General features: G+C 54.7%; 56 protein-coding genes (2 of these 56 cut by a window edge). 21 read left to right on the plus strand and 35 right to left on the minus strand.

Going from position 1 to position 57461, the window contains the following annotated elements:
- Window positions 1-1808, minus strand: the 5' portion of a protein-coding gene (locus tag BB497_16145; GenBank protein ID AVI64131.1) for a cyclic nucleotide-binding protein. Its footprint begins 103 nt before the window's first position; 1808 of the gene's 1911 nt are visible here — the first part of the coding sequence; it begins with the start codon at window positions 1806-1808; the stop codon falls past the left edge of the window.
- Between the two features lie 259 nt (window positions 1809-2067).
- On the minus strand, window positions 2068-2457 hold the full coding sequence (locus BB497_16150; protein AVI64132.1) for a hypothetical protein: 390 nt from the start codon (window positions 2455-2457) through the stop codon (window positions 2068-2070).
- 146 nt (window positions 2458-2603) lie between these two features.
- Here BB497_16150 and BB497_16155 point away from each other — a divergent pair, with 146 nt between their 5' ends.
- A complete protein-coding gene (locus tag BB497_16155) occupies window positions 2604-3527 on the plus strand; it encodes a peptide ABC transporter ATP-binding protein (protein AVI64133.1) in 924 nt (307 codons plus the stop codon).
- Window positions 3528-3646: 119 nt separating this feature from the next.
- Window positions 3647-4336: a diguanylate phosphodiesterase gene (locus BB497_16160; GenBank protein ID AVI64384.1), complete on the plus strand. Its 690-nt coding sequence runs from the start codon at window positions 3647-3649 to the stop codon at window positions 4334-4336.
- Here the strand turns inward: BB497_16160 and BB497_16165 are convergent.
- The 3 genes from BB497_16165 to BB497_16175 all read right to left on the minus strand — a co-directional run bounded on the left by BB497_16165 (window position 4333) and on the right by BB497_16175 (window position 7115).
- Window positions 4333-5049, minus strand: coding sequence for a monofunctional biosynthetic peptidoglycan transglycosylase (locus BB497_16165; GenBank protein ID AVI64134.1), 717 nt, complete (start codon window positions 5047-5049; stop codon window positions 4333-4335). The genes BB497_16160 and BB497_16165 overlap by 4 nt on opposite strands.
- Before the next feature lie 10 nt (window positions 5050-5059).
- Complete coding sequence (locus BB497_16170) at window positions 5060-5914, minus strand: S-formylglutathione hydrolase (protein ID AVI64135.1); 855 nt, start codon at window positions 5912-5914, stop codon at window positions 5060-5062.
- Window positions 5915-6005: 91 nt separating this feature from the next.
- Window positions 6006-7115: an S-(hydroxymethyl)glutathione dehydrogenase/class III alcohol dehydrogenase gene (locus BB497_16175; protein ID AVI64136.1), complete on the minus strand. Its 1110-nt coding sequence runs from the start codon at window positions 7113-7115 to the stop codon at window positions 6006-6008.
- Between the two features lie 158 nt (window positions 7116-7273).
- Between BB497_16175 and BB497_16180 the strand changes: the two genes are divergently transcribed.
- The gene (locus BB497_16180; GenBank protein AVI64137.1) at window positions 7274-8170 is read left to right on the plus strand and encodes a LysR family transcriptional regulator; all 897 of its coding nucleotides are present in this window, start codon (window positions 7274-7276) and stop codon (window positions 8168-8170) included.
- Here BB497_16180 and BB497_16185 read toward each other — a convergent pair.
- Window positions 8167-9534: an L-serine ammonia-lyase gene (locus BB497_16185; GenBank protein AVI64138.1), complete on the minus strand. Its 1368-nt coding sequence runs from the start codon at window positions 9532-9534 to the stop codon at window positions 8167-8169. The two genes, BB497_16180 and BB497_16185, sit on opposite strands and share 4 nt — an antisense overlap.
- 188 nt (window positions 9535-9722) lie before the next feature.
- Between BB497_16185 and BB497_16190 the strand changes: the two genes are divergently transcribed.
- Window positions 9723-10370 carry a hypothetical protein gene (locus BB497_16190; protein ID AVI64139.1) on the plus strand — a complete coding sequence of 216 codons (648 nt, stop codon included), beginning with the start codon at window positions 9723-9725 and terminating at the stop codon, window positions 10368-10370.
- A 186-nt stretch (window positions 10371-10556) separates the two neighbouring features.
- Window positions 10557-12128 carry an aminobenzoyl-glutamate transporter gene (locus BB497_16195; protein AVI64140.1) on the plus strand — a complete coding sequence of 524 codons (1572 nt, stop codon included), beginning with the start codon at window positions 10557-10559 and terminating at the stop codon, window positions 12126-12128.
- A gap of 138 nt (window positions 12129-12266) precedes the next feature.
- On the opposite strand, the gene BB497_16200 is transcribed toward BB497_16195, so the two are convergent.
- The 3 genes from BB497_16200 to BB497_16210 all read right to left on the minus strand — a co-directional run bounded on the left by BB497_16200 (window position 12267) and on the right by BB497_16210 (window position 16631).
- Window positions 12267-14117, minus strand: a complete 1851-nt coding sequence (locus BB497_16200) for an RNA polymerase sigma factor RpoD (GenBank protein ID AVI64141.1) — start codon at window positions 14115-14117, stop codon at window positions 12267-12269.
- Between the two features lie 223 nt (window positions 14118-14340).
- Window positions 14341-16218 carry a DNA primase gene (locus BB497_16205; GenBank protein AVI64142.1) on the minus strand — a complete coding sequence of 626 codons (1878 nt, stop codon included), beginning with the start codon at window positions 16216-16218 and terminating at the stop codon, window positions 14341-14343.
- A 197-nt stretch (window positions 16219-16415) separates the two neighbouring features.
- On the minus strand, window positions 16416-16631 hold the full coding sequence (locus BB497_16210; protein ID AVI64143.1) for a 30S ribosomal protein S21: 216 nt from the start codon (window positions 16629-16631) through the stop codon (window positions 16416-16418).
- 199 nt (window positions 16632-16830) lie between these two features.
- Here BB497_16210 and BB497_16215 point away from each other — a divergent pair, with 199 nt between their 5' ends.
- A complete protein-coding gene (locus BB497_16215) occupies window positions 16831-17889 on the plus strand; it encodes a tRNA N6-adenosine(37)-threonylcarbamoyltransferase complex transferase subunit TsaD (protein ID AVI64144.1) in 1059 nt (352 codons plus the stop codon).
- Here the strand turns inward: BB497_16215 and BB497_16220 are convergent.
- Window positions 17873-18442: an acyl-phosphate glycerol 3-phosphate acyltransferase gene (locus BB497_16220; GenBank protein AVI64145.1), complete on the minus strand. Its 570-nt coding sequence runs from the start codon at window positions 18440-18442 to the stop codon at window positions 17873-17875. The two genes, BB497_16215 and BB497_16220, sit on opposite strands and share 17 nt — an antisense overlap.
- Before the next feature lie 160 nt (window positions 18443-18602).
- Between BB497_16220 and BB497_16225 the strand changes: the two genes are divergently transcribed.
- Window positions 18603-18983 (plus strand): dihydroneopterin aldolase, encoded by a 381-nt coding sequence (locus tag BB497_16225; protein AVI64146.1) that lies wholly within the window; start codon window positions 18603-18605, stop codon window positions 18981-18983.
- The gene (locus BB497_16230) at window positions 18980-19525 is read left to right on the plus strand and encodes a 2-amino-4-hydroxy-6-hydroxymethyldihydropteridine diphosphokinase (protein AVI64147.1); all 546 of its coding nucleotides are present in this window, start codon (window positions 18980-18982) and stop codon (window positions 19523-19525) included. Before BB497_16225 ends, BB497_16230 begins: the two co-directional genes overlap by 4 nt.
- A gap of 4 nt (window positions 19526-19529) precedes the next feature.
- On the opposite strand, the gene BB497_16235 is transcribed toward BB497_16230, so the two are convergent.
- The 7 genes from BB497_16235 to BB497_16265 all read right to left on the minus strand — a co-directional run bounded on the left by BB497_16235 (window position 19530) and on the right by BB497_16265 (window position 27367).
- The gene (locus BB497_16235; protein ID AVI64148.1) at window positions 19530-20645 is read right to left on the minus strand and encodes a polynucleotide adenylyltransferase; all 1116 of its coding nucleotides are present in this window, start codon (window positions 20643-20645) and stop codon (window positions 19530-19532) included.
- A gap of 1 nt (window position 20646) precedes the next feature.
- The gene (locus tag BB497_16240) at window positions 20647-21459 is read right to left on the minus strand and encodes a bis(5'-nucleosyl)-tetraphosphatase (symmetrical) (GenBank protein ID AVI64149.1); all 813 of its coding nucleotides are present in this window, start codon (window positions 21457-21459) and stop codon (window positions 20647-20649) included.
- Window positions 21460-21482: 23 nt separating this feature from the next.
- Window positions 21483-21860: a Co2+/Mg2+ efflux protein ApaG gene (locus BB497_16245; protein AVI64150.1), complete on the minus strand. Its 378-nt coding sequence runs from the start codon at window positions 21858-21860 to the stop codon at window positions 21483-21485.
- Window positions 21857-22684 (minus strand): 16S rRNA (adenine(1518)-N(6)/adenine(1519)-N(6))-dimethyltransferase, encoded by an 828-nt coding sequence (locus BB497_16250; GenBank protein ID AVI64151.1) that lies wholly within the window; start codon window positions 22682-22684, stop codon window positions 21857-21859. The genes BB497_16245 and BB497_16250 overlap by 4 nt, the downstream gene beginning before the upstream one ends.
- Before the next feature lie 95 nt (window positions 22685-22779).
- Window positions 22780-23844 carry a 4-hydroxythreonine-4-phosphate dehydrogenase PdxA gene (locus BB497_16255; protein AVI64152.1) on the minus strand — a complete coding sequence of 355 codons (1065 nt, stop codon included), beginning with the start codon at window positions 23842-23844 and terminating at the stop codon, window positions 22780-22782.
- Complete coding sequence (locus tag BB497_16260; GenBank protein AVI64153.1) at window positions 23844-24884, minus strand: peptidylprolyl isomerase; 1041 nt, start codon at window positions 24882-24884, stop codon at window positions 23844-23846. Before BB497_16260 ends, BB497_16255 begins: the two co-directional genes overlap by 1 nt.
- Window positions 24885-24919: 35 nt before the next feature.
- Entirely contained in the window at window positions 24920-27367 is a 2448-nt protein-coding gene (locus tag BB497_16265) for an LPS biosynthesis protein (GenBank protein AVI64154.1), read from the minus strand.
- Between the two features lie 70 nt (window positions 27368-27437).
- Here BB497_16265 and BB497_16270 point away from each other — a divergent pair, with 70 nt between their 5' ends.
- The 4 genes from BB497_16270 (at window position 27438) to BB497_16285 (ending at window position 30672) form a co-directional block, all read left to right on the plus strand.
- A complete protein-coding gene (locus BB497_16270; protein ID AVI64155.1) occupies window positions 27438-28448 on the plus strand; it encodes an aminoglycoside phosphotransferase in 1011 nt (336 codons plus the stop codon).
- Window positions 28445-29116: a mannose-1-phosphate guanylyltransferase gene (locus tag BB497_16275; protein AVI64156.1), complete on the plus strand. Its 672-nt coding sequence runs from the start codon at window positions 28445-28447 to the stop codon at window positions 29114-29116. Before BB497_16270 ends, BB497_16275 begins: the two co-directional genes overlap by 4 nt.
- A 71-nt stretch (window positions 29117-29187) precedes the next feature.
- Window positions 29188-29607, plus strand: a complete 420-nt coding sequence (locus tag BB497_16280) for an osmotically inducible protein C (protein AVI64157.1) — start codon at window positions 29188-29190, stop codon at window positions 29605-29607.
- 270 nt (window positions 29608-29877) lie between these two features.
- Window positions 29878-30672, plus strand: a complete 795-nt coding sequence (locus tag BB497_16285) for an S-adenosylmethionine decarboxylase (GenBank protein AVI64158.1) — start codon at window positions 29878-29880, stop codon at window positions 30670-30672.
- A 99-nt stretch (window positions 30673-30771) separates the two neighbouring features.
- On the opposite strand, the gene BB497_16290 is transcribed toward BB497_16285, so the two are convergent.
- The 12 genes from BB497_16290 to BB497_16345 all read right to left on the minus strand — a co-directional run bounded on the left by BB497_16290 (window position 30772) and on the right by BB497_16345 (window position 41551).
- Window positions 30772-31686 (minus strand): lipid A biosynthesis acyltransferase, encoded by a 915-nt coding sequence (locus BB497_16290; protein AVI64159.1) that lies wholly within the window; start codon window positions 31684-31686, stop codon window positions 30772-30774.
- 12 nt (window positions 31687-31698) lie between these two features.
- On the minus strand, window positions 31699-32799 hold the full coding sequence (locus tag BB497_16295) for an alanine racemase (GenBank protein ID AVI64160.1): 1101 nt from the start codon (window positions 32797-32799) through the stop codon (window positions 31699-31701).
- 138 nt (window positions 32800-32937) lie between these two features.
- Window positions 32938-33912, minus strand: a complete 975-nt coding sequence (locus BB497_16300; GenBank protein ID AVI64161.1) for an RNA polymerase sigma factor RpoS — start codon at window positions 33910-33912, stop codon at window positions 32938-32940.
- Window positions 33913-34136: 224 nt separating this feature from the next.
- Window positions 34137-35246, minus strand: coding sequence for a peptidase M23 (locus BB497_16305; protein AVI64162.1), 1110 nt, complete (start codon window positions 35244-35246; stop codon window positions 34137-34139).
- A gap of 7 nt (window positions 35247-35253) precedes the next feature.
- Window positions 35254-36249, minus strand: a complete 996-nt coding sequence (locus tag BB497_16310; protein AVI64163.1) for a DUF368 domain-containing protein — start codon at window positions 36247-36249, stop codon at window positions 35254-35256.
- Window positions 36246-36923 carry a protein-L-isoaspartate O-methyltransferase gene (locus BB497_16315; protein ID AVI64164.1) on the minus strand — a complete coding sequence of 226 codons (678 nt, stop codon included), beginning with the start codon at window positions 36921-36923 and terminating at the stop codon, window positions 36246-36248. The genes BB497_16310 and BB497_16315 overlap by 4 nt, the downstream gene beginning before the upstream one ends.
- A complete protein-coding gene (locus BB497_16320) occupies window positions 36910-37656 on the minus strand; it encodes a 5'/3'-nucleotidase SurE (protein ID AVI64165.1) in 747 nt (248 codons plus the stop codon). Before BB497_16320 ends, BB497_16315 begins: the two co-directional genes overlap by 14 nt.
- Window positions 37657-37705: 49 nt before the next feature.
- The gene (locus BB497_16325) at window positions 37706-38746 is read right to left on the minus strand and encodes a tRNA pseudouridine(13) synthase TruD (GenBank protein AVI64166.1); all 1041 of its coding nucleotides are present in this window, start codon (window positions 38744-38746) and stop codon (window positions 37706-37708) included.
- Entirely contained in the window at window positions 38739-39227 is a 489-nt protein-coding gene (locus tag BB497_16330; protein ID AVI64167.1) for a 2-C-methyl-D-erythritol 2,4-cyclodiphosphate synthase, read from the minus strand. Before BB497_16330 ends, BB497_16325 begins: the two co-directional genes overlap by 8 nt.
- Before the next feature lie 20 nt (window positions 39228-39247).
- Entirely contained in the window at window positions 39248-39937 is a 690-nt protein-coding gene (locus tag BB497_16335) for a 2-C-methyl-D-erythritol 4-phosphate cytidylyltransferase (GenBank protein ID AVI64168.1), read from the minus strand.
- Window positions 39934-40287 (minus strand): cell division protein FtsB, encoded by a 354-nt coding sequence (locus BB497_16340; protein ID AVI64169.1) that lies wholly within the window; start codon window positions 40285-40287, stop codon window positions 39934-39936. Before BB497_16340 ends, BB497_16335 begins: the two co-directional genes overlap by 4 nt.
- A 115-nt stretch (window positions 40288-40402) precedes the next feature.
- Window positions 40403-41551: a hypothetical protein gene (locus BB497_16345; protein AVI64170.1), complete on the minus strand. Its 1149-nt coding sequence runs from the start codon at window positions 41549-41551 to the stop codon at window positions 40403-40405.
- A 163-nt stretch (window positions 41552-41714) separates the two neighbouring features.
- Here BB497_16345 and BB497_16350 point away from each other — a divergent pair, with 163 nt between their 5' ends.
- The 4 genes from BB497_16350 to BB497_16365 all read left to right on the plus strand — a co-directional run bounded on the left by BB497_16350 (window position 41715) and on the right by BB497_16365 (window position 48382).
- Window positions 41715-43070 carry an aldehyde dehydrogenase gene (locus BB497_16350; protein ID AVI64171.1) on the plus strand — a complete coding sequence of 452 codons (1356 nt, stop codon included), beginning with the start codon at window positions 41715-41717 and terminating at the stop codon, window positions 43068-43070.
- An 80-nt stretch (window positions 43071-43150) separates the two neighbouring features.
- Complete coding sequence (locus BB497_16355; GenBank protein ID AVI64172.1) at window positions 43151-45757, plus strand: histidine kinase; 2607 nt, start codon at window positions 43151-43153, stop codon at window positions 45755-45757.
- Window positions 45758-45759: 2 nt separating this feature from the next.
- A complete protein-coding gene (locus BB497_16360; GenBank protein ID AVI64173.1) occupies window positions 45760-47529 on the plus strand; it encodes a diguanylate cyclase in 1770 nt (589 codons plus the stop codon).
- A complete protein-coding gene (locus tag BB497_16365) occupies window positions 47519-48382 on the plus strand; it encodes a transcriptional regulator HexR (GenBank protein AVI64174.1) in 864 nt (287 codons plus the stop codon). The genes BB497_16360 and BB497_16365 overlap by 11 nt, the downstream gene beginning before the upstream one ends.
- Window positions 48383-48412: 30 nt before the next feature.
- Here BB497_16365 and BB497_16370 read toward each other — a convergent pair whose 3' ends face one another.
- Together BB497_16370 and BB497_16375 are read right to left on the minus strand one after the other, a co-directional pair.
- Complete coding sequence (locus tag BB497_16370) at window positions 48413-48775, minus strand: hypothetical protein (GenBank protein ID AVI64175.1); 363 nt, start codon at window positions 48773-48775, stop codon at window positions 48413-48415.
- Window positions 48776-48846: 71 nt separating this feature from the next.
- Complete coding sequence (locus tag BB497_16375) at window positions 48847-49332, minus strand: AsnC family transcriptional regulator (GenBank protein ID AVI64176.1); 486 nt, start codon at window positions 49330-49332, stop codon at window positions 48847-48849.
- 215 nt (window positions 49333-49547) lie between these two features.
- Between BB497_16375 and BB497_16380 the strand changes: the two genes are divergently transcribed.
- Window positions 49548-51236 (plus strand): 2-isopropylmalate synthase, encoded by a 1689-nt coding sequence (locus BB497_16380; GenBank protein ID AVI64177.1) that lies wholly within the window; start codon window positions 49548-49550, stop codon window positions 51234-51236.
- A gap of 22 nt (window positions 51237-51258) precedes the next feature.
- On the opposite strand, the gene BB497_16385 is transcribed toward BB497_16380, so the two are convergent.
- Window positions 51259-51600, minus strand: a complete 342-nt coding sequence (locus BB497_16385; protein AVI64385.1) for a molecular chaperone DnaK — start codon at window positions 51598-51600, stop codon at window positions 51259-51261.
- Window positions 51601-51664: 64 nt separating this feature from the next.
- On the opposite strand from BB497_16385, the gene BB497_16390 reads away from it, so the two are divergent.
- Window positions 51665-52861, plus strand: coding sequence for an MFS transporter (locus BB497_16390; GenBank protein AVI64178.1), 1197 nt, complete (start codon window positions 51665-51667; stop codon window positions 52859-52861).
- Window positions 52862-52900: 39 nt separating this feature from the next.
- Here the strand turns inward: BB497_16390 and BB497_16395 are convergent, their stop codons facing one another.
- Window positions 52901-53755, minus strand: coding sequence for a universal stress protein UspA (locus BB497_16395; protein AVI64179.1), 855 nt, complete (start codon window positions 53753-53755; stop codon window positions 52901-52903).
- 180 nt (window positions 53756-53935) lie between these two features.
- Between BB497_16395 and BB497_16400 the strand changes: the two genes are divergently transcribed.
- From BB497_16400 to BB497_16410, 3 genes are read left to right on the plus strand one after another with little or no spacing between them, the layout of a single operon-like run.
- On the plus strand, window positions 53936-54325 hold the full coding sequence (locus BB497_16400) for a camphor resistance protein CrcB (protein ID AVI64180.1): 390 nt from the start codon (window positions 53936-53938) through the stop codon (window positions 54323-54325).
- Entirely contained in the window at window positions 54322-54726 is a 405-nt protein-coding gene (locus BB497_16405) for a chromosome condensation protein CrcB (GenBank protein AVI64181.1), read from the plus strand. Before BB497_16400 ends, BB497_16405 begins: the two co-directional genes overlap by 4 nt.
- Window positions 54726-55682, plus strand: coding sequence for a bile acid:sodium symporter (locus BB497_16410; protein AVI64182.1), 957 nt, complete (start codon window positions 54726-54728; stop codon window positions 55680-55682). Before BB497_16405 ends, BB497_16410 begins: the two co-directional genes overlap by 1 nt.
- A gap of 104 nt (window positions 55683-55786) precedes the next feature.
- Here BB497_16410 and BB497_16415 read toward each other — a convergent pair whose 3' ends face one another.
- Both BB497_16415 and BB497_16420 read right to left on the minus strand, forming a co-directional pair.
- Window positions 55787-56644, minus strand: a complete 858-nt coding sequence (locus BB497_16415) for a universal stress protein UspA (GenBank protein ID AVI64183.1) — start codon at window positions 56642-56644, stop codon at window positions 55787-55789.
- 19 nt (window positions 56645-56663) lie between these two features.
- Window positions 56664-57461, minus strand: partial view of a sodium-independent anion transporter gene (locus BB497_16420; GenBank protein ID AVI64184.1) — the 3' portion only. The gene runs 693 nt beyond the window's last position; 798 of the gene's 1491 nt are visible here — the last part of the coding sequence; the start codon falls outside the window, past its right edge — the gene reads right to left on this strand; it ends in the stop codon at window positions 56664-56666.

Genomic DNA, 57461 nt, shown 5'->3' on the forward strand with positions numbered 1-57461 from the left:
TCCTCGACATTTTCAGGCTCGATATTATTGTCTGGGGCGCGATCTTCCTGAAGATCAATCACCTGATGACGAATCCGTGACATACACAAAAACTCAAGGGCATAGCTGAGCTTATCACTGACCCCGGTGGCTAATAGCTGGGTATGGCTAATATCCTCCAAACGCTTAAACGAATTTTGCGCTTTAGAACCACAGGCTAGCGCATGCACCCGAACAAGATCGACCATAGGCGCGGTGCCACGTCGCTTCAAATTAATCGAGTTATTGTGTTTGCCATCTTTTTCCATCACGAAGGTACGGAAAAAGCCTAGCGGCGGCGTGCGATTGAGGGCATTACGGGCCATTGCCGCTAAAAAAAGCGGCGATTGGGGGGCCGTCTCAGCGATTAAGTCCTGTAGCGCCTCTACGAAGTGATCCTCTCCGTAGATACTATCTAAATCAAAGAAAATCGAGCTGTGCAGTAATTTTTCGGGAGTGGGGTTCGCCATCCACTCTTTAAAGTAGCTTTTCCATACGCTCAGTGGCTGACGCCATTGGCGGTTAGTCGCCATCACGTCGCCTTTACAGTAGGTATAACCACAGGCATCCAAGCCATCGCTCACAAACGCTGCCAATGCATGAAAGTATGCGTCATGTTCTGTTGGGTTAAAGTCATCGGATAAAATTAGCGCGTTATCTTGATCGGTCACGATACTTTGTTCGTTTCGTGCCATAGAGCCATTAACCATATAACAGTAAGGAACAGGTGGCGGCCCTAATGCCTCTTCCGCTAGCTCCAAAAGCCGTCGCGTAAAACTGCGCCCGATGGTTGAGAGAGCGCTGCCTACCATTTGTGAGTTAGCACCCTCTTGCACCATACGCACAAAAGCAGCACGTACATCCGGTAAAAGCTTGGCTAATCCTTGGGCGCTGGACTGGTTAAAAATGTTACTGACCAGATAAAGCCCACTGTGGGTTTCATAGCGAATAATATCGGAGAGATGCACCACGCCCACGGGGCGTTGACGATAAAGTACCGGCAAATGGTGCACGTTACTGCGTAGCATAGTCAGCATCGCTTCATAGATCGATGCATCCGACTGAATTGTAATAAGACGCTCAGAAACCACATCACCAATCGGCGTTTGCGGTGACAGACCTTCCGCAACAACGCGAGTGCGAAAGTCACTATCCGTGAGGATGCCGCACATCTGCCAGGTTTTGCCTTCGCTATCTTGAAAGCTATAGCGGGGATGACCGCTGCCTTCATCAATGACCAGAACAGCAGACGCTTGAGCAGCGCCTATTTGTTTGGCAGCTTCCTGCACACTTGTCGTTGACGGCACCATGACGGGATACCGGCTTACCAATTTTCGGATACGCGAAACCATCATGTCGTTAGATTTTTTTTGCTGTTCTGCCGCTGTCTCTAGACGTGGGCGCTCAAGCTCAACAAAGTCGGCAAAATTATCATCCTCCTCGCAGAGGCGTTTAAAAACGGCGCCGGAAATAAAATAAATGAGGGTGTCTTCAATGGCCGTGGCGGGCAAGCGAACTTTATGGTTTCGCAGTAAACTGAAGTGGCCAAAAATATCCCCTTCACCTAAGCGGTTATATAGCTCTCCCTGGCGACGGTACACCTCCACCGCACCGCTGCGAATATAGCAAAGCTCAGTCAGCGATTGATCAAGCTTCAGAATCTCGCTGCCGGTTTTGAAGTAACGAACCTCCACTTCTGCGGCAATACTATCAAGCAGCTTATCGGATAGGCCGTCAAAGGGCGGGAACTGCCCCATATGCTGACGTATTTCTAACAGTTCAACCTCCATGCAGCCTCCTACCCCTATTTGGGCACCATTAAACATTAACCTTGGCCGTATACAGCACCTATGTATGCTTTAAGTCTGGCGGGGCTAGGTGCCAGCGTAAACCCTAAGGTACAAAAAAAGCCCGGCGCTGATGCGCCGGGCTTAGGGTGACACTGAGAATGTAAAAAACAGATACTTCGCTGGTTAAGTAAAATCTGTCACTATCTCTCAATATCGATCGTTACGTTGGTACGAAAACAGTTTGAAGTAATCGCTGCGATTAAGACTGACCGGCCATTTCTTGAACGCGCTGCATCATTTCTGGATCTTGTTGGATAGACTGACCAATGGCGTTGAAGGTATCCACATCCAAGCCGCTGTCTTCAACAATCTCGATCATACGATCATTGGCTTCGGCACGAACTTCCTGTTGTTGAGCTTCACCTTCTGCTTCCTGCAGACGCTGTGTGTACTCTTGCGAGATCACGGCGATTTCTTGAGAAGCATCGGCGAACTGCTGTAGCTGCTGATCAGAAAAGTCCTGAGCTGGGGCTTGCTGGGTAGCCATCGGATCTTGCGCTGGATCTTGGGTTTGCTGGGCGTGAGCAGTACCTGCCAGAAGACCAGTCGCGAGAAGAGCAGCAGAAAACAGAGCAGTTATACGTTGCATAGTTAAGAAACCTCATTGGCGCATTATGAATGTGCCCAGTGTGACGCGCTGCTTGTGCGCAGGTTCAACTTTTTATGTAATTTTAAGTAACAAAAAGAATTTTAAAGTAATAAAACCACCCGTAATTGGGAGCACACCGAGGTCTTATGTTCGATTCTTTAAAAAAATTAAACAGTCTGCATCTGCCTACCCTGGGGCTAGCCGCTATGCCAGTTGTCTTCGTTTTGCTATGGAGCACAGGCTTTATTGGCGCCAAATTTGGCCTGCCCTATGCCGAACCTTTCACTTTCCTGTTTATTCGTTTCGTCCTGACCCTGTTTCTGCTCATCCCTCTTATTAGCTTAATGCGTATTTCTTGGCCTTCTTCACCCAGGTTATGGGTACATATAGGGGTTTCTGGTTTACTGGTGCACGCTACCTATTTAGGCGGTGTGTTTTACGGTATTTACCTGGGTATGCCCGCCGGACTCGCAGCGCTTTTGGTCGGCTTACAGCCTCTACTCACCGCCGCCTGTGCAGGGCCGCTGCTTGGTGAACGTTTAAGCACCCGGCAATGGGTGGGGCTTTTGTTAGGGTTATTAGGGATTAGCTTGGTACTGGGCAGTAAACTGGAGCTTGGCAGTTCGTTATTCGAGGGGTTTGGCCTTGGCGCGCTTTTAAGCGTTATCGCAGCATTGCTGGGCATATCACTTGGCACTCTTTATCAAAAACGCTACTGCACCAGTATGCCGCTACTGTCTGGGGCGGTGGTTCAGTACATGGCTGCTGGCGTTCTGTTGGGCATCGGGGCACTGGTGTTTGAAACCCGAGAAGTACACTGGAGCCCAACGTTTATTCTTACGCTTGGCTGGCTGGTGCTGATCCTCTCAATTGCCGCTATCCTGTTATTGATGGCCTTGATAAAAAAAGGGGAAGCCTCGCGGGTAGCGAGTCTTTTTTATCTGGTACCGCCAGTTACAGCGTTACAAGCGTGGTGGCTATTTGACGAACGCCTGCCACTGCTTGGATTAATAGGGATGCTTGTCGCCATTGCAGGGGTGATTTTGGCAGTGCGGCCAGGCACAAAATAACCAATGAAAATAGTTAAAAAAATTCCAGGGTTTGGATAACGATGACAGTACAACCTCACTGCGCCAGAGTGAATGGTGTCTGCAACCGCTGCGACACCGACGTTCCTTTTGCCTTCACCATGGCATTTCAGCCCATTGTGGATGTGGAAAAACGCCGCATCATTTATTACGAAGCGCTAGTGCGTGGCATCAGCGGCGAGTCGGCCTTTTCGATTCTTGAACAAGTTACCGATGAATTGATGTATCGCTTCGACCAAGCATGCCGTGTTAAAGCTATAGAGCTTGCCAGTGAACTTGGTATGCAGGAGCGGCTATCGATTAACTTTCTACCCAATGCTGTTTATGAGCCGGAGGCCTGTATCCAGGCAACGCTTGAGACGTCAGAGCGGGTAGGTTGGCCCATCGAACGGCTTAACTTTGAGATTACTGAAACAGAGCGAGTGGTTGACCGTGCGCATATGCGCTCGATCATCGAGAGCTACCGCCGCATGGGGTTCACCACGTCGCTGGATGACTTTGGCAACGGCTACGCCAACCTTGACCTACTCACGGATCTTCGCCCTGATACGCTTAAAATCGACCGCGAACTGGTCATGGGCTGCGACTCTAGCCAGCGGCGTCAGGCTATTTTGAAAAGTTTGGTTTCTCTGGCGGATACGCTGGACGTCCACCTAGTGGCCGAAGGCATCGAGACCCGTGAAGAGTCGCGCTGTTTGTTGGCATTAGGGATACCGGTGCAGCAAGGCTATTATTTTGCTCGCCCTCAGATTGAGCAGTTACCTAGAGTGGGCGACGAAAAGTACGATTAAAGCCGCTCCAGATAGCTTGTACCACCCAGATTGCGCATTTGCTGGCGTATCCACTGGCTGCGGCGCTCTACCTGCGCATCGGGCCGCGATGCGCTGCGAGTGCGCGGACTGGGAAGAATCGCAGCTAAAAGGCTTGCCTGTCGCTCGGTTAAAGCGCTACCTGAGGCGCCAAAGTAGTGGTCAGCCGCTGCTTCCAGCCCAAACACCCCGGTGTCCCATTCGGCGACGTTAAGATACACCTCGAGTATGCGCTGCTTACTCCACAGTGTTTCAATCAGCAGTGTGAACCACACCTCCAGCCCTTTTCGTACCCAGCTGCGGCCGCTCCACAAAAACACATTTTTAGCGGTTTGCTGGCTTAACGTACTAGCGCCGCGCAGCCGCGCGCCATCACGACTCGCCTGCCAAGCGCGGCGCAGTTCAACAATATCGAACCCCCGATGAACGGGAAAACGCTGATCCTCAGCCGCAATCACGGCAAGCTTGGCATTGTTGGACAGGTTATCCCAACTGCGCCATTGGCGGTTTATTGTGATCGGTTCGCTGGTTATCCAACTTTGTACTTTACGCTCCACCATCACCATAGAGCCCGGGGGCGGCACAAAGCGAAACAGTAGAACGAGAGCAATGGAAAGCACCACAAACGCAAGCGCGCCACGCCAAACAAGACGCCATAAATGGCGAAGAAAACGGCGCAGCGCGCGATTGAGCATTTCGGTATCCTTAGCGCTTCATGAGATGTTCGGCATGATAACGCATATGATCCTCAATGAACGAGGCGATAAAGAAGTAGCTGTGATCGTAACCAGGCTGGCGACGCAGCGTAAGCGGGTGATCATGCTCTTCACAAACGGCCTCTAAACGCTCGGGCATCAACTGCTCTTCTAAGAATTGGTCGGCTTCACCCTGGTCGATAAACAGCCGTTGTCGGGAAGCACCGTTTGCCACCAGCTCGCAGGCGTCATACTGGCGCCAGCGAGACGAATCATCGCCCAGATAACTGGTAAACGCATTTTGCCCCCAGGGGCAGTTCATGGGGTTAACGACGGGGGCAAACGCAGACACCGAGCGGAACCTGCCCGGGTGGCGCAGCGCGAGAATCAACGCCCCGTGCCCTCCCATGGAGTGACCGCTGATGGATTCGCGCCCATTAACCGGGAAGTGCTGGCGCACTACCGAAGGCAGCTCCTCCACCACATAGTCATACATGCGGTAGTTAGATTTCCACGGTGCCTGGGTAGCGTTAACATAAAAACCAGCGCCAGAGCCCAGGTCATAGCTCTCATGCTCCCCGGGCAAGTCGGTGCCCCGCGGGCTGGTATCGGGGCAAACAATCGCCACACCCAACTCTGCGGCAATGCGGTGGGCGCCTGCCTTTTGCATAAAGTTTTCGTCATTGCAGGTCAGACCCGACAACCACCATAACAGCGGTACCCGCTCGTTTTCTGCCTGGGGCGGCAGGTACACCGCAAACACCATGTCGCAGTCCAGCGCCCGGGAGTAGTGACGGTAACGCTTATGCCAACCACCAAAGCTGCGGTTGGCCGACACCAGTTCTAACGTTTCGCTCATGCTCATGGGCAGCCTCCTTGAGAAGATGAAAGCGCGGCTGGGCTTCCCTGCCGCGCTCTTTTAGCCGATTACCACTGATACTCAGTACCGATAATACTCAGTAATGCAGGACGGTACGAATGCTCTTGCCTTGGTGCAGTAGATCAAACGCTTCGTTAATCTTCTCAAACGGCATATCGTGGGTAATAAAATCGTCGATATTGAGTTCGCCACTCATATAGCGATCAACGTAGCCAGGTAGCTCGCTGCGGCCTTTTACCCCGCCAAAGGCGGATCCTTTCCACACACGCCCGGTGACCAGCTGAAACGGGCGGGTGGATATCTCTTCACCTGCACCTGCTACGCCAATAACAATCGACTCACCCCAGCCTTTATGGCAGCACTCAAGGGCTGAACGCATCACGTTGACGTTGCCAATGCACTCAAAGGAGTAGTCAACGCCACCGTCGGTCATATCAACAATTACCTGCTGAATCGGGTCGCTGAAATCCTTCGGGTTAACAAAATCGGTAGCCCCAAACTGCTTGGCCAGCTCGAATTTATCAGGGTTAACATCGATAGCAATAATCTTCGATGCCTTAGCCATCACTGCGCCTTGAATGACCGCTAGACCAATGGCACCCAAGCCAAACACAGCAATGGTGGAGCCTGGCTCAACCTTGGCAGTGTTAAGCACCGCGCCGATGCCGGTAGTCACACCGCAGCCTAGCAGGCAAATCTTATCCATCGGTGCTTCTTTCGATACGACCGCAAGGGAAACCTCCGGCAGCACGGTGTACTCACTGAAGGTGGACGTTCCCATGTAGTGGTGGAGCATTTTACCGTCCAGCGAAAAACGCGACGTACCGTCGGGCATTACGCCCTTGCCCTGAGTCGCGCGTACGCTGCCACACAGGTTGGTTTTGCCTGACAAACAGAATTTACACTTGCCACACTCAGCGGTGTAGAGCGGGATGACATGATCACCTGGCTTAACGCTGGTGACACCTTCACCCACTTCTTGCACAACACCCGCGCCCTCATGGCCCAGCACTGCCGGGAAGTTACCTTCAGGGTCAGCGCCTGAAAGCGTATAGGCGTCTGTATGGCAAACACTGGTAGCCGCCATTCTGACAAGCACTTCACCCGCTTTCGGACCTTCCACGTCAATTTCGACCAGCTCCAGCGGTTTACCCGCTTCTAATGCAACGGCGGCACGTGATTTCATCGTGTGATCTCCTAAACAGTCTTCACAAAAGGCGAATGTTCGGTTTGGTTAAAACGTCAGTGATTGCAGTGTAGGTCAGCTAGTCGGCTTGGATAAGGCGGGATACACTCATAAGATTATTGCCACTGAGCAACAATCACTCTTTATCAGGAGCGCCTATGCAGCGCTGGGACCGCATTGAAGCGTTTGTAGAAGTGGTGAGGCTCGGCACATTTTCAGCCGCCGCCCGCCACTTAAAGGTATCCACCTCGCATATCAGCCGCTTAGTCAGCCAACTTGAAAACCAGCTGGGTGTGCAGCTTTTATATCGCACCACGCGGCAAATTCGCTTAACCGATGCTGGCGCACTCTACGTAGAGCACTGCCGCCACTTATTTGATGGCCTGCGGGATGCCGAACAAGCTATTAATGAGTTACAGGCAAGACCCCGAGGGCTATTGAAACTGACCTCCGCCACCACGTTTGGCGAGCGCTACATTGCGCCACTGGTCAATGATTTCCAAAGCCTGCACCCTCAGCTAGATGTACACATGCACTTCACCAATCGCCCTGTGGAGCTGATTGAAGAGGGCTACGATATCGCCATTCGCATGGGCGTACTCAAAGACTCAAGCTTAATTGCGCGCAGGCTATGCGAGCGGCGGGAGTATATCGTGGGGTCACGTGCCTATTTTCGCCAGGCGCCACGGCCGCACACGCTTTCAGAGCTTAGCCAGCACCGCTGCTTGATTGGCTCGCGGCCCAACTGGCTATTCGAGGTTAATGGACAGCGTCGCGAGGTGCGGGTGGAAGGCTGCTGGAGCGGCAATTCAGGGCCAGCGCTACTTGATGCTGCGCTAAAGGGGCTAGGGCTTGCCCAACTGCCCGATTACTACGTCATGCCCCACTTGGCTAGCGGCGAGCTAATGTCCGTTTTAGAGCCTTTCCAGCACAACGATACGGCAGTGTGGGCGGTGTACCCTCGCCACCGCCACCTATCGCCCAAAATCCGCCAGCTTGTTGATTATTTGGTGGAAAATATCAATACCACACTGCCCATTAACCCGCTGATTTAACACTCAATGGCATTGACGGCTAAGCCGCCCTTGGAGGTCTCTTTATACTTATCCTGCATGTCGCGGCCAGTATCACGCATGGTGCGTATGACTTTATCCAGCGAGACAAAATGGTCGCCGTCGCCATGCATCGCCATCCGCGCTGCGTTAATTGCTTTTACTGAGGCAATCGCATTACGTTCAATACAGGGCACCTGCACCAGCCCCGCGACCGGGTCACAGGTAAGACCGAGGTTATGTTCAAGGCCAATTTCTGCTGCATTTTCCACCTGCTTCGCAGAGCCTCCCAACACCTCTGCCAACCCTGCCGCCGCCATAGCACAGGCGGAGCCTACTTCCCCTTGGCAGCCAACTTCAGCGCCAGAAATTGAGGCGTTTTTCTTACATAAAATACCGATCGCCCCGGCGGCCAGTAAAAAGTCCACAACGTCCCCGTCGCAGGCGTCTGGTTCAAATTTACGGTAATAAGCCAACACCGCAGGCACAATGCCCGCCGCGCCGTTAGTGGGGGCGGTAACCATACGCCGCCCGGCGGCATTCTCTTCGTTGACGGCAAGGGCAAAGAGATTGACCCAATCCATAACGGTAAAGCTAGATACGATTAGCCGCTGGTGAGCGGGTGGCGAGAGTAGCTGCTGGTGCAGCGACTGAGCGCGTCGCCTGACGTTAAGCCCACCCGGCAGGCATCCTGATGCCTTTAGGCCGTTATCAATACTGTCGCTCATGGCCTGCCAAATCGTCAGTAGTGTTTGGCGAATCTCCTCTTCACTGCGCCAGACTTTCTCGTTTTCCAGCATCAGCTCGCTGATTCGAAGTTGATGTGTTTCGCACAGTTCAAGCAGTTCGTTGCCGGTCTCAAACGGGTAAGGCAATCTTGTTGTGTCTTCTTCAAACCCGCCTTTATCGGCGCTTGCCTGATCAATAAAGAAGCCTCCCCCAAGGGAGTAGTAGGTATTGGTAGCAATGATGTTTTCATCCTGATAAGCCGTCAGCACCATGGCATTAGGGTGAAATGCTAAGCAGGTCTCTTCCCACTCAATATCACGCTGGCGGTCAAACCCCAGTGCTTGTCCACCAGGCAGACGTAACAGTTCGCCTTGGTCAAGCGCGTTCAACCTTGGCTCGATAGTATCGGGGTCTATCGTCTCAGGCGCTTCGCCCAGTAGCCCCATAACGACTGCTCGGTCAGTGCCGTGCCCCACGCCCGTCGACGCTAGTGAACCATGCAGCCTTACCACAAGACGGTTGAGTGACTGTTCCCCTAACGAGCGCGCAAACGCACCGGCGGCGCGCATCGGCCCCACCGTATGGGAGCTGGAAGGCCCGACACCAATTCTGAATAGATCAAACACACTAATAGCCATGCCTATGAAACCTCACAATATTGTTATTCCCTGCCTAGCTAACACTTTGTAGGCTTAGTGCCCAAACGTCGAATTAATAACCACAATATCGACGTGCGAACATATAAGTGTGACGATATAATGAACATTCACACATGCATGTATTTATGCCCGATTAACGATGCCGCCTACACATAAAGGATGTTGGTATGCCTTCTCCCCCTGCCTGGCCGATAGGCTTCCAAACTATCCTAGTGCGCGCAGTGCTATACGTCTTATTTATTGGCGCCATTGCCCAGGGAGCTTATCTTGAAGCACTTTATCTTCCTTCTGTGCGCTTTTCAGAGCTAGGGTTTACGGAGATTACCCAATCCTTGGTATTGGCAACGTGTTGCGCAATGCTGATTTATGTTCGCCATGTTCTCAAGGTCTGGCCTACCGTTACACTGCTATTACTGGCCTTTGTTGCGGCCTCATTAGTACGTGAACAGGATTATTTTCTAGATAACTATGTTGCTCGTCACACCTGGAAGGTACTGGTTGCGCTCATTGTTGTTCCTTCCATTACCTGGGTCATTATCCACTGGCGTCGCTTTTTAGAAGAGTTTACTTACTATAGCAACACCTTCGCCTTCGGCTTGTTCACCGCAGGCTTACTGACTACCTACATATTTTCACGCCTTTATGGTCGGCAAGATTTTTGGCGCGCGGTACTTGAAGAGAGCTACGTAGGGACATTTAAAAGCGCCGCTGAAGAAGTCGTTGAGCTACTCGGGTATAGCCTAATACTATTCGCCACGCTTGAGTTACTCCTCCTCGCCCTACGTATTCATAAAGCACGCCGCACCACTCGCTAGCCCTGTCGCCAACCGCACTAACCGCCGCCTTCGCTCTTCTCACCTGCTTTGTGAAGGCGGTATTTCATTTTTTATATGTCGCTATGCGTAAAGCCATTTGCGCGATTCACTGCTTCAACGTAGTGTCGCGCGCTAGGCCTTCTGGGCTCTTTTGCTAAAAAAACCCACACTGACGACATAAATCATATGACAACTCCACAAAATCGTGAAGAAAACCTAAAAAGAGGAGCGTTTACGCGCTTTCTCGATAGCGTTGAGTGGCTTGGCAATCTACTGCCCCACCCCGTCACCCTGTTTGCCATTCTCTGTGTATTAGTCGTCGTCGCCAGCGGCATTGCTAGCGCGCTAGGGGTTTCTGTGGCCGACCCACGGCCAGCTAATGAGGGAGAGTGGATAGCGGTTAACTCACTGCTAAATGCGGAGGGCCTGCGCCGCTTAGTGACCGAAATGGTTACCAACTTCACCAGCTTTGCACCATTAGGCACCGTGCTAGTGGCCATGTTAGGTGTTGGCGTAGCGGAACATTCAGGTCTCCTGTCGGCCAGCATGCGCGCTCTGGTGCTTAATCGCTCGCCGCGCATTGTGACTTACGCCGTGGTATTTGCGGGCATTATGTCTAACATGGCGGCTGAGCTTGGCTATGTAGTACTTATCCCCTTGGCCGCGATGATCTTTCACTCGCTAGGGCGTCACCCCTTAGCAGGCCTTGCCGCCGCCTTCTGCGGCGTGTCCGGTGGCTACAGCGCTAACCTGCTGATTGGTACTGTTGACCCGCTGCTTTCGGGCATCACCCAGGAGGCCGCGCGCCTTCTCGACCCCGCCTATGTAGTCGGCGCTGAGGCCAACTGGTTCTTTATGTTTGCTAGCACCTTCTTCGTTACCTTGATAGGCGGCTTAGTCACCGAGCGGGTTGTGGAGCCTAAACTGGGTAAATTTGATGCTACTTACGCCGATAGCGATATCGACCAGCAGCGTATGGAAGGCCTAACCAGCACCGAAAAGCGCGCGCTGAAAGGCACTGGCCTAGCTACCTTGGCGCTCATTGCTCTCGTCGCAATTATGGTGGTACCTGAGAACGGTATTTTGCGTAACCCTGAAACCGGCTTAATTAGCGGCTCACCGTTCTTACGCGGCATCGTCGTCATCGTTGCAGTCTCCTTTACAGTATTAGGTTTCACCTATGGCCGCTTAGCAAACACCATGCAAAATGACCGCGACGTGGTCGACGCCATGGCAAAGAGCATGAGCAGCCTAGGCCTCTATATCGTACTGGTGTTCTTTGCGGCTCAGTTTGTGGCGCTGTTTAACTGGAGTAATTTCGGCACGGTAACCGCTGTTGCCGGGGCAGACTTGCTGCAGTCACTAGGATTAAGCGGCCCTGGCCTGTTTGCGCTGTTTATTATCATGTGCGCCTTCGTTAACTTGTCGCTTGGCAGCGCGTCAGCCCAGTGGGCAGTAACGGCACCGATCTTTGTACCCATGCTAATGCTGATGGGGTACGCACCAGAGGTTATCCAAGCGGCTTACCGTATTGGCGATTCGGTGACTAACCTGATCACACCAATGATGAGCTATTTTGGGCTGATTCTTGCCGTGGCGACACGCTACAGAAAGGATATGGGCATAGGTACACTGGTCGCTATTATGCTGCCTTATACGCTGTTTATGCTGGTTGGCTGGACGATACTGTTCTTTATCTGGGTATTTGTCTTCGGCCTGCCGGTTGGCCCTGGCTCTGCCACTTACTACACGTTGTAGGCTCTCTACACGCAGTAAGTGCCTGCAGGGTACAACGCAAAAAAGCCCGCCGTTCTTTGAACGGCGGGCTTTTGGATCTTAGCGGCGACTACTTTCTATTCACCACTTACCACTTACGATTCAGCTTACTGCTTATGCCTACTCGTCGAGGAACGAACGCAACGGCTCAGAGCGGCTAGGATGACGCAACTTACGCAGCGCCTTCGCTTCAATCTGGCGGATCCGCTCGCGGGTAACGTCAAACTGTTTACCCACCTCTTCCAGCGTATGGTCGGTATTCATATCGATACCAAAACGCATGCGCAGCACCTTCGCTTCCCGGGCGGTCAAACCGCCAAGCACGTTACGCGTGGCTTCGATCAAGCCTTCACCGGTGGCCATATCGATTGGCAACAGCATAGTGCCATCTTCAATAAAGTCGCCCAGGTGCGAGTCGTCGTCATCACCAATGGGCGTCTCCATGGAGATCGGCTCTTTGGCGATTTTGAGCACTTTACGCACTTTGTCTTCCGGCATCTCCAGGCGTTCGCCCAGCTCTTCCGGGGTCGGCTCGCGGCCCATTTCCTGCAGCATTTGGCGCGATACGCGATTGAGTTTGTTGATCGTCTCAATCATGTGCACCGGAATACGGATGGTGCGCGCCTGATCCGCAATAGAGCGGGTGATCGCCTGGCGAATCCACCACGTGGCATAGGTCGAGAACTTGTAACCGCGACGGTATTCAAACTTGTCCACCGCCTTCATCAAACCGATGTTACCTTCCTGGATAAGATCCAAGAACTGCAGGCCACGGTTGGTGTACTTCTTAGCAATCGAGATAACCAAGCGCAGGTTCGCCTCAACCATCTCTTTCTTGGCGCGGCGTGCTTTAGCCTCACCAATGGACAGCTTACGGTTAACCTCTTTAAGGTCAGCCACGGTGAGTTGCACCATGTCTTCCTCAAAGGCGATTTTACGCTGAGAGCGGGCGATATCAGCACGCAGCGGCTCTAGGCGGTCGGCATACTTGGGCTGCGCTTCCTGGAAAGCGTCTAACCACTTCGGGTCAGATTCACTACCGGGGAAAGACTTGATAAATGTCTTACGCGGCACCTTCGCTTTCTTAACACACAGCTGCATGACCGCTTTTTCTTGGGCACGCACCTGCTCGACACTGATTCGCACCTGACCCACTAAGCGCTCGAAATGTTTCGGCACTAACTTGATGGGCGAGAAAAGAACCGCCAGACGAGTCTGCTCCGCCTTCAACTCGGCGCTGCCTCGGCCGTACTTAGCAAATGCGGCCTCAACCAAAGCGTTCTGCTCACGAATCTGCTCAAAGCGCGCACGCGCCTCTTCAGGATCCGGGCCGCCTTCGCTAGCGGTGGAGTCTTCGTCCTCGTCGTCGCCGTCATTATCAACGTCGTCGTCAATTTCGGGCTCAGGCTCTGGCTCAGGCACTTCTGCTTCTGCTACCCCAGGAATACCTTCATCGGGATCGATGAAGCCAGAAAACAGGTCCGACAAACGCCCCGGCGCTTCTTCATCCTGGGTGGCATCGTAAGCGTCAAGAATAGACGCGACGGCACCCGGCAAATAGGCCAGAGACGACATTACCTCACGGGTACCCTCTTCAATCCGTTTGGCGATTTCAATCTCGCCTTCACGGGTTAAAAGCTCAACCGTACCCATCTCGCGCATGTACATACGCACGGGATCGGTGGTGCGACCGACGTCGCTTTCCACGGCGGCGAGTGCCGCAACGGCCTCTTCCGCAGCGGACTCGTCCGTGGAGTGATCCGACATCATCAAAGTGTCTTCATCTGGCGCTTCTTCAGCGACACTAATACCCATGTCGTTGATCATGCCAATGATGTCTTCCACTTGATCCGGGTCGGCGATATCCTCGGGTAGATGGTCGTTGACCTCGGCATAGGTCAGGTAGCCCTGTTCCTTGCCGCGCGCGATCAACTCCTTCAGACGCGACTGCTGCTGCGCATTTCCAGCCATAGAAACCCTATCTCGACGAAGAAGAATGAAACACCTGGGAGCGCTGAATCGATTAAACTCAACAAGCCGAACAGTATAGCGTAAATAGCTGGTTTTTTTCCAGCGGAACGTATTTGCGCGGTCTTTCAGGTGTGTTAGGTTATTCGGTTAGGCCAGTGTTTGGCGACTGACCTTTATGTGGTGCCAAAGCAGAGAAATTCAACCCCACTGCCTTAAACACCGCTTAATGACGCTGGGCAAGCTCCATTACCAAACTGGCTAAACGCTGCCGCTGAGCCTTATCGAGCTTTTGCCCTGAGCGCTCTAGATTAAGCAACGCGTCATACTCATCCTGAGGTGAACGCTTGCGCTGTCTATCCAACAGATGCTCAACCAGCCCTTCAAGTTCCGCTTCCCGCGTCGCTTTCGGTATAAGCAGCTCACGTTTCGCTAGCGTTGCTAGCATTTGCCCCTCATGACTTCCCTGAAAATGTGCCAACACCACTTGAGGGCTGCGGTAACGCCCGGCACGCAGTAGCGCGATCAGTTCACGACACAGCGGCGTTTCGTCACTCTCAGGCAGCCAATCCAGTGTATCCGGCAGGGCTGACACCAGCGTTGGCTCATGCAGCAACAGCTGGACAATACGCGCCACCGTGGAAAGCACCTGTGCTGAATGCTGGCTACGTGCACTGACCGTGGGACGACCAGACGCTGCGCGGCCGGTAGAAACTGGCACCTCCGGCATCGGCACTTCTGCGACTGCCTCTACCGGCTCCCAATCTGCTGGCGCTTTTCGCGCAGCCGCTGCACTCACTCGCTTTTCAAGCAGCACATGAAGCTGCGCCTGGGCCAAACCACTGCGCTTTGCCAGCGCCTCAAACAGCAGCGACTTGAGCATGCCCTCGGGCACTTTGCTCAACGCCTCAAGCACCTGGCTGGCAAACCGCTCACGCCCTTCCACCGTATTGAGATCACGCCCTTGGGCGGCTTGCTCAAACAGAAACTCCGAGAGGGGCATCGCACAGGTGACGCGATTTTGAAATGCCTCACTCCCCTCACGACGAACCAGCGTATCTGGATCATCGCCTTCCGGTAAAAACAGAAACCGTGCTTCGCGGCCGTCAATCATTAGCGGCAACGCTGTTTCAAGGGCGCGGCTAGCGGCTTGGCGCCCAGCGCGATCCCCGTCGAAGCAGAACACCACCCGACTAACCACGCGAAACAGGCGGCTAAGGTGATCTTCCGTAGTAGCTGTTCCCAGCGTGGCCACAGCATTGTTTATACCGTATTGAGCCAAAGCCACGACGTCCATGTAGCCCTCGACAATCACCAACTGCTCAAGCTTGCTGGAGGATTGACGCGCTTCATACAAGCCGTAAAGCTCTCGCCCCTTATGAAAGACAGGGGTTTCTGGCGAGTTTAGGTACTTCGGCTGCTCATCGCCCATTACCCGACCACCAAAGGCGATCGTTCGACCACGCAGGTCGCGGATCGGAAACATCACCCGGTCACGAAAGCGGTCATAGGTGCGCCCGGTATCCTCACGATGAATCAGCAGGCCATACTCCACCTGCACCGACTCACCAATACCTTTAGCGCTCAAGTGTTGCTTTAACGCCTCCCAGCCCCCAGGCGCATAGCCAATGCCATAAGTGCTGACTACCTCCGGCGATAAACCGCGACCCTGTAAATAGCGCTGGGCGCTCTGCCCTTCCTGCATTTTTAACCGCTCGCGGTAAAAGCTAGCGGCTACTTCCAGCAGGTTAACCCCCTCTTTACGCTTTTTTTCACGCTGCTGGGCGCGGGGGTCGTCAGCGCCTTCCCGAGGCACTTCGATACCCAACCTGCCAGCCAACTGCTCGACCGCCTCTGGAAACGGCAGCTTGTCGTACTCCATTAAAAAGCGTAGCGCATTACCGTGGGCGCCACAGCCAAAGCAGTGATAAAACTGCTTGTCGGCACTTACGGTAAATGACGGTGTTTTTTCCTGGTGAAAGGGGCATAGACCAGCGTAGTTTCGGCCAGCTTTCTTAAGCTGCACGCGCTCACCAACCACCTCAACCACATCTACGCGGCCAAGCAAGTCGTCAATGAAACGCTGTGGAATCTGGCCAGCCATGAACTGCGGGCATCCTCGCGCGAAGCGCTTGCGGGCGGGTTTAACGTCATCAGGCAGCGCGCCTGATCACCTTAAACAACGCAATACAGAGTAAAGATCACTACCAGCAATGAAAAACAAACGGCCACCTAGTGGCGGCCGCTTGGCATCCCTCTTGAGATAACCCGCTAACAACGCTGGCTATCCCCAGGTACGGATCAATAGAGCCGTTCGAAACGCTTTTGCTCACGCTGGATCTTCTTAGCGTGACGTTTTACGGCAGCTGCCGCTTTGCGCTTACGCTCAGCAGTCGGCTTCTCGTAGTGCTCGCGACGGCGTACTTCAGAGAGAACACCGGCTTTTTCGCAAGAACGCTTGAAGCGACGCAGGGCGACGTCAAACGGCTCGTTATCACGTACTTTTACAGAAGGCATTAAGCACTCACCTACCTTAAGGAGTCTTGATTTCGGATAGTACGCATACTGCAAAATGCGGTATGCGACCCAGTTTTATAGCGCACAGTAGTCTAGTCGTGGTTGACGATCTTTGCAAATGCTAGACTAAGCCGTTTAGCGATTACTTACGCCTTTTCCAACCATCTTATTTCTGACTATCTCAACGGGTTCCATTGTTATGCGCGTACTGGGCATTGAAACGTCTTGCGACGAAACAGGCGTCGCGATCTATGACGCCGCGCAAACGGGCGGCAGCGGTTTGTTGGCCGACGTGCTTTACAGCCAAATTGCGATGCATGCGGAGTACGGTGGCGTCGTCCCCGAGCTTGCCTCCCGCGACCATACACGCAAGCTTCTGCCACTCATTGAGCAGGTACTCCACGACGCTAAGCTCACGCGACAAGACCTCGATGGCATTGCCTATACCGCAGGCCCGGGCTTGGTAGGCGCCCTGATGGTTGGCGCCAGCACCGCCCACGGCATGGCACGAGCGCTAGACATCCCCGTACTGGGGGTTCATCACATGGAAGGCCATCTGCTGGCACCCATGCTTGAGGATGACGCGCCCGATTTTCCATTCGTGGCACTGCTCGTTTCGGGCGGGCATACGCAACTTGTTGAAGTACAGGGCTTAGGCCGCTATCAACTACTGGGCGAGTCCGTGGACGATGCCGCAGGTGAAGCGTTTGATAAAGCCGCCAAAATGCTGGGTCTTGCTTACCCCGGCGGCCCACTAATTGCCAAGCTGGCTGAGCAGGGCGACCCCAAGCGGTTTCGCTTCCCCCGCCCGATGACCGACCGTCCCGGCTTGGACTTCAGCTTTTCTGGCTTAAAAACCCACACCCTCACCGCCATTCGTCAATTAGAAGCAGCCGGCGAGTTAGATAGCCAAGCACGGGCTGATGTGGCGCGGGCGTTCGAAGAAGCCGTGGTAGATACCTTGGTGATTAAATGCCGCCGTGCGCTAGATCAAACAGGCTTAAAGCGCATCGTCATGGCGGGAGGCGTAAGCGCCAATACACGGCTGCGCGAACGATTGGCACTGGAAACTGAGAAACGCAACGCCTGCGCTTACTACCCACGAGGGCGCTTCTGTACCGATAATGGCGCTATGATTGCCTATGTAGGCGCTCAGCGCTTAGCCGCAGGCGAACAAGACACAAACGGGGTAATGCAAGCAACCCCCCGCTGGCCGCTAGATGCATTACTTCCCCCTTCCCCTAACCGCGCAGGTTAGGCTCTTCACCCTGGCGCAAACGGCGAATATTTAACCAGTGGCGGGCCAACACCAACAGGCTGAACCCGCCCACTACGCTCACATATTCTGGGGCTAACCAGTAACAGGCTATAGGAGCGACCAGTGCGCTAACTACCGATGCCGCCGCGGCGGTGCGTAGCCGCCATGCTAATAGCGCCCAACACACCGCACTTAATAACGCCACACTGGGCACTAGCACCAGCAATACACCGAAAGCACTCGCTACCGCTTTACCACCACGAAACTTATGCCATAGCGGGTAGCTATGGCCTAAAAGCACCGCTAACCCCACCGCCCCTTGCAGCCAAATAGGCAGCGCAAGAAGCTTGGCAGCCAATACTGCGGGCACCGCTTTCAGTGCGTCCAGCAGCAGCGTTGCCGCCGCTAGGCGGGGCCCATAAAGGCGTAGCACGTTTGAAAAACCAGGGTTACATGAGCCATGAAACCTTGGGTCTGCCACCTGTGCGAGGCGACAAACGCTAAGCGCTGCCAACCAGCTGCCGCTTAGATAGCCCAGTACTATCAAGATCATGGCCGGCTCGCATTCGTTATGGTGGCCTTTAGATTGACAACGTTAGTTCTGATGACATCCGTGAGTCGCATTAGCTCTGTTCACCTTGTCCATCGCCTTACTGTCGTTTAGCGCCGACCTCAAGTACAATCGCTCGCTTGTTGCCGCTAGGGGAATGCCCGTGGATCATATTTTGATCGAAGGACTCACCGTAGACACCGTCATCGGTGTGTACGACTGGGAGCGCACGATAACGCAATCGCTGAGCTTGGATTTATCGCTAGCAACGGATATTCGACCTGCAGCGGCCACAGACGATTTACGTTTAACGCTCGATTATGCCGCTATTTGTCAACGAATCCAGCAATTCGCCAATGAGCACCAGTTCGCCCTGGTGGAAACGTTTGCTGAGCGTCTCGCGGCGTGTTTACGCAGCGAATTTTCGATTAGCTGGTTACGGCTCACCCTACGCAAACCAGGAGCCGTCCCCCAAGCTTCCAGCGTAGGACTTGAAATTACCCGCGGCAAATTACCGGAGGCCATCGAGGCTACGCATTCATGAGCTTGGTGACCGTCAGTTTAGGCAGCAATATTCACCCCGACAAACATATTCGACTGTGCCTGGATGCGCTTGAGGATACCTTTGGCGACCTGCAAATATCCCGTATATTTGAAAGCGAACCGGTAGGTTTTAAAGATAGCCGCAATTTTTACAACGCCGTGGTTGCCTTCCATAGCAACTGGCCAGCGGGTGAGCTACAGGCCTGGGCCAAACAGCTTGAAATCGCTCACGGGCGCACGCCAGAAATGACAAAATGCAGCCCCAGAGCCCTGGATATAGACCTGCTGACAGTGGGTGACGCCAACGGCATTGTGGACGGCATTCCCCTGCCCCGCGCGGAAATCACCCACAACGCTTTTGTGCTACAACCGCTGGCCGAGCTTCTACCCGCCCAGCGCCACCCTGCCTGCTTAACCCCTTACGCCACCCTGTGGCAGCGCTTCAAGCTGGGCAACCAGCGCTTATGGGCAGTGGATTTTCAGTGGCGTGGCCGCTGGGTTTCCCAGGCAGATCCTCAACTCCGAGCAGCTCAAGCAAGATAATAGCCTAAGCAAGGGCCTTGGCGACCGCCTGTTGGCGCCGTGCCCGCAGCGCCTCACCCAGCGCACCGCCACGCAAGCCTTCGCTCACCAGCGCTTGAGGATCAACCGCCTTAGCTCCCTGCCAAGCGTTACGCAACGGCGCTTCAAGCTCGCTATTAATCCGGCAGATAAGCTGTAGCTGCGCCTTAACCTGCTCGGGCTTTCGCCACCCATCTAAACGTTCCAACCAATGCAGCACGCCCTCGTCAGTTAGCGGTGCCGCCATCAGGTTAAAGCTAAGCGCCACATGGCGAGCAAGCTGGGCCACGGCGTTAGGCAAGCGTAGGCGCTGAGCAAGTGCATCGCGTTGTGGGTCAACCAGCACCGAGACAAGCAGCGCATAGCGCCAATGGGCTAATGGCACGTGTGTCTGCTCTGGCGCGTGCATCAGTCGCGTTAAACCTGCCGACAGGTGGTCGTTTAATTCTGGCCACCAAACGGACAGTGCGCCACAGCGTTGTAGCGTTGTGAAATAGATATCAGGGCTTGGTTCAGCCAGTGCTTTTTCGGTTTCGACCCATACCCGCTCTGCTGCTAGGTGTTCAAGTTCACCGCTATGGCTCACCTGCTGCATTAAATCGAGTGTTTCAGCGGCGATGGTGAACCCCAGGTTGGCATAGCGCGCCAGAAAGCGAGCGGTACGCAGCACCCGCAACGGGTCTTCGCTAAACGCAGGGGAAACATGGCGTAGCAAACGATTTTCAATATCTTGCTGGCCATGAAATGGGTCAGTGAGTTCTCCGTCGGCACGCTGGGCAATGGCATTGATCGTTAAATCCCGCCGCAGTAGGTCCTCTTCTAGGGTGACATCTGGACTCGCGTGCACCTCAAAACCACCGTAGCCATGCCCTGACTTGCGCTCGGTGCGGGCTAATGCATACTCCTCAGATGTCTCTGGGTGCAGGAATACGGGAAAATCACGACCGACAGGCTTGAACCCTCGCTTACGCATCATGTCTGGCGTCGCACCGACCACCACCCAATCGTTATCGTAAACCGGCCAACCCAGAAGTTCATCCCGCACGGCGCCCCCTACCCGATGCACCTCAAGCCCTTTTACTTTAGGGTCTTGCTTAAACACGTTAACGGCCCCTCCGTTGCAGGCTTGGCACGCTGGTACGCTCACCGGTGTCTAGGTTAAGCGCGGTGAGTGAACCGCCCCAGACACAGCCCGTATCGATGGCGCTAGCGTTAACCTTTGAACCCGGCGTTCGGCCTTCTAACGCCGCCCAATGCCCAAACAGCAGTTGAAGCGCGTCGCCTCTTGGGTACTGAAACCAGGGATAAAACCCTTCTGGAGCGCTATCCAGCCCCTCTTTTGCAGCAAAGTCCAGCCGCCCCTGATCATCAATAAAGCGCATGCGCGTTAACACATTGACGATGCAGCGTAGGCGGTCAACACCTTCTAGTGCGTTATCGAAACGGTCTGGCTGATTGCCAAACAGCTGGGTTAAGAAATCCCCAGAGCGCTCGCCCGTCAGCGCTGCTTGCACCTCTTGGCTGAGCGAAAGCGTTTGCTGGGCACTCCAGGTGGGTAAAACGCCGGCATGTGTCATCAGCGTATTGCCGTTCTGGATAGCCAGAGGCTGGCTTTGCAGCCAATCCAGTAGCGCTTCGCGGTCTGGCGCGGTGAGAATATCGCTTAGGGTGTCGTGTTTTTTTAGCGTGCCGCCCCCGCGGGCCACCACCAACAGATGGAAATCGTGGTTACCCAGTACGCACCTACTGCCCAGCGCTTTTGCCTCGCGGAGACAAGCAAGTGAGCCAGGACCTCGGTTGATTAAATCACCTACCAGCCAGAGCGCATCCTTGACTGGATTAAAGTTTAGTTGCTCAAGCAGGCTGACGAACTCGGCATGGCAGCCGTGTAGATCGCCAATCACATAAGTACTCACAGGCGACGTCCCTTAGCAGATAATCAATGCAGCTGACGCGGTACCGCTAGCCGAAAAGGCGCAATAGACACATCAAAAGCACGCTGTGTGTAGGTATCAAGCAGCGTGTAGGCACCTTCCATCACTCCGACAGGAGACTGCAAGATCACCCGACTGGTATAGCGAAAGCGCTGACCTGGGCCAATCAGCGGCTGCTGCCCTACCACGCCCTTACCGCGCACTTCCTGGCTATCGCCATTGCCTTGGGTAATTTTCCAATAGCGCGCCATTAGCTGAACACTGTGGGGGCTTTGGTTATGCACCGTCACGGTGTAGCTGAACACATAGCGCGATTCGGCATCGCTTGATTCGCCAGAACAGTATTCAGGGGTTACGCTGACCTCAATGTCTAGGCCGCTCACATCTCTCCCTCCTCTTGACCGCTGGCTTCATCAGCAGCCACTTGGTTAGCGATGGCGACATACTCCGCCACGCTCAACGTCTGCGGGCGACGGGCAGGATCGATCCCCAACACCTCTAAGGTCGCAGCGCTCACTCGGCCTTTCAAGTTATTGCGCAGCGTTTTACGCCGCTGACCAAAAGCGAGCTTGACCAGCTCGAACAGCAGCGCCGGGTCATCGGCGGTATGGGGCAAACGATCGTGAGGCGTTAGCCTAACAATGGCTGAGTCTACTTTCGGGCGGGGTACGAAGGCTTCCGGAGGCACGATAAACAGCTGATCCACGTGACAGTAATATTGAGCCATCACTGATAGGCGCCCCCAGTCAGTGCTACCCGGCTCAGCCGCCAAGCGCTCAACCACCTCTTTTTGCAGCATAAAATGCATATCGGCAATGGCAGTGCCCATGGTTAACAGATGCACAATCAAGGGGGTCGAGATGTTATAGGGTAGGTTGCCCACTACCCGCAGTGCAGGACCATCCCCTTTAAGCGCGGCAAAATCAAACTTCAGCGCGTCGCCTTCGTGGATGACAAAATCTGGGTAGTTGAAGAACTGCACTCGCAGGCCAGGGATCAAATCGCGGTCTAACTCAACGACCTCCAGCTTGCCGGTCGCCTCCAGCAGCGGTGCGGTAAGCGCCCCTTGGCCAGGGCCAATTTCAACAAGACGATCGCCTTCACGAGGCCCAATCGAGCGGATGATACGCGAGATAATGCCAAGATCGCGAAGAAAGTTCTGGCCAAAGCGTTTACGAGCGCGGTGCTGCTGGGGCACGTGAGACATCTAACAGTGATCCTTGGAAGTATAGTTCGTGAAGCTGCTGTAATAGGGCTGGGCGTATGGGCTTAGTGAACACGCAAGCGGCATGGCTAACGTTATTAAGTCGCCAACTGGCGCTGGTCAGCAAGACGTCGCGCCAGCGTTAGCGCAACCGCAAGGCTACTGGGGTCGGCAACGCCACGTCCGGCAAGATCAAGCGCCGTGCCATGGTCAACCGATGTGCGTACCAACGGCAGCCCAAGGGTAATATTGGCAGCCTGCCCAAAGCCTGCGTATTTTAGCACTGCAAGCCCCTGGTCATGATACATTGCCAATACCGCGTCTACGCCTGCTAAATGCCGGGGCGTAAAGAGCGTATCAGCGGGAAGAGGGCCTTGTATGTCCAAGCCTTCTGCGCGCAGCGCATCAAGCGCGGGCGTGATGATTTCAAGTTCTTCGCGGCCTAGGTGGCCATCCTCCCCGGCATGGGGGTTTAAACCACATACCGCAATACGCGGGGTCGCGATCCCAAACTGACCCTTAAGGTCTTTCGCCAGCAGGCGGCTGATACGTAACACCCGTTCATAGGTAATCGCATCCGCCACGTCACGCAACGGCAAGTGCGTAGTAACCAGCGCTACCCGCAGGTCGCCACTGCCTTGCCAACTCTCGGCCTTGGTATGCAGGGCGGCATCGGTCGCCAGCAGCATCACCACTTCATTCACGCCGCAGGCATCCCGCAACCACTCGGTGTGGCCAGTGAAGTTTTCAAAGCCCCCTTCAATAATCACCCCTTTATGCAGCGGCGCGGTAACCATCGCAGCCGCTCGGCCTTGCTGGCAAGCATCGACCGCGGCCTGGAGGGTATTAAGCACGTAGCGTGCATTGGCAGGGTTGAGCGCACCCGGGCTAGCAGGCGCTTCCAACCAAACCGGCATCACCGCCAAGCGTCCCGCTGATGAGGCAACGCCCTGCTCTGGCACGGCCTCAATAACTTCAACCTCGAGTGCTAGCATAGCTGCCCGTTGGCGCAGCATGTCGGGATCGCCCACGGCAAGTGTACCTTCCGGCAACCGCCCTTGGGCCGCCAGCATAAGCGTTAGCTCCGGGCCAATCCCTGCTGGCTCCCCGGTGGTAATGAGAAGGGGCAAGCTTGGTTGGCCTGGGCCTGTTTGACTAAGCATTAAAGACGGATATCCACAAAGGCCTGCTCACGAATCTCACGCTGCCAGGCTTGCAGCTCTTCATTTGCCCGCCGCTGAAAAATCGCTTGGCGAACCTGCTCGCGGCGACTCTCTTCGGTAACATCTTGGCGACGACGCTCCAGCACCTCAATAACGTGGTAGCCAAACTGTGAGCGCACCGGTTGAGAGGTTTGATTAGCGCCAAGCGAGCCCATTGCTTCTTCAAAGGCAGGTACCGTTTGGCCTGGGCGCACCCAGCCCAGCTCCCCGCCGTTCATAGCACTGCCACGGTCGTCGCTAAACTCTCGGGCGACCGCGGCAAAGTCTTCACCTTGCTGCAGACGCTGGCGCGCTTGCTCTGCCCTGGCGCGTGCTTGATTTTCATCACGGTTGGGCGTCAGTTCAACTAGCACATGGCGAGCTCGTGTCTCTTCGATAAAGGATTGCCCCTGCTGCGTGTCCTGCTGCTGGCTTATAAAACGCTCAACCTCGCGGTCACTTACAGAAACACGCTGGCTAATACGGCGCTGCTGAATTTGGCGCATGAGCATTTCACGACGAACCTCCTCACGCACATCGGCGAGGCTCATACCATCGGCTTCCACGGCGTCGGCAAACTCGTCCAGCGTCATGTCGTTGGACTCTGCAATCGTGCGCAGCTGTCGATTTAGCTCAGTATCATCAACGCTCAAATTAGCCTGGCGCGCCATCTGAAGCTGAATTTCATCCATCACCATACGTTCAAGCACCTGCTGCGCCAGCTGAGAGCGTGGCGGCAAACTACCGCCTTGGGCCTCGGCCTGCTGCTCAACCTGGTTGATGCGGTCGTTAAGTTCGCTGCGCATAATGACGCCATCGTTCACCACGGCAACAACGTTATCCAACATTTGCCGCTGCGTGGACTCAAAATTCTGCGCATGCAGGGTGAGTGGCACAAGCGCTGCGCTGGCCCCGAGGCAGAGTGCCATCATGCTACCCGCAGAGAGCAGTTTTGCCCGTTTTGTTACCACACGGGTTAGCAGGGTGTTTCTGATCGTCATAAAAAGTCTCTTTCACTCGCCAATTAAGGAGGTCGTTAAAGGGGTGTTGGGCGATAGCCAGGGATCGCCCGTTCAAAGTAGCTGTCGGCATCCTGCCCAACGCCACCCAAGCCACGGAACACAAAGCGTAAAAACAGTCCGCGGTCATTGAAATCATCACTCACTCGGGCGGTGTCGTTATCGTCCACCCACTCACGCCACACTAGCTGCACACCATAGCAGCAGTCATTCCACTGCAGCCCCGCTAACTGCTCCAGTGAGCGATCATTAGTCTGATCGTGAAGGTAGCGGCCTATCAAATCAATCCGAGGGCTGGCTTTCCAGGCAAACGAGAGATCCCACTCTTCGCGGTTAAAGTTTCGAAAGCCATCATCCCCGGGAACAACGCCAGGATCGAACCCTTCGATCTCCCAACGGTAGCCAAGGTTCACTATATGCCCCTGCGGATGGCGATAGCGTAGGTCCACACTAGAGCGTTCGGTCTGCTCGCGGTGGTCATCGTAGAGCCATTCGTAGCCGGTGCTCCAGCGGTCATTAATCTGCCAGTCCAGCCGGGTAACCAGCGGTGAGCGGTCTCGGGTGGCCTGGTAACGACGCTGGGGATTGACGCCTGGGTCTTCCTCGGGCCGCGCTGGCAGCGTATCGGGGTCACCCTCGCTATCAATGCGACGTTCAGAAAAATAGAGGCTCTGACCGATGCCAAAGGTCAGCCGATCACGCCCTGTACTGTCTTCAAGCAAACGTGACTGCACGCCAACAGAGACACGGTTAAGATCCCCGACCCGGTCGGTTCCCGAAAAGCGATGTGGCGACCAGAGTTGCTCCCAAGAAAATACCCGCTCTCGGCTATCAAAATCGGGCAGTTGGGTTTGGTTTGTGCGCGGCACGTAGGCGTAGTTCAGGCGCGGCTCCAGCGTTTGGCGATAGTCGCGCCCGCCCAATTCAAGCTCGCGGTCGAAGACTAACCCGCTATCGATGGAGGTAATCGCAATACTACGGCTTGGCGAGGTCTCGCGGTCAGTAACACGCTGACCATAGTCAAGCTCGTAAGCGGTTTGCCATAGCTCGGTGCGCGGTTCGATATACCCCCAGGCCTGCTCTGCCCGCCAGCCAAATGCAGGCGACAAATGCAGACGCGTGCCGGTGGCCGCTTCACGCTCAGGCACTTGCCGCTCATCGACATCCCGCCAGAAATAGGTGGCGTTAGAGCGCCACTGGCTATAGAAGCCGCTGCCAAACTGCCACTCGGCATTGGCCGTTAAGCTAGGCAGCCGATAAAAAGGTTTATCGGTATCGCTCAACGGATCCTCTAAACGCTGGAACCCCTGGGCACGGGCATCCAGCTGCCAGCGCTCGCCGCGGTAATCGACCTGGGCCAGCCGCTCCATACTCACCCGCTCACTATTGCCAAACTCGCCGCCAAAGTCGTCAAAGTAGCGGCCATCGCTGGCGGCGCCATAACGTAAATTGTAGTCGCTGCGCTCATTAATCAGGCCGGTATGGTAGGCGTCAATATACCAGCGATCTTCGCCCTCAAAGCGGTTGCTACCGGTACTGCTTCCCCCATCGTTATTTAAAAAGCCGCCTTCGACAATACCCTGGCTTTCGGCAAACAAATAACGATATTCACCGTTGAGCAGTAAGCCTTGATCCGACATCCAGCGCGGGGTGATGGTGGCATCGTGGTTGGGTGCAATGTTCCAGTAAAACGGCTGGGTATAGTCAAAGCCGTCACTAGAGAAGCCCACGGAAGGTGAAAGCAACCCCGTATGGCGCCGGTCATCAATGGGGAAGCGCAGCCAAGGCCAATAGAATACCGGCACGTCTTTTATTTCTAAACGGGCATGGCGTGCGGTGCCGAAGCCCTCGGCCTGATCCAGCTTGATATCACTTCCCACTAACTGCCAGCTATTGGCACCCGGGTCGCAGGCGGTGAAGGTAGCATTGCGCAAGCGATACTGCTCTTCACCGGTTTGCTCAAGCTGGCTGGCTTGACCGCGCAAGTGCTGCTCATAAAGAACATAGTGACTGTTGCTTAACGAAGCGCGATCTTCATTAAGCATTAGTGTAGCTTGGTCGCCGCGCAACAGTGCTTGGCCGTCGCGCAGGGCTAAGTTGCCCTGAACCTCGACCTGCTGGCGGTCAGCAGGTAAATAAACCTGTTCCGCGGTCAGCTCCGTATTGCCCCGCCGCAATACCACATCGCCCCGCAGAAGCGCTTCGCCGTCTGCAGCATAATCCACCTCTTGGGTTTCAACCGACAGTGTTTCGGGGTTCTGTTCCGCTGGCAAGCGGTAGCCGGGCATTACATAACGCCCACGACACACTTGTAGAGACGCCTCATCCTGCCCATAGGGCTGCCAATCAAGCACCTCAGCAGGCAGCGGTTGGCCTTGGGCCACCGCTGAAAAGGAGGCGCCCGCGAGCAAACTGCCCAACAGCGTGTGCGCGACCGGAGCGGTGCGCGAAAATCGCTTGCCCATGTTCGTTATCCTTGGCATCCAGAATCGGTATTATACAGGCAGCATGATGCCCGACCAGCAAGGAGCTTGCATGTCCTCTTCCAGGATCGACGCCCTCACCCGATGGGCAGCTAACCAAAACGGCCTAGATGTGGCCGCTATTACCATGACACCCGCAGGGGGCGACGCCAGTTTCCGGCGCTATTTTCGGCTAACCCTGCCAGACGGCACCACCCAAGTAGTGATGGACGCACCACCCGCTCAAGAAGACTCTGCCCCTTTTGTAGCAATAGGCCAACGCTGGCATGCCGCTGGGCTGCCCGTGCCTGCTATTCACGCAGCAAATTTAGATAGCGGCTTTTTACTGCTAGATGACCTGGGTAATACGCCGCTGCAAGACTTTTTCACCGATGAGCAGAGCACTCAGCAAAGCCACCTCCAAGCGCTAGATCTAATTGCCCAGCTGCAAAATCGTGCCAACCCACAGGCACTACCCGCCTATGACGCGGCATTACTCGGGCGTGAACTCGACCTCTTTCCCGAGTGGTGCCTGGGCAAGTGGCTTGGGCTAGCTATCCCTGAGAGTTGGAAAGCGCTACATGCAGCGTTAATTGAGCAGGCCCTTGCGCAACCCGTGGTTTGCGTACACCGCGACTTTGATGCAATGAATATTATGGTGCTGAATCAGCAGCTTTATATAATCGACTTTCAAGACGCCGTCGCCGGCCCCATCAGCTACGACGTTATCTCCCTGCTTCGAGGACGCTACTGCCGCTTCTCTAACGAACAGTTTAACCAGTTCGCACGGCGTTTCTACGAAGATGCGCGCAAAGACGGGCGACTATCCCGCCAAACCAGTGAGTCAATGTTTCTCACCCAATGCCACGCCATGGCCGCTCAGCGCTCGTTAAAGGTACTGGGGATTTTCTGCAGGCTGACGCTGCGTGACCAAAAACAGGGTTATTTAGCCCGTCTGCCCCACTTTTTGAATCACCTGGAGGATAGCTTAGCGGCACTTAACCAACATGACGACTTTAGCCAGTGGGTAAGCGCAACGCTTCGCCCAGCGATTATTCAACGTCTAGCGGAAAGCGCTACATGAAAGCGATGATTCTCGCCGCCGGGCTAGGGAAACGGATGCGCCCGCTAACCGACCACTGCCCCAAACCGTTGCTACCTGTGGCGGGCAAACCGTTAATCATTTATCACCTTGAGCGGTTACAGCAAGCCGGGGTTGAAGAAGTAGTGATTAACGTTAGCTACCGGGCTGAGCAAATCATGGCAGCATTAGGCGACGGCTCAGCGTATCAGCTGCGCATCCACTGGAGCCGTGAAACCACCCCGCTAGAAACCGGTGGAGGCATACAAAAAGCGCTGCCGTTACTTGGCGACGCGCCTTTTATGCTCATTAATGGCGACGTCTGGTGTAGCTATTTACCCACTGAAATAGCGCTTAAAAAAGGGGATCTCGCACATTTAGTGTTAGTTGATAACCCTGACCACCACTTAACGGGCGACTTTGCCCTGAATCACGGCCGCGTTACGGCTGACGGTTCGCCGCACTTAACCTTCGCCGGCATTAGCCTGCTGCATCCTGCGCTACTGGAAAGCGAGCCGCCGGGGGCGTTTGCCCTGGCGCCGCTGCTCAAGCAAGCGATGAATGATAACCGAGTAAGCGGCGAGCACTTTACAGGCCACTGGGTGGACGTGGGCACCCCGGAACGATTAACCGCCCTTGAGCACCACCTGATGCAGCCTAGGGAGCGATGAGGCAGTGCGCTACCCGATAGAAATGTTATGCTGCGCGACTTACCTTTCGTCGCCAAGATGAGGAGAGCAACGTGAAAGCACGGGTAAAATGGACGGATGGCCGCCAGTTTGTCGCGGAATCGGGTAGTGGGCACAGCGTTGTCATCGATGGTCCACCTAATCACGGTGGCCGAAATACAGGCCCGCGCCCCATGGAAATGCTGTTGATGGGTATGGGTAGCTGCACGGCGTTCGATGTCCTGAATATCCTCGACAAAGCCCGGGCGGATGTCACCGACTGTGTTGCCGAGCTTGAGGCAGAGCGTGCCGACGACGTGCCCTCCGTGTTCACAAAGATTCACGTTCACTTTTTAGTGACCGGGCGCAGCTTGAAAGAGAAGCAGGTACAGCGTGCCGTTGAGCTTTCCGCTGAAAAATATTGCAGTGCTTCGATTATGCTCGTGAAAGGGGGTGTTGAGATTACCCACTCGTTTGAGATCATCGAAGCTTGAGCTGCCTAGGGGTTAGCCCAGCCCGTGTGAGCCACACCATCGTTCTTAGCGGGCACCTGAAAAGGCCCCTACCAGACACGCTAGCGGCAAAAAAAATTGCCCGTCTGGATGCATACCACGCCATGGGCGGGCATAATACGCCCGCTTGTTTATATCCCTACTGCGTAGCACGTGCTTGCAAGCGCCACCTGACAAGCGCGGTGACAAGTATTTATCGGTTCCGGCGCTGGCTCGTCGGGGTGTCTTCATCTGCCATAGGGAGGTTCGGACGTGTCAGATAATCTCCGACTCCACGGGTTTAACAACCTGACCAGCTCGCTGAGCTTTAATATTTACGACATCTGTTACGCCAAAACCGAAGAGCAGCGTGCGGCTTATATCGACTATATCGATGAGCTTTACAACGCCGAACGTTTGACGCAGATCCTTAAAGACGTCACGAATATCATCGGCGCCCACGTGCTGAATATTTCGCGTCAAGACTATGAGCCGCACGGGGCTAGCGTCACCATCCTAATCGCTGAACACGAACTGGATGAGCCAAGCCTTGAACACACGGAGCCAGGCCCCGGCCCGCTACCCGAAACGGTCGTCGCCCACCTGGATAAAAGCCACGTAACGGTGCATAGCTACCCTGAGTCTCACCCGGACAACGGCATTAGCACCTTCCGCTTGGATATCGATGTCTCTACCTGTGGACATATCAGTCCTCTTAAAGCGCTGAACTATCTGATCCACAGCTTTGATTCCGATATCGTGACCATGGATTATCGCGTACGTGGTTTCACCCGCGATGTGGATGGTAAGAAGCTGTTTATTGATCACGACATTACCTCAATCCAAGACTACTTGGCAGAAGATACCAAGCAGGCTTATCAGATGATCGACGTGAACGTGTATCAAGAAAACATGTTCCACACCAAGATGCTGCTGAAGGATTTCGAACTGGACAACTACCTGTTCGGCACCTCGCGCCGGGACATTACCTTTGAAGAAGCGCGGGATATCGAAAGCCGCTTGCGCAAAGAGATGCTTGAGATTTTTTACTCGCGTAATCTCGATTAAGCATTTTGTTCAATCAGCACGCCACGCTCTCAAACGCTTAAATACCGAAAAGCCGTCCCACGACTCATCGTGGGACGGCTTTTTTACGCTGGGTATACGTCAATAAAGGCTCGACTCGCCTTCTGGGCGCGTTTTAAACCGTCGGTGAAGCCATAGATACTGTTCAGGATGCTTACGAATAGCCCGCTCGATAAATTCATTTACCCGGGTTGCGTCTGCCACCTCGTCCCCACTCGGAAAATCATCAAACGCGGGCAGGCACTCAATGGTATAGGTGCGATTATCCGGGTTGCGGTGGAACATCAGTGGCACCACGGGCGCGCCTGTCATACGGGCAATTTTGCCCGTTAGGCGAATGGTCGCCGCCTGCTGGCCAAATAACGGCGCAAACACGCTGACATCGCGGCCAAAATCTTGATCCGGTGAATACCAAACAATATGCCCCGCTTTAATCCGCCGCACCACGCCACGCAGATCATGACGATCAATCGCCTGACCAAAAATACGCGAGCGGGCGCGGGTCATAAACCGCTCGAAAAGCGGGTTGTTATGTGGCCGGTACACAACATCCGCTGGGAAAAACAGCGAATGTAGCGCCCCACCTAAATCCAGTGTTGAAAAGTGGATACCCACCACCAGCACGCCTTTGCCCTGGGCGTATGCTCGGGCAAGGTGCTCCTGGCCATTATACGCCACGCGGTGACGGAAGCCTTCCGCCTCGCGGCACCAGCCGGTGGCGGTTTCCACTAGACCTATCCCGTTAGCAATAAAGGTTTCTTTAACCAGTTTACGCTGCTGCTCGGCACTTTTTTCTGGAAAACAGAGGGCAATGTTGGCAGCCGTAATTTGCCGGCGTCGTTTAACAAACCGCCACGCCAGCAGGCCCAGCATTTTTCCCACCCCTAGCTTTAATGGCCAGGGGAGCCAGGCAGCAACGTACATCAAGCCGATGGCTAACCAGGTAGGCCAATAACGGGGATGAGCAAATGAGCGTGGGTACGAGTTTTTTGACATACATATAACCGTTTAAACGCCGGCACCGTGGTAGCGGCGCGGGGCTCTTGGCAATACACCCGTTAACAGGGTGTAGCTAATCGTATCGCAATAGCGAGCGACTTCATCAACCGGCAGCACGGCGCCATCGGCTGACGCCCCCCACAGCACCACTTCGCTGCCAATAGCGGCATCTGGAATATCGGTCACATCGACCGTTAACATATCCATCGAGACCTTACCGGCAATCGCGCAGCGCTGACCGTTGACTAGCACGGGGGTGCCATCCACCGCGTGACGGTCGTAACCATCGCCATAACCTGCGGCCACCACCGCAATTTTCGAACGCCGCTCGGCGCGCCATCGGCCACCATAACCAACCGACTCACCCGCTTCGAGTTCGCGCAGGGCGATAATTTCAGAGCGCAGGCTCATCACTGGACGTAATTGCCGGGTAATGTCATTCGCTACTTCTAGCGGGTCACTACCGTAGAGCATGACTCCCGGACGATTCCAGTCACCGCGGGCAGCGGGCCAAGCCAGGGTTGCGGGCGAGTTAGCTAAACAGAGAGGTGCCTTCAGTTGCTCGGCTAGCTCCGTCAATATCGACATCTGCTGGTTAAAGTAGCTGCCTTCATGGGCATCTGCCGTCGCAAAGTGGCTCATTAAATGGAGTGCCGTCACCTGTGGCGCGTTGGCTAACTGCTGCCAAACCGCTGGGGCCTCTTTTGGCGAGAAGCCCAATCGATGCATCCCCGAATCGACCTTGAGCCACACGGGGATAGGCTGGCGGGGTGAAAATGCTAATAACGCGGCGACCTGCCACTCGCTGTGTACGCTGATCCAAAACCCATGCTGGTCGACCAGCGTTAGCTCGTCGGCACTGAAAATCCCCTCCAGCAGAATGATCGGCTTTGTTATACCGCCTGAACGTAGATGAAGAGCCTCTTCGATGCTGGCCACGGCAAACGCGGGCACATCAGCTTCTAAGGCATGCGCGCACTCAAGCGCACCATGGCCATAGGCATCGGCTTTAATTACAGCTACCGAACGACTTTGAGGCGCACAGCTGCATGCCAGCTGGTAATTATGACGCAAAGCGTCTAGGTCAATATGGGCCACTAGCGGGCGCATCACGTTTCTCACTTAGCGATATTCAATCAACATTAATAAAAGCGGGGCCTAAAAATAGCGCACCGAGTGGTCGACTCGGTGCGCTTTTTTTTGCTGGTCTCACCAGCGCAGTTTTATCAGGCGCTATGCTTTTAGCGGTTAGCTCTCGAAAATAGCCTCTAAGGATAAGCCCTGTTTCTCTAGGGTGCGGCGAAGTTTTTTTAGGGCCTCCACCTGAATCTGGCGAACCCGCTCTCGGGTTAACCCTATCTCTGCACCCACCTCTTCCAGCGTTGCGGCTTCGTGGCCACGTAGGCCGAAACGGCGCACAACAACCTCTTGCTGCTTTTCGCTCAACTCATCAAGCCAGTGGTCAACGTGCTCCCGCACATCGCCATCAACTAAACACCCTTCTGGCCCCTGCACATCATCATCGGCCAAGGTGTCGATTAAGGGCTTGTCGCTTTCGCCACCCATAGGGTAGTCCACCGAGGAAACGCGCTCGTTAAGACCCAGCATTTTCTTGACGGTTTCTACCGGTTTATCAAGATGATCGGCGATCTCTTCTGCAGTGGCTTCGTGATCCAGCTTTTGGGTCAACTCCCGGGCCGCACGCAGGTAGATATTGAGCTCTTTCACCACGTGAATCGGCAAACGAATAGTACGCGTTTGGTTCATCAGTGCGCGCTCTATAGTCTGGCGGATCCACCAAGTAGCGTAGGTTGAAAAACGAAAGCCTCGCTCGGGATCAAATTTTTCAACCGCACGAATAAGCCCCAGGTTGCCCTCTTCAATCAGGTCCAACAGCGTTAAGCCGCGATTAAGGTAGCGTCTGGCAATTTTAACCACCAGCCGCAGGTTGGACTCAATCATCCGAGAGCGGCCAAGCGCATCGCCCTTGCGCGCTAAGCGGCCGTAATATACCTCTTCCTCTGGTGTCAACAGCGGCGAAAAGCCGATTTCATTGAGGTAGATTTGTGTTGCATCCAAGCTTTGAGTCGATTGACGGTCTTCACGACCTAGCGCTTTCTCGAAGGCTTCCTCCTCTGCGGTGACATCATCATCGGGATCATCCACCGCCTCTTCCACCGCGTTTAGGTCAATCTCCTGCAGATCCTTCTCCAGCATACTCATAGTCTCACCCCCCGTTGTTACACCTTGCCGCCATTTAAAAAGTGAAAGTGGTTGTACTCCCTGTACGCGTTCACCGTTATTGTTATATGACGCCTGATTTAACTAATCAGGTTTTACCGGTAGGCGCAATCGCCTACCGTTTGCTACGTTTTACGTTATCCATGTTTATACAACGGCTCTGACGTTAACGGAACTGCTTAGTCGCCAACGAGACAAATCCGTGATTAGCGAGACGGCAAATAGTTCATGGGGTCTTGAGGCTGCCCATCGCGGCGCACTTCAAAGTGAAGCTTAACGCTATCCGCATCGCTATCTCCCATCGTGGCAATCACCTCGCCAGCTTCTACAACATCATTCTCTTTGACGCTTAAGCTGTCGTTATGAGCGTAAGCGCTAAGATATTGATCGTTATGCTTAAGTAGAATCAAGTTGCCATAACCACGCACGCCGCTGCCTGCATAAACGATAATACCCGGGCCTGCAGCTCTAACAGGTTGCCCCTTTTGACCGGCGATATCAATCCCGGCAGTAATTGCACCACCCTGACCAAACTCGCCGGTTACCTCGCCTTCGGTCGGCCACCTCCAATTAACCTCATCAACCGGTGTGAAGGTGCGCGAAGAGCGGTCGGTTTGAGCGGTTTGGCTAGGCTGCGCCGCCGCTGGCTCTGGTTCACGTGCGGGTTCTGGCTCGCGCACTTGCTCCGGCTCCGGCTCCGGCTCCGGCTCCGGCTCCGGCTCGGAAGCAGGCGTAGGCTCTGGCTCCCGTTCCTGTACCGAAGTTTGCTCTTGAACGACGGGTTGGGTGACTTCTACGCTTGGTGTTTCTTCTACGGCAGAGCCGCTAGGCTCAGTATCACCCTGCGCGACTTGCTGGGCAGCTTCTACCGCTGAGCGCTCTGCGGTTATGCGTTGGTTGCGTTCAATGGCGCTTTCATCAGGCAGTAGCCAGTCCATATTCTGGTCATTGCTTGCAACGGCGGTGGCTTGAGGCCTCAACCCCGTTGCCACAGCGCCTGATGCTGGACGGCTAGCAGCATCACCCGATGGCTGGCTGGAAGCCGCACCCGCCCCTTCGCGCAGCGCAATGGTTTGCCCTGGGTGAATTTGGTAGGGCGCCGCAATATTATTGAGCGCAGCTAACTGGCGATAATCAAGGTTGTGTTCCCACGCGATACCGTAAAGCGTGTCGCCCGCTTTCACCGTATATTGCGGCGAGCTGTCTACCGCACGGCGCGCGTCGCTTAAATCACGTACTTGGGGGGTGTTTTGGTGTTGGTTTGCACAGCCACTAATAGCCAGCGCCAACACAGACATCATGAAAACCTTACGCATGCAAACCCTACTCCTTTTCAACGCCGCGCGCGTTATCTGTTAAATGATGCCCTGCATCGTTCTTGTCATGCTCACCGACGGGATCCGCTGCGCGGCGATTAAGCAATACCACCAACAGGGCGCCAACGGCCATTAGTGCCACCACGCCCACAAGTTGTGCCGACGCCCCAGTCAGCACGGCGTAATCACTCGGCATTAGATAGCGGTGAGCGAGTGGGATCATTTGCCCTTCAGGGCCAAGTTGGTAACGTACCAGTTCTCTCCAAGGCCAGAGAATGGGTAATGAGCCGATAATAAAGCCCAGCAGCAGCTGCAGCGTAGAGTCGTGGTGACGACTCAACAGCCACGAAAGCAGCCGGGAAAATAGCGCCAGACCAAATACGCAGCCCACGCCAAACAAAACAATGATCACCATATCAAAACTGCGTATGGCGCCCATGATGGTGCCGTAGAGTCCCATCGTGAGCAATAAAAAACTACCTGAAACACCGGGCAGCAGCATGGCGCTAATCGCGATGGCGCCCGCTAACATGACGACCAGCGCTTCATTGCCGACAAGCAGAACCAGCGGCATCATAGCGGGTAGGGCTTGCGCGAGTAGCAAGCCAACCGCTAAAGGCAATAAATACCATATTTTCCAGCCATGCCCGGCTTTGCCGACCACGAGTGCAGAGGCCGCTACTAAGCCAAAAAAGAAGCCATCCAGCAGCAGTGGGTAGGCCTCCATGAGCCAGAGCGCCAAATGCGCAACACTAAAAAGGCTTACCGCGACCCCTAAAAGAAGCGGAACCAAAAACGTGAGGTTCAAGTGCTGGCTCAAGCCCGCTAACCCTTGGCGTCGCCAAACCACTAGCGCACTGGGGCCGAACTGCTTAATCGTATTGATCAGCTCTTCATAAATACCGGTAATAAACGCAATGGTGCCGCCTGAAACACCGGGCACCGCGTCAGCAGCGCCCATTCCAGCGCCTTTAAAAAATAGACCTAAAAATCGCCGCTTCAATCCACCACTCCTTGCAAAAGGGGTACAAAGCGCACGGGTTCAAGCCGCCGCTTTTCAAAGGCGCCACCAATGCGTTTCACTTGGGTAAGCCACTGGCTGCCATCAGGTTCTTCTAACGGGGCAATTAACATTCCGTCGCGGCTCAGCTGCTCAAGCAGCACTTCTGGCAGCGACTGAGCGCAGGCGGTTAATAAAATAACGTCAAACGGTGCTGCCGACGGCCAGCCATCGCCACCATCAGATACGGCTAGCGTTGCCTCAGCGTCTAGCCGCCATAGCCGCTCTGCAGCACGCTCGTGCAGGGCGTAAATACGCTCTATGGAGTAAAGCGATGCGACGAGCCGTGATAAAATAAGCGCTTGGTAGCCAGAGCCGGTGCCCACTTCGAGCACACGGCGCGGCTGCGCGCGCAGGACTAGCTCCGTCATGCGCGCAACGGTAAGCGGCTGCGAGAGGGTCTGACCAAAACCAATGGGCAGCGCGGTGTCCTCATAAGCGCGGTGCGCAAGCGCTTCATCGACAAACAGGTGCCTGGGCTCGCTGGCCATAACATCCAGGACGCGAGTATCACGGATCCCCTGCTGAACAAGCCGTTCAACCATGCGGTCGCGAGTGCGCTGGGAGGTCATCCCTCGCCCGCGAAGCTCGCCGGGTGATAACTCAGGCAAAGGCATCCAACCAATCCTGCACATCACGGCGCGCGGGGTGGCGCGTTAGATCAGTTTGGAGAGGGGTAATCGAAACGTACCCCGCTTCAATCGCTGCAAAGTCGGTATCTTCGCCATCATCGGCATTCGCCGCTACTGGCGCAATCCAGTAGCGGGTACGCCCACGGGGATCTTTCAGCGGCACAGGCTTTTCTGCTGGCCCACGGTAGCCCAAGCGCGTCACTTTAACGCCTTTGATCTCTTCCCATGGCACATCCGGCACGTTTACATTTAACAGCGTGCGCGGCGGCAGTGATAGCTGTTCAGCGGCCCCGATTAAACTGGCCGCTACTTTCGCCGCTGTCTCGAAGTGGCGCTCACCGCATAGCGACATGGCAATGGCCGTCATGCCTAAATTGCGCCCCTCCATCGCCGCAGCTACCGTGCCGGAGTAGAGCACGTCATCGCCCAGGTTGCTGCCGTGGTTAATCCCCGATACCACCAGGTCAGGCTTCTCGTTCCAAACGCCGTTCACGCCAAGGTAAACGCAGTCCGCTGGCGTGCCGTCTACGCTGTAAAAACCGTTATCTAACGCCGTTAATGAGAGTGGTCGTGACAGCGTAAGCGAGTTGCTGGCGCCGCTGCGGTCTCGGTCGGGAGCCACGACGCGCAGGTTAGCATGAGCCGCTAATGCATCGTGCAGAGCCCGCAACCCCGGGGCATGGACACCATCATCGTTGGAAAGCAGCAGTCGCCGCATTAGCGTCTCCTTGAGATAACGCGTATTAAGTTATATCTAGCGTCATGGGTTAAACAAAATCGGGATGCTCAATCAACTCACTAACCACCGCTGTGGCAAAGCTACCCCGCGGCAGCGCAAAAGAGAGCTCCACAGCCTCATGCTCTCTGCGCAGCTGTGGCGCCAACAGCCTAATCCGCAACGCCCGCTGAGCGCGCTTAACGCCGCTCTTTTCTAACCCTTCACATAGCGCTGGGTGTTGTGCCAACAGCCGTAACTCGTAAGCCGCTATCTGCTGTTTTGCTCTTTCGCCAACGCCCCAAAGTACGCCTGTCGGGTGAATATCCAACTCTCCCGCGCGAGCCACTAAGCTATCATCCACCTCATCAACGCTAAACACGCTTTGGGTGCCATCAAGCATTAGCGTATCGCCTGGTAAGGGCTGGCACCAGGAGCCATCGGCTAAACGGGCACTTAGTAACTCGTTAAACAAAAAACTGCGCGCGGTTGATAGCATCATCCCTTGGCGGTCGTCACGCTTGCGCCAACCTTTGGCGAGAACCGCTTCTGCGCGCTGCAAGTTGCGCCCTCCGGGGCCAAAACGCTGGGGACCAAAGTAGTTGGCTACGCCGTGGGTACACAGTGCTTGCCAGCGCTGCTCAAAGTCGTCGGCCTGCACCGCTTCACCGCTCAACCTCAAAGTAAAATGGTTGGTGCGGTGAACGCCGCGTTTAAGCTTTCGGGGGTGGCGCGCTTGCTCTAGCACTTTGATGCCCAGTGCATCTAGCGATGCCGATAACTCAGCGGGCGCCTCTCGCCCGGGTAGATGAACGCTTACCCATTGCCGAGTGACCGCCACACGATCTTTCATACCGGAGTAGCCAATATCTTTTGGCGTTACGTTACATAGCCGACTGACGCTTTTGACCACATCTAACGTGGTTTGGTGCCGCTTTTCAAGCCGTAACCACAGGTGTTCCCCATGGGCTTCAGGGGTAAAGTCGAGCTGCTCGTCGACAATAAAGTCCTCTGGCTGGGCGCGGTACTGACCCGGCTTAGGCGCCCCAAAATGGCCATCTAGCAAGCGCTGCCAGGGCGGTAAGTTAAGCATTCAACGCCTCTAAGCGCTCGACTAACACCACGGCTTCAGCGGCAATCCCTTCGCCACGCCCGGTAAACCCAAGCCGTTCGGTGGTGGTGGCTTTTACGTTTACTTGCCCTACGTCCACGCCTAGGTCTTCGGCAATCACTCTACGCATGGCATCGATATGTGGCGCCATTTTAGGTGCCTGGGCCATCAGCGTGGCATCCAGGTTAACTACACCAAAGCCCTGCTCGCGCACCAGATACACCACGCGGCGCAGTAAGTCCCGGCTATCGGCGCCCTCCCACGTGGGGTCAGTATCGGGGAAGTGGCGACCAATATCGCCTAATGCGCAGGCCCCAAGCAACGCGTCGCTGACCGTATGCAGCAACACATCCCCATCGGAGTGGGCCACAAACCCCTGTTCAAAAGGTAGCTTTACGCCACCAATCATTAAGTGGTCACCAGGCCCAAAACGGTGCACATCAAATCCATGACCAATTCGCATTAAAAGCTCCTTTCAATTACTCAGGCCGACTGCGACGCCATAATCGCTGCGGTAAGGGCGAGATCATCGGGGTGGGTAACTTTTAAATTATCGCGCCGCCCACTCACTAAGCGCGGGGCCTTACCCAGCGCCTCGACGGCGGAAGCCTCATCAGTCACAACACAGCGCGTTTCAACGGCATGCTCAAGGGCAGTGCGTAGCAGGTCATAGCGAAAGCCCTGGGGTGTTAGCGCATGCCACAGCCCGTCGCGCGGTTCGGTGGCCATGCTAAGCTGCTCCGCGTTGGCACGCTTCATGGTGTCCGCCACCGGCATGGCAAGCAGCGCGCCGTCGGGGTGCTCACTGGCTGCCTTGTAGAGCGCCTGCAAATCAGCTGAGGTGATACAGGGCCGCGCTACGTCGTGCACTATTACTAAGTCGCTGGCGTGGGCCGGTATTGCTTGTAACGCGTTTAATACGCTATCCATACGTTCAGCGCCACCGGTCACTCGCTGCCAATGGGTGAACGGCACCCAAGTGGGGTCGAACCAGTGATCATCACTGTCTAGGCAGAGCACTAGCTGCGCCTTGGGAAAAGCCGCGTTTAGGCGGTGAAGGGTATGCGCAAGGATCGATCGCTCGGCAATGGTGAGATACTGCTTGGGCTTATCAGCGCCCATACGCTTGCCCTGACCCGCGGCCGGAACAATCAGCCACAGTGAGTTGCTCATTGGCCTGCCCTTTCATCCGTCAGTTTTGGCTGCACCACTAAACCTGCGTTAAGGCCTATCAACTCGGCTTCAATGGCCACACCTGGCACCCAGAAAAACTGCTCGTCGCTACGTACCATGCCCATGTCACTGCGGGCGCGCTCCTCAATGGCATCCAGGCCGGTTTTAAGATCGGTGACTTCTGCCGCTAGTCGTGCGTTACGATCGCGCAGCGGTACATTGGCAGCTTCTTGCACGGCTACACGCTCTTCTACTTGCTGAAGGTCTTGCCAGCCCCCATTGCCTAGCCACAGCTGGTATTGGAGCAACCCCAACACGGCAAGTAGCGCAACCACTAGCCATTTATGCATCACCGAGTTCCTTTTTGACGGCGTAAACGCCGCGCATTATGCCATTAAGGGGGTCTGCCCAGCGAGCATGCCAGGCGTTTAATAACGGATTGAGGGCATGTTTATCCCACCTGCGCTACTTAAACGGCAGCGCCTGCGCTGCCGCCTGACGATAGGCGTTAATATGCGCGGCTTCTTGTTGACAAAACCGAGCGACGCCCGCAGCCAAACCGGGGTGCACCAAATAGTGCAGCGAGCGCACCCGCTGAGGGGCAAAACCGCGCACCAGCTTATGCTCCCCTTGGGTTCCCGGGTCAAATAGCGTCAAGCCTTGCGCCAAGCAGTACTCGATCCCCTGGTAGTAGCAGGCTTCAAAATGCAGGCAATCAGCCACCACCTCGCTTCCCCAATAGCGGCCATAAAGTGCTGTTTCACCACGAAAACAGAGCGCTGCTGCCACCGGCTGGCCGTCTAAAAGTGCCTGCACTAGCACTAGTGCTTCAGGCATGGTGTGGCGCAAGCGCTCAAAAAACGCCTGGTTTAGATAAGGCGGCCTGCCGCGCTCGTGATAGGTAATGGTGTAGCAGCGGTAAAAATGTGCCATGGCAACCTGGGTAATGTCGTTACCTTCTAAACGCCGCATAGTAAACCCTTGCTCTGCCACCAAGCGGCGTTCTCGCTTGATCATTTTGCGCCGCTTAGAGGTAAGGCTCGCCAGGAAACCATCAAAGTCTTCAAATTGCCGGTCACGCCATTGAAACTGCACCCCTTCTCTGGCAATCAAGCCAGGGAACTGACGCTGCCAGGCAGCCACTTCTTGCTCTTCAGCAAACAGCAGATGCCAGCTTGAAAGCACCAGCTCCTCACACTGCCCTTGCCAAGCAGATGCCAACTGTTCGCGTATCGCATCGGCGTCGACATCCGCGGCTATCAAACTGCGTGGCCCTGGCACCGGCGTAAAAGGGATCGCACTCAGCGCTTTGGGGTAGTAGTGCCCTCCGGCACGCTCTAGCGCCTCAGCCCACCCCCAGTCAAACACATACTCACCGTAAGAGTGATGTTTGCGGTACATGGGCAACGCGCCCACTAGCCGGTCAGCTTGCCAAACGCTTATATGGCATGGCTCCCAACCGGTGGCGCTGCTTACTGAGCCGCTACCCTCCAGCGCTTGCAAAAAAGCGTGGCGTAAAAACGGTTGATCTTTACCCACTAGCGCGTCCCACTGACTTGCCGCGACGGCCTCAATGGCAGGTAGAATAGCAAGTGATAGCGAGCGTGATGGCATGGCGTCCCTCAAGGGCATCGGCTAAACAACCGGTAGTAAAACAAGCGACAGTGTTTAAGCCAACACTCTACCATTACCCCTAACGCTCAACGATGGTGACGACGCCATCGGTTGTTTATTTTCCCTACGGCGTATTTCATCATGCGTTCATCAAGGAGAGGCCATGAAACGCGATCTAACCGGTGTGTTCCACGCTCAGCAGCACGCTGTTGAACAGGCGCCCTACCCTTCGCTCAGCACCCGGCGTGAACGGTTGGGCCGCTTAGCACGCATGACAAAGCGTCACCAGCACGACATTGTCCGCGCTATTCAGGCAGATTTTGGAAAACGTAGTGAAACGGAAATCCGCTTAGCTGAAATTAGCGGCGTGCTACAAGCCATTGGCTATACCCGGCTTCGGCTTTGGCGTTGGATGCGCCCCCGACGCGCAAGCATGCCCTGGCGGCTACTGCCCGCTAAAGCGCATATTGTGCCGCAACCATTAGGCGTCGTCGGGGTGATGGCACCTTGGAACTACCCCTGGAGCCTCGCCATCATGCCCGCCATAGACGCCTTTGCTGCGGGCAATGTGGTGATGCTCAAACCCAGCGAGCATGCGCCAAATACCAGCGCGCTGCTCGCCAAGCTGATTCCTCAATACTTCACAGAAGAAGAGTTTAGCGTCATAGAGGGCGGTGTAGAGGTAGCTGAAGCGTTCAGCGCCCTGCCGTTCGATCACCTGTTGTTTACGGGTTCTTCCCAGGTTGGGCGCAGGGTTGCACTTTCAGCCGCCGCTAATTTAACCCCGGTGACTCTTGAGCTTGGCGGTAAATCGCCCGCGATTGTAGCCGCCGATGCTGATGTTGATCGCGCCGCCGCCGCCATTGTGTTTGGCAAAGGCATGAACGCCGGACAAACCTGCATTGCACCCGACTATGTATTGGTAGAAAGCCGCCGTTTAGACGCCATGATCAAAGCGTTAACCCAAGCCATTGCACACCAGCGGCCTAACGACAAAGACGCAACCTCAGCGATCAACGAACGCCATCAACAGCGCCTTGATAATCTGCTTGAAGAAGCACGGGACCACGGCTGCCGCATTATTGATGCAGGCCCCCATGCGCCCGTGCTCATTATTGACCCCACCCACGACCTAGCGGTGATGCGCGAAGAGATCTTTGGCCGCTGCCTGCCAGTCATTGGCGTTAAAAATATCGATGACGCCATTGCCTATGTGAATGCCCGCCCCCACCCGCTAGCGCTTTATGCGTTCACCGATGATAAAGCGCTTCAGTTAACGTTACGCCAACACACCCATTCTGGGGCGCTGGTGTTTAACGAAACCCTGCTGCATCACGCGGTACCCTCGCTACCTTTTGGCGGTGTCGGCGAGAGCGGCATGGGCAGTTATCACGGGCGTCATGGCTTTGAGCGTTTTAGCCATCTACGCGGTATTTTCTACCAATCTAAACGGCCATCCAGCCGGCTTATTAGGCCGCCTTATCGGCGCTGGTTAATGAAGTTACTGAGGCTTGGTTAACGATAATAGTTAAAGCTAACGGGTAAATTCCCGATAATGATTGGGCAGGGCCATATCTTCATTATATTTTTGGAATCACTATGCAAGCCGCCGATCTACCTGATAACGAAACGCAGCGCCTGACGGCCTTGCATGCGCTCCATGTGCTTGACACACCCATTGATGAAGCATTTGATCGCATTACTCAGCTTGCCCAAGATCTTTTTGACGTGCCTATTGCGCTAGTATCCCTGGTAGATAAAGAGCGTCAGTGGTTTAAATCCCATAGCGGGCTAGATACCTGTGAAACCAGCCGCGAGATCTCGTTTTGCGCCCATGCAGTTGCTAAAAATGCACCGCTAGTGATTGAAAACGCACTAAATGATCCCCGCTTTGTCGATAATCCGCTTGTCGAAAACACCCCCCAAATTCGCTTTTATGCAGGGCACCCACTGCGGCCCAGCGAAGGCTTACCCGTCGGCACGCTGTGCTTGATTGATAGAAAGCCGCGCACTTTTAGCCAGCGAGACCGCCACCTATTAAAAAGCCTCGCGGGCCAAGCAGAAGAGCTGCTGCGCCACCATCAAATGCGCCGCTCCCTGGCGCAAACCACCCGACGCTATGAGGCGCTATTTAATGAGAGTGCTACCGGCATTATTCGTATCGACCGAGCTGGCAAGGTATTAAGCATTAACCCCTTTGCGCTCACCATGCTGGGATATGACCACCACGAAGTCATTGGCCAAAATGTTGCCATGCTAACGCCTGCCGCTATTAGCGCAAGGCACGATAACTTCATTAGTAACTTCTTAGCCGGCGGCGCGCCTAAGGTAATTGGCCGAGGACGAGAAGTGGAGGCACAGCATAAAAAGGGCCACACCATTCCGGTGCATTTAGCCGTCAATGCCATCCATAACGAGCACGGCGACGTTGCTGAGTTTTTAGGTATCTTGACCGATTTAAGCAGCGTCCATGACGCCACGCAGCGCATACAAAAAGAGCAAAGCCTATTAAAAGTACTCCACCAGGGTATTACGGATTACCAAGCACTTATGTCTGGCGAGCGGCTGTGGACATTCTTAATGGAAGCGCTGCGCGAGCTTACCGACAGCGACTATGCGTTGATTGGCGAAGTGCTGCCCACCGATACCACCAATGCGCTTAAAATTCATGCGATTACCGACCTCTCTTGGAACCCGGAGTCGCGCCACTTAATGGAGCAGCTCCGCAGTGGCAATATGATGTTAACCAACCCCCATTCGCTGCTGGGACGTGTTTTCGCTTATGGTGAGGTTATTATCACCGACGATGTTTATAGCCATATCAAGCGCGGCGGCTTCCCTGCTGGCCACCCCCGATTGACCAATTACTTGGGCGCACCAATCTTCAGCGGCGAGCGCTTAATTGGCATGTTTGCCATTGCCAACAGCAAGCAGCCCCTAAACCAAGCGCTGCTGGACTGGCTTCAGCCGTTTACCGACACCTGCGCCTTACTGATTAATCTTTATCGGCAAATGGCCGAACGCGAGCAAGTCACCCGGGATTTAGCTAACGCCCGTGACCAGGCAGAGCAAGCCAATAAAGCCAAGAGTGAGTTTCTCTCCTCTATGAGCCATGAGCTGCGCACGCCCCTCAATGCCATTATTGGTTTTGCACAGCTATTAGCCAAAGGGCGCCGCGAGCCGCTAAGCGACAAACAGCAGCGCCAGGTAGGTCAAATTGAGAAAAGCGGCCAACACCTATTGAGCTTAATTAATGATGTGCTCGACTTAGCCAAAATAGAGGCAGGTCTTACCCCGCTCTCCCTTGAGCCGCTGCTTATTGCCAACGTCCTAGATGATGCCTGTAGCACTCTGGAAGCCAACATTGACGCGGCAGGTATCACCCTAAGCCGCGCCCCATTAGCTTGCTCTTGGCAGGTTATTGCCGACTATACTCGCACCAAACAAATTCTGCTTAACCTGCTCTCCAACGCCATCAAATACAACTGTGTTGATGGCGTGATTACGATTGATGCTGAACAAGATGGCAATATGCTGCGTATTAGCATTACCGATACCGGCTGCGGTATTGCAGTAGCGCGCCAGCACGAACTGTTTGAGCCGTTCAATCGGCTGGATGCCGAGTACAGCACCATTCAAGGCACCGGCATTGGATTGGCCATCACCAAACAGCTTGTGGAGCGCATGGACGGACAAATTGGCTTTAAGAGCCAGCCAGAAAAGGGGTCTTGCTTTTGGTTCACGTTGCCCATTACCGATCAAGCAGCGCAGCCTGCTCACGTGATGGCTAACCACGGCAACGAAACAATCGACAGCAGTGCATCCACTTACACGCTGCTTTATATCGAAGACAACCCCACCAACCAGCGGCTGATGGAAGATATCATCGAGGACTTTAAACAAATCCAGCTGCAAACCGTTACCAACGCAGAGTTGGGACTGGAAATTATGCGCCACTCCCCGCCGGATTTAGTGCTCATGGATATTCATTTACCGGGCATGAACGGCTACCAAGCGCTCAACGCCATGCAGCAAGACACTCAGCTGCAGCACATCAACGTGGTGGCGCTGTCCGCCAACGCCATGGACCGCGACCTAAAATATGGCTTAGCCGCCGGCTTCGCCGACTATCTCACCAAGCCTATTGATATTGAAAAACTAACCGCCACGCTCAAGCGGTTTCTCGCGGTGACGCTCAAGGAGTAGCCATGAACCTCGTTCAGAAACATCTGCTGGTCGTCGATGACAACAGTATTAATGTCGAGCTTCTCCTCGACCTGCTAGACGATCACGGTTTCGCCAACACACACGGCATCAGCGATCCTCGCCAGGTACTTGCCTACTGTCAGCAACAGCTGCCCGACTTAATCCTGCTGGATATTCGCATGCCTTATTTAGACGGCTATGCGGTCATCCACCAGCTACAGAACCATTTTGCCCACAACGCCCCACCGGTTATCGTGCTGACGGCACAGATCGATGACGAGACGCGCCAACGGGCCCTTGATCTTGGCATACGCGACTTTGTGACTAAGCCGTTTAAGCACGATGAAGTCTTACAGCGTATTCGTAATGCCTTGAGCGTCGAACACCGTTATCAAGTACGTGATCAGCAAGCCGAAAACTTAGAGCGCATGGTAGCAAAGCGCACTAAAGAGCTGGAGCGTCAGTCCCGCACCGACCCAATTACCCAGTTTGCTAATCGGCGGGCTTTAACCGAGATGCTGCGCAAAGCCGCTATGAGTGGCAAAGGCACCGGACTACTGTTTATTGCCCTTGATCACCTAGACGACGTAATACGACTGCATGGCTATGGCGTTGCCGACCAGCTAATGGGGCATATTGCCCAACAGCTCTCTGCCCGTTTAACGGCTTCCTGCGAACTGGGACTATGGGGGGGCAGCGAGTTATTAGTGATTGCCGACAGTGCCGAGCTTGATAAGCTGCGTAAGCTAGCGGCAACGCTACTAAGCTGTTTCGACCAGGATCAAGCGCTAGGGGATTTACTGCTACCCCTTAGCGCACGTATTGGCATTAGCTGGGCCGGAGGCCATTTCGATATAGCGCGCCTTGTGCATATGGCAGCCCTGGCGCTCCCCCAAAGCGGCACACTACAGATTCAGTGCTATAACGAAACCTTAGAAGCCAAGCAGCGACATCGGCTGCACCTTCAGCAAGCGATACGCGGTGCCATTGACCGCGGCGAGATGTCCCTCGCTTTTCAGCCTAAGCTCTCGTTAAGCACTCAGCGCATTATTGGCGCCGAAGCGCTGCTCCGCTGGCATCATCCCGAGCTTGGCCAGGTATCCCCCGCCGACTTTATTCCTCTGGCGGAAGCCAGCGGTGATATTCTCGCCATTGGTGAGTGGGTGCTCAACGATGCTATGCGCCATATTGTGAATTGGCGCAAGCATGGCCTCCTAAACGATGATTTTCACATCGCAGTAAACGTGGCAGCCCGCCAGCTAGCGCGGAAAGACTTCGCTGAAAAACTACTCGCCCGACTAGCCGAACATGCGATCCCACAGCGTTTTTTTGCCCTAGAAGTCACTGAGTCGGGCATAATGAGCGATATGCAAAATGCCCGCGCGCAGCTAGCCCAGTTGGCCAGCGTCAATATTGCCGTCGCAATTGATGATTTCGGCACAGGCCACTCATCGCTTGCCTATGTAAAAACGCTACCGTTCAAAACATTAAAGATCGACCGCGCTTTTGTGATGGATCTAGAAGAAGACGCTGTAGATCGCCAGTTGGCGCTAACCATTACCCAACTAGCCCATGCGGTGGGCTGCGATGTAGTGGCAGAAGGCATAGAAACCGCGGCACAAGCAGACTACCTACGCTCAATTGGCTGCGAAGCGGCGCAAGGGTATTACTATGCCCGCCCACTCGCCGCGAACGAATTTTTCACCTGGTGCAAGGCGTGGACACCCCGCCACCACCCGGCTACTGACATGGAGTCTATTAATGGCACATGACCTGCTTGACCGTATACGCGAACGCTTGGAAGACTTGAACCGCTCGGAACGCAAAGTCGCCAACGTTATTCTTGAAGATCCAGCCGCCGCGACCAGCCTGAGCATAGCAAGCCTCGCCCAAGCGGCCAGCGTCAGCGAGCCCACGGTCAACCGGTTTTGCCGCAACTTTGGTGCCAAAGGCTTTCCCGACTTTAAAATCAAGCTCGCCCAAAGCCTTGCCGGTGGCACACCCTACGTTACCCGGGCAGTCGAGCCTGGCGATTCCGCAACCCAGTACACCCATAAAATTTTTGGCGCGACGATCGCAGCGTTAGATGAAGCTCAACGGGAAGTAGATATGGCGGCCATCGAACGTATGGTCGACTACCTCACCCAGGCGAAGCAGGTGCATTTTTTTGGCCTCGGCGCCTCTGGCGCTGTCGCACAAGACGCCCAGCACAAATTTTTCCGCTTCAACCTGCCGGTCATGGCCTATGTCGATGTGTTAATGCAGCGCATGGTAGCCGCTGCCTGCCATACCGGGGACGTAGTGGTGGTGATTTCTTACACAGGCCGTACTCGAGAATTGGTCGATATCGCGCGGGTAGCCCGGGAAGCAGGCGCCGTGGTGCTGGGGATTACCGCTCCTAACTCCCCGCTTTCCCAAGAGTGCACCGCCACCCTAGAAGTTGCCACACCGGAGGACACCGACCACTATATGCCGATGACCTCACGGATGATTCAATTGACGCTCATTGATGCACTGGCAACAGGGGTTACCCTACGGCGCGGCGAAGACTTTCTGCCGCACCTTAAGAAAATCAAAGATAGCCTGCGCGATACCCGTTTTCCTATTGAGAAAACCGGCAAATAAGCGACAGGCCCCTTTCAGAACCCCTTGCCGTTATTCGTTGCTAACAGCTGCGGTGACGGTAATTTCTACTTTAAGCTCATCAGCAGGCAACGGCGCGCATACGCAGGTGCGTGCCGGTGCATAGCCCTCCGGCACCCAGGCGTCCCACACGTCGTTCATGGCAGCAAAATCACTGCCATCTTTAAGGTAAATAGTGGCGCTTAATAGCTGCTCGCGGCTTGAACCAATCTCTTTTAGCAGCGCGTCGACCCGTGCCAGCATGCTCTCGGTTTGCGCTTTAATGTCTTCGTAACGCGCTTCAGGACCTGACACCTGGCCGCACAAGTAGGCCACGCCTTGGTGAATAACAGCGCGACTCATGCGGGCTTTTGTATCATGGCGTTTAATTGTCATGGGGCAATCTCCTAAATATTGAAAAAAAAGCAGTGTAAACCGCCATCGCCTTATTGCCTACGCCTTCATCATCAAGTGTTTTCCGTGGGCACCGGGCGGTGTTCAAATACTCGGCGCAACACAAAGCTGGTATGGGCGCCAGTCACCCCTTCGATACGGTTAATCACGTGCAGTAAAAGGTGCTGATAGTCATCCATATCCCGCACCAGAATCTTGAGCTGGAAATCAGCGGCCTGGCCAGTAATGATCAAACACTCAATCACATTGGGGATTTGTCGAATATGGCGCTCGAAGTTATCAAAACGTTCAGGGGTGTGCTTATCCATGGAGATGTGCAGCAGCACCATAAGCTGGTAACCCAGCTGACGCGCATCCACATCGGCACGATACTGGGTAATTAACCCGTGTTCTTCCAGCGCACGCACGCGGCGTAGGCAGGGCGATGGCGATAAGCCGATCCGCTCAGCCAGTTCCTGGTTGCTGATGCGCCCCTCTTGCTGAAGCACATCAAGAATACGGCGATCAAAACGGTCAAGTTCAAGCGGGACTACCGGCATACAGCAACTCCTGCTAACAAAAATAACATAGCTGATATTATCTGCCTTTTAATGCCTATAAAGCCATATATTCGCAATAACCTTTCGCCACAATTCCCTTAAACTGATGCAACTGCCATAAGCAGCGCCACGCGGTGCTTTACCTGGGCACCATAACAAGCGGCTCACGCCATAAGCGGCCGCCCTTAACAACGCTGACTAACAGGAAGTCCACCATGCCCGCTTTCGATCATCGCAAGTACCGCCCTGCTCCACGTGTTCCCGCGTTTAATCGCCAATGGCCCGACCGCGACCTTACCCAGGCGCCGATTTGGGTCAGTGAAGACCTGCGCGATGGTAACCAGGCACTACTTGAACCGATGACCGTTGAGCAAAAGCAGCGTTTTTGGCATCAGATCATCAAAGTAGGCATTAAAGAGGTGATGGTCGGCTTTCCTTCGGCCAGCCAGCCCGACTACGACTTTGTCCGCTGGCTAATCGAAGAGAATCAAATTCCCGACGACGTAACCATTGCAGTGCTAGTGCAGTGCCGTGAACACCTGATCGAAAAAACTTTTGCCTCATTAGTCGGCGTGAAGCGGGCGATTATTCACCTGTATAACTCCACCTCCACTATCCAGCGTGAGCGGGTATTTGAGATGGATCGCGACGGCATTACCGATATCGCTGTACAGGGTGCTACCTGGGTAAAAACCTATGCCGAGCAATACCCTGACGTTGAGTGGCGTTTTCAATACTCGCCAGAGAGCTTTTCCAGCACTGAAATCGACTTTTCACTCGCTATTTGCGAAGCCGTGATGGATGTGTGGCAGCCTACGCCCGACAACAAATGCATTCTGAACCTGCCCACAACGGTAGAAGTGGCAGGGCCACATCACCATGGGGATCAAATCGAGTATTTTTGTCAGCATATTAGCCGCCGGGACAGCGTGATTGTTTCTGTACACACCCACAACGACCGCGGCGGCGCAGTGGCTTCAGCGGAGCTTGCATTGCTGGCGGGTGCTGACCGTGTCGAAGGCACGCTGTTGGGTAACGGCGAACGTACCGGCAATATGGATATCGTCACCTTGGCCATGAATCTCTATAGCCAAGGCATCGACCCCGAGCTTGACCTCTCAAACCCGGACGAAATTGTCCAGGTCGTCCATGAGTGCACCGGTATCACTGTGCACCCGCGCCACCCCTGGGTGGGCGAAATGGTCTATACCGCGTTTTCCGGCAGCCACCAGGACGCTATTCGTAAATCACTCAAGCATCAAAAACCCGACGAGCCTTGGCAAGTGGCCTATCTGCCCATTGACCCCCACGATATCGGCCGCGACTACCAAGCCGTGATTCGTGTAAACAGCCAGTCGGGCAAAGGCGGCATGGCCTTTTTGCTGGAGCGGGATTACGGCATCAACCTGCCCCGCTGGATGATGCTGGCACTCGCCCCCTATGTGCAAAAAGAGAGCGAGCGGCGCAATAGCGAGCTTTCCAGTGAAATTATACGCCAGGTGATGTTCGATAACTTTGCGTATGATGCGCCTCTCGCCCTGGCTGACTACCAGCTTTCCAAGGGCCAACGGGAGGGTATCGACATTACGCTTTGGCAGGGAACCGAAACGCTGCGGCTTTCAGGCACGGGCAATGGCGCTATGTCTTCGTTCACCGACGCCTGGAAAAAACACTCCGGTAGCCACGTGGCGATTATAGATTACAGCGAGCACTCCCTAGGTGGCGACAGCGAGGCCAATGCCATTGCCTTTGTCCAGCTCAACATCGACGGGCAGCGGGTTTGTGCCGTAGCCGAAGATAGCGATACCGTAAGCGCATCGCTAAAGGCGCTGTTATCAGGGATTAATTCGGTTTACCCCGCGGCTTCTCAGCGCCAGCGTGAAAATGCCACGCTGGAAGCTTAAATAGCGTTTCGTTGAGTGCGTGTTACTCCGCGCACTCGATACACTTCAGCACTACCGGGTCCGAAGTGAGGCGTTTGGTACCAATCCATTCACCACACTCAATGCACTCACCAAAGCTCTCTTGATCAATACGTTGTAACGCGCCGCTAATACGCTTAAGCGTCAATTGGCGGCGCTGCTCCTCAGCTTTGGCCATTGCCTGCCCCTGCAGCGCATCCATTCGCGAAAGCCGCCCCACCGAGGTTTGGTCAAGCACCACCGTCTCTCTTGAAGAAGCGCTCTCAGTGCTCTCTTCTTTTAAAGCAGCCTCCAGCGCCAGCAGTTTTTGCCGTATTGCAGGAATGTCCACCTCAGGGTGATTCATCTGCGCCTCCTCTTGGCTTACAATCATTAACTTATTAATCGTTGATGGGAAGGGACTCTTAGTAATGGGCTATCGTACCCTTCTACGCGATCACCGCAGTGTGCTGGGCATCGCATTTTTAGCCATGTTCAGTTCAAGCCTTGGACAAAGCTACTTTATCGGGCTCTTCCAAGCCCCCCTTTCAGCACACTTAGGTCTTAGCATAGGGCAGTTTGGCACCGCCTATGCGCTGGTTACGCTCATCGCAGGTTTTTTTATGCTGCGCTTTGGGCCATCTATCGACTGGATTAACCCCCGTCGTTTTGCTATCAGCGTGCTTGTGCTGCTGCTCATCGGTGTTATGTTGCTTACCCTATCGCCCTGGTGGTGGCTAGGGGTGGTCGGTTTAGGCATTGTGCGGCTATGCGGCCAAGGGATGCTGACCCATCTAGGTAATACGCTCGCCGCCCGGGAGTTTTCAACACTACGCGGCCGAGCAATGGGGCTTGCAAGCCTTGGCATTCCTCTCGGCGAAGTGCTGTTACCCCCGCTGGTGGCCGTTGCGCTGGTGTGGGCCAGCTGGCAAACGTCATGGTGGCTGCTATGCGGCCTATTAGCGGTTATATGGCTTGGCTTGTTGCTAAAAGCTCCTTGGCCAAGCGCACCGGGAGTTAAACCGACCAAGCTCACCGCCCACGGCCCCCGCCCTTTTCGAGAAAAACGTTTTTGGCTGCTGCTACCGCTATTAATGGCACTGCCTATTACGATGACGGGGTTGTTTATTTATCAAACCCAGCTCACTCAATCACTGGGCAGCTCCCTCGCCGTTTACGCAATGGCGCTCAGCGGCATGGGCATTGCCAAACTACCCGGTGCGCTACTAGGTGGGCGCTGGGTTGATAAACTTGGCCCCGTGCGGCTAGCACGCTTTTACCTGCTGCCCTATGCGCTTGCTATGCTAATGGCAATCACCCTCGGCGGGCATATCAGCGTTTGGGCATTAATGGTAGGCGGCGGTTTAGCCATGGGCGCGCAAGAGCTTATCTCCTCGGGCTTGATGATTAAGCTGTGGGGCGCCGAACACTTTGGCCGCGTGCGTTCAGCCCTTAGCGCTGCCATGGTGTTTTCAACCGGCATTGCCCCAGCGGCATTAGGGTTAGCGCTAAACGTAGGTGTTAGTTTTCAAACGCTACTGCTCGGGATGCTGCTGTTTATCATGACGGGCTGGCTACTGGCCCAGCCCGTGCTAAAAGAAGCGTCGCTTATTCCCCTTGGTCGCTAGCCGCTTTTTACGTCGACATAAAAGTGGCTTAGCTATGCATTAACGTAATATCAGTACCGGCACCTGGGCGTTACGCAGCATTTGGGTGGTGGTACTGCCCACCAGCAGGTGGCGAATACGCGAGTGGCCGTAGGCCCCCATCACCAACAAATCGATACCCTCCTCTTGCTTATAGGCGCGTAGCGTCTCTTCTACCTCGCCAGCACGGATGGCTCCTTTAGCCGTATGGCCCGCTGCTTCAAGGGTTTCGGTGGCCCACGCAAGCTGCGAACGATTTTCGGCGGTTTCAGCGCCCACAATCACCACATGGCAGGTAGCACCTTCAAACAGCGGGCTTTTAGCCAGCATTTCAACGCCTTTGCGGGCGGTTTTGCTGCCATCAAAGGCCATCATCACGTTTTTTGGCTGCGTAAACTGTTTGGGCACCATCAAAATCGGGCGGTGCATTTCACGCACTACGCGCTCAAGATTAGAGCCTAAGTGGCCGCTGGCCTGGTGAGCAGTTTCACCACGTTTGCCTACTACCAACAAACGCACCTCTTTTTCGTTCTCTACCAGCGTTTCTACCAGCGTACCGTTGCGCTGCAAGCAGGGGGGGTCAACAATGCCTAACGCTGCTACCCGTGCCTTGGCAGCATCCAGCATTAAGCGGCCCTGCTCGCGGGAAATTTTAGCGTGCTGCTCTTCGATCTCCGACAGCTTTTCGAGCAGGTGCTCCCGAGTACCTAAGCCTAAGTTTCCGGTAAGATCAGGCTCCGCCACCTGGGCGTGGTTATCAACCGTATGAATAAAACGCAGCGGTGCATCAAGGGCTTTAGCGGCCCAAGCAGCATAATCACAGACGCCTTCTGAAAACTGTGAGCTATCAATTGCCGCAAGAACGCAATCAGACATGTAAGTTTCTCCTAGAGCGGGTGCATCAACGTTATTGTTATTCTCAATCTTTTTTACACGAACTTATTGACCAGTGACACCTATAAGCGTTCTTTCTAATGCCAAGAACGCTATCAAAAGCGCTGCAAACAGCGTGCTACACTCGCCACCTACTCAACAGGCCAGCCAAACGAGGCAAACATGGGGTACGGTTTTACCAGCGTGTTGCTGGTAGCGATAGGTGGGGCACTGGGCGGGATGGGCCGGTTCGCTATTTCCAACTGGATGGCAAAACGTTATGGAAGCCATTTTCCCTGGGGTACCTTGGCTGTTAATACCAGCGGCGCGCTTATTGCAGGCTGGCTTTATGGCCAATTAAATCAACCTGATACGCAGTTCTCTATGCTATGGCTATTTACGGTAATTGGCGTATTGGGCGGCTATACCACGGTCTCCTCATTCAGCTTACAAACCCTTGCGCTATGGCAACGCGGGCAGCTGCTGCGGGCCGCCCTGAATATCGCCGCTACCCTGCTGCTAGGCTTGGCAATGGCTGCGCTGGGCTTTTGGCTCGCTGGGGGCGCACTATGAGCTGGCAGGCGTATCTCGCGGTTGGGATCGGAAGCGGTATCGGCAGTGCGTTGCGCTATAGCGTTTCGTTGGCATCTATGTCAGCTCTGGGCAGTTTTTTCCCCTGGGGCACCCTTCTCGTTAACGTGCTGGGGTCTTGTTTAATTGGGTGGCTTGCTGCGACCGTGGTTAACCACCCCTCTGGCACATTAGCACGCTTGCAGCCTCTGCTCGTGGCGGGTCTCTGCGGCGGTTTTACCACTTTCTCACTGTTCAGCTTAGAAACCCTGCACTTTATTAACCAAGGCCAAGTGGTCATGGCACTTGTGTATATACTGGTTAGCCTGCCGCTGTGGCTATTGGCTGCTGGGTTAGGTGGTCGCCTAGCGCTCTCTAAGGCACCGGATAACTCAGACCGCTGATGCGTGAACAGCTTGAAAAACAGCAATCCTGGCTCTACCTGGGATTTATTAGCTTAGGACTAACGCTGGGGGTTTTAGCTCCCACACGGGTAGCCCCCCTTGAGCAACTGCTATGGCCGCTACTTGGTGTGTTGCTCTACGCTACCTTTACCCAAATACCGCTACTGCATATAAAACAAAGTGTTGCTGATGTGCGCTTTATGACAGCACTGCTGGTCGGCAACTTTGTTGTCATCCCGGCGTTATTAGGGCTTTTGGTGCTGTGGCTACCGCTTTCCCCGCCGGTGATTGCCGGGGTGCTACTGGTGCTACTGGTGCCCTGCACGGATTGGTTTATTACCTTTACGCATTTAGGCAAAGGCGATGCTGCCCGCGCAATTGCGGCAACGCCGCTATTGCTATTGGTACAGATGGCTGCATTACCCGTTTATCTCTGGCTATTTTTGGGCGGCGAGTGGTTTCAGCTAACTTTTTCCACGAACCTACTCAGCGCGTTTGCAGGGGTAATTTTGCTACCCTTGATGTTGGCATGGCTAACCGAGCTTGGCGCCCAACGATACCGCGCCATTGAACGAACCACGCAACAGCTTGGCTACCTGCCGGTGCCGCTGTTGGCATTGGTGGTGTTAGTGATTGCCGCTACGCAGGTTAATAGCGTGCTGGCACTTGCCCACGTGCTGCTTCAAGTCGTGCTTATTTTTGCGGGCTATTTGGTGGTTGCGGCAATGCTAGGCAAACTACTGGGCAAGTTATTTAAGCTCCCCGCCACCAGTGCGCGAACCCTCGTCTTTAGCTTCGGGACGCGCAACTCCTTTGTGATGCTGCCCATTGCGCTAACCCTGCCAAACGGGTGGCAAGCTGCGGTGGTAGTGATTGTGTTTCAATCTTTAGTAGAACTATTTGGCATGGTGGCGTACTTACGCTGGGTGCCGAAGCTGCTGCCCTCTAGCCATTAAAAAGCCGGCACACTCAAATGGTAGAGGGCCGGCTGCGGGAACATGGTGCAAAGCGAGCTAATGTTTACATGCTGATTGTTAACCCTCCGTTAGTAGCGCAAGGATTAACGTAAAATCAGCACCGGTATTTTGCTATTACGCAGCATCGCGGTAGTGGTGCTGCCCACTAGCAGGTGGCGAATACGTGAATGGCCATAGGCCCCCATCACCAGCAGGTCAATACCATGCTCTTTCTCATACGCTTGCAGGGTATCGTCCACCTCACCAGGGCGGATAGCGCCTTCTGCTTTGTGACCAGCATCGCGAAGCGTACTAAGTGCCCAATCAAGCTGAGAATGATGCTCTGCGGTGTCTGAGCCCACAATCAGCACATGACACTCGGCACCTGTAAACAGCGGCGAACGGGCCAGCATTTCCACCCCCTTACGGGCGGTTTTACTGCCATCAAACGCAATCAGCACTTTTTCGGGCTGCTTGAAGGTTTTAGGCACCATAAGTACCGGGCTGTGCATTTCACGCACTACGCGCTCTAGGTTAGAACCAAGGTGCCCACTGGCTTGGTGAGCGGTTTCACCTCGTTTACCCACCACCAGCAAGCGCATATCTTTTTCAAGCGCTACCAGGGTTTCAACGAGTGTGCCATTAAGCTGACGGGTAATGGGGTCGCTCACCCCATCATCTATCGCCCGCGCTTTGGCCGCTTCCAGCATGTGCTTGCCCTGCTCGCGATTTACCTTGGCGCGCCTCTCGTCAAGCTCGGAAAGCTCTTTCATCAGGCGCTCACGGGCACCAAACCGAAGGTTACCCGATAGATTTTGCTCGTCGGGCACTTGAGAGTGGTTATCCACCACGTGCACAAAACTTAATGGAGCACTCAGCGCCAAACTTGCCCAAGCGGCGTAATCACATACGCCTTCTGAGAACTGGGAGCCATCAATTGCGGCAAAAACGTGTTCACTCATTTCGCTCTCCTTGCGGTGGTTAGTGGCCGCCCATCAGTTTTTCAACGGCTGCGGGGTCATTATGAACCGCATAGCGGTCTACCACCGTCGCGCTGGCTTCATTGAGGCCGACTAACTCAACCTCGGTACCTTCACGACGGAACTTAATCACCACGCGATCAAGCGCCTGAACAGCGGTAATATCCCAAAAGTGCGCACGGGAAAGATTAATAGTGACCTTATCGATGCTCTCTTTGAAATCAAAAGCACCAATAAAACGCTCAGAAGAGGCAAAAAATACCTGGCCAACCACTTGATACTCGCGCTCTTTACCAGCATCCACTTCTTTAGAGCCAATGTAGAGAATGTTACCCACTTTGTTGGCAAAGAACATTGCCGCCAGTAGAACACCCACAAAGACACCAATCGCTAGGTTGTGCGTTACTACCGTAACGATAACCGTAGCGACCATGACAAAGTTGGTACTCATGGGGTGCTTTTTCAGATCGCGGATCGATTCCCAGCTAAAGGTACCTATGGCCACCATAATCATTACGGCCACTAACGCCGCCATAGGGATTTGCGATACCCAATCGGAAAGAAATACCACCATCATCAGCAATACGACACCGGCGATAAGCGATGAAAGACGTGTACGGCCACCAGATTTAATGTTGATCACCGACTGACCAATCATCGCGCAACCTGCCATACCGCCCAGTAAGCCTGAACCAATATTGGCAATACCTTGACCTTTACACTCGCGGTTTTTATCGCTGGGGGTATCGGTTAAGTCATCCACAATCGTCGCTGTCATCATCGATTCCAGCAGACCCAC

This window comes from Halomonas sp. GFAJ-1 (genome assembly GCA_002966495.1).
GTDB lineage: Bacteria > Pseudomonadota > Gammaproteobacteria > Pseudomonadales > Halomonadaceae > Vreelandella.

What these genes read in the sequence shown, in the direction of transcription:
- BB497_16150 (AVI64132.1), bottom strand. Translation starts at nt 2,457, where the DNA reads ATGCAACGTATAACTGCTCTGTTTTCTGCTGCTCTTCTCGCGACTGGT.
- BB497_16155 (AVI64133.1), top strand. Translation starts at nt 2,604, where the DNA reads ATGTTCGATTCTTTAAAAAAATTAAACAGTCTGCATCTGCCTACCCTG.
- BB497_16160 (AVI64384.1), top strand. Translation starts at nt 3,647, where the DNA reads ATGGCATTTCAGCCCATTGTGGATGTGGAAAAACGCCGCATCATTTAT.
- BB497_16165 (AVI64134.1), bottom strand. Translation starts at nt 5,049, where the DNA reads ATGCTCAATCGCGCGCTGCGCCGTTTTCTTCGCCATTTATGGCGTCTT.
- BB497_16170 (AVI64135.1), bottom strand. Translation starts at nt 5,914, where the DNA reads ATGAGCATGAGCGAAACGTTAGAACTGGTGTCGGCCAACCGCAGCTTT.
- BB497_16175 (AVI64136.1), bottom strand. Translation starts at nt 7,115, where the DNA reads ATGAAATCACGTGCCGCCGTTGCATTAGAAGCGGGTAAACCGCTGGAG.
- BB497_16180 (AVI64137.1), top strand. Translation starts at nt 7,274, where the DNA reads ATGCAGCGCTGGGACCGCATTGAAGCGTTTGTAGAAGTGGTGAGGCTC.
- BB497_16185 (AVI64138.1), bottom strand. Translation starts at nt 9,534, where the DNA reads ATGGCTATTAGTGTGTTTGATCTATTCAGAATTGGTGTCGGGCCTTCC.
- BB497_16190 (AVI64139.1), top strand. Translation starts at nt 9,723, where the DNA reads ATGCCTTCTCCCCCTGCCTGGCCGATAGGCTTCCAAACTATCCTAGTG.
- BB497_16195 (AVI64140.1), top strand. Translation starts at nt 10,557, where the DNA reads ATGACAACTCCACAAAATCGTGAAGAAAACCTAAAAAGAGGAGCGTTT.
- BB497_16200 (AVI64141.1), bottom strand. Translation starts at nt 14,117, where the DNA reads ATGGCTGGAAATGCGCAGCAGCAGTCGCGTCTGAAGGAGTTGATCGCG.
- BB497_16205 (AVI64142.1), bottom strand. Translation starts at nt 16,218, where the DNA reads ATGGCTGGCCAGATTCCACAGCGTTTCATTGACGACTTGCTTGGCCGC.
- BB497_16210 (AVI64143.1), bottom strand. Translation starts at nt 16,631, where the DNA reads ATGCCTTCTGTAAAAGTACGTGATAACGAGCCGTTTGACGTCGCCCTG.
- BB497_16215 (AVI64144.1), top strand. Translation starts at nt 16,831, where the DNA reads ATGCGCGTACTGGGCATTGAAACGTCTTGCGACGAAACAGGCGTCGCG.
- BB497_16220 (AVI64145.1), bottom strand. Translation starts at nt 18,442, where the DNA reads ATGATCTTGATAGTACTGGGCTATCTAAGCGGCAGCTGGTTGGCAGCG.
- BB497_16230 (AVI64147.1), top strand. Translation starts at nt 18,980, where the DNA reads ATGAGCTTGGTGACCGTCAGTTTAGGCAGCAATATTCACCCCGACAAA.
- BB497_16250 (AVI64151.1), bottom strand. Translation starts at nt 22,684, where the DNA reads ATGTCTCACGTGCCCCAGCAGCACCGCGCTCGTAAACGCTTTGGCCAG.
- BB497_16255 (AVI64152.1), bottom strand. Translation starts at nt 23,844, where the DNA reads ATGCTTAGTCAAACAGGCCCAGGCCAACCAAGCTTGCCCCTTCTCATT.
- BB497_16260 (AVI64153.1), bottom strand. Translation starts at nt 24,884, where the DNA reads ATGACGATCAGAAACACCCTGCTAACCCGTGTGGTAACAAAACGGGCA.
- BB497_16265 (AVI64154.1), bottom strand. Translation starts at nt 27,367, where the DNA reads ATGGGCAAGCGATTTTCGCGCACCGCTCCGGTCGCGCACACGCTGTTG.
- BB497_16270 (AVI64155.1), top strand. Translation starts at nt 27,438, where the DNA reads ATGTCCTCTTCCAGGATCGACGCCCTCACCCGATGGGCAGCTAACCAA.
- BB497_16275 (AVI64156.1), top strand. Translation starts at nt 28,445, where the DNA reads ATGAAAGCGATGATTCTCGCCGCCGGGCTAGGGAAACGGATGCGCCCG.
- BB497_16290 (AVI64159.1), bottom strand. Translation starts at nt 31,686, where the DNA reads ATGTCAAAAAACTCGTACCCACGCTCATTTGCTCATCCCCGTTATTGG.
- BB497_16295 (AVI64160.1), bottom strand. Translation starts at nt 32,799, where the DNA reads ATGCGCCCGCTAGTGGCCCATATTGACCTAGACGCTTTGCGTCATAAT.
- BB497_16300 (AVI64161.1), bottom strand. Translation starts at nt 33,912, where the DNA reads ATGAGTATGCTGGAGAAGGATCTGCAGGAGATTGACCTAAACGCGGTG.
- BB497_16305 (AVI64162.1), bottom strand. Translation starts at nt 35,246, where the DNA reads ATGCGTAAGGTTTTCATGATGTCTGTGTTGGCGCTGGCTATTAGTGGC.
- BB497_16315 (AVI64164.1), bottom strand. Translation starts at nt 36,923, where the DNA reads ATGCCTTTGCCTGAGTTATCACCCGGCGAGCTTCGCGGGCGAGGGATG.
- BB497_16320 (AVI64165.1), bottom strand. Translation starts at nt 37,656, where the DNA reads ATGCGGCGACTGCTGCTTTCCAACGATGATGGTGTCCATGCCCCGGGG.
- BB497_16325 (AVI64166.1), bottom strand. Translation starts at nt 38,746, where the DNA reads ATGCTTAACTTACCGCCCTGGCAGCGCTTGCTAGATGGCCATTTTGGG.
- BB497_16330 (AVI64167.1), bottom strand. Translation starts at nt 39,227, where the DNA reads ATGCGAATTGGTCATGGATTTGATGTGCACCGTTTTGGGCCTGGTGAC.
- BB497_16335 (AVI64168.1), bottom strand. Translation starts at nt 39,937, where the DNA reads ATGAGCAACTCACTGTGGCTGATTGTTCCGGCCGCGGGTCAGGGCAAG.
- BB497_16340 (AVI64169.1), bottom strand. Translation starts at nt 40,287, where the DNA reads ATGCATAAATGGCTAGTGGTTGCGCTACTTGCCGTGTTGGGGTTGCTC.
- BB497_16345 (AVI64170.1), bottom strand. Translation starts at nt 41,551, where the DNA reads ATGCCATCACGCTCGCTATCACTTGCTATTCTACCTGCCATTGAGGCC.
- BB497_16350 (AVI64171.1), top strand. Translation starts at nt 41,715, where the DNA reads ATGAAACGCGATCTAACCGGTGTGTTCCACGCTCAGCAGCACGCTGTT.
- BB497_16355 (AVI64172.1), top strand. Translation starts at nt 43,151, where the DNA reads ATGCAAGCCGCCGATCTACCTGATAACGAAACGCAGCGCCTGACGGCC.
- BB497_16360 (AVI64173.1), top strand. Translation starts at nt 45,760, where the DNA reads ATGAACCTCGTTCAGAAACATCTGCTGGTCGTCGATGACAACAGTATT.
- BB497_16365 (AVI64174.1), top strand. Translation starts at nt 47,519, where the DNA reads ATGGCACATGACCTGCTTGACCGTATACGCGAACGCTTGGAAGACTTG.
- BB497_16370 (AVI64175.1), bottom strand. Translation starts at nt 48,775, where the DNA reads ATGACAATTAAACGCCATGATACAAAAGCCCGCATGAGTCGCGCTGTT.
- BB497_16375 (AVI64176.1), bottom strand. Translation starts at nt 49,332, where the DNA reads ATGCCGGTAGTCCCGCTTGAACTTGACCGTTTTGATCGCCGTATTCTT.
- BB497_16380 (AVI64177.1), top strand. Translation starts at nt 49,548, where the DNA reads ATGCCCGCTTTCGATCATCGCAAGTACCGCCCTGCTCCACGTGTTCCC.
- BB497_16385 (AVI64385.1), bottom strand. Translation starts at nt 51,600, where the DNA reads ATGAATCACCCTGAGGTGGACATTCCTGCAATACGGCAAAAACTGCTG.
- BB497_16390 (AVI64178.1), top strand. Translation starts at nt 51,665, where the DNA reads ATGGGCTATCGTACCCTTCTACGCGATCACCGCAGTGTGCTGGGCATC.
- BB497_16395 (AVI64179.1), bottom strand. Translation starts at nt 53,755, where the DNA reads ATGTCTGATTGCGTTCTTGCGGCAATTGATAGCTCACAGTTTTCAGAA.
- BB497_16400 (AVI64180.1), top strand. Translation starts at nt 53,936, where the DNA reads ATGGGGTACGGTTTTACCAGCGTGTTGCTGGTAGCGATAGGTGGGGCA.
- BB497_16405 (AVI64181.1), top strand. Translation starts at nt 54,322, where the DNA reads ATGAGCTGGCAGGCGTATCTCGCGGTTGGGATCGGAAGCGGTATCGGC.
- BB497_16410 (AVI64182.1), top strand. Translation starts at nt 54,726, where the DNA reads ATGCGTGAACAGCTTGAAAAACAGCAATCCTGGCTCTACCTGGGATTT.
- BB497_16415 (AVI64183.1), bottom strand. Translation starts at nt 56,644, where the DNA reads ATGAGTGAACACGTTTTTGCCGCAATTGATGGCTCCCAGTTCTCAGAA.